The organism is Rhodoferax sp. (genome assembly GCF_011391645.1).
GTDB lineage: Bacteria > Pseudomonadota > Gammaproteobacteria > Burkholderiales > Burkholderiaceae_C > Rhodoferax.
On record NZ_JAABQC010000013.1, the window covers coordinates 1 to 40,611 of the forward strand.

A 40,611-nucleotide genomic window follows, 5' to 3' on the forward strand; every position below is an offset into this window, starting at 1 on the left:
AGTTGGTCAATGGCCCCAATATGCCGGTCGGTCACTTTTTGAATGTCGGATTCGCAGCGCTTTTGATCGTCTTCAGATGCCAGTTTGTCCTTGACCAGCTTTTTGACGCCCTCGTTGGCATCACGGCGCAAATTGCGCACCGCGATCTTGGCCCCCTCGCCCTCATTGCGCACCAATTTGGTCAGTTCCTTGCGCCGCTCTTCGGACATCGGCGGCATCGGCACCCGGATCAGGTCACCCATGGACGACGGGTTCAAACCAAGGTCGCTGTCGCGAATGGCTTTTTCAATTTTGGCGCCCATGCCCTTTTCCCAGGGCTGGACACTGACGGTGCGGGAATCCAGCAACGACACATTGGCCACTTGGCTGATTGGCACCATGGAACCGTAATAGTCCACATGCACCGTGTCGAGAATGGCAGGGTTGGCGCGTCCGGTGCGGATTTTGGTCAAGTTATGTTTGAAAGCCTCAATGGACTGGTCCATCTTGGTTTCTGCAATGTTTTTAATTTCGGCGACTGACATGGGTTTTTCCTCACTCAGGGTTCAAAATAAAAAGACGTTTGGCGGTGGCCGTCAAACCTGGTTCGCTCAGGCGTAAACCAGGGTGCCCTCATCTTCCCCCATCACCACGCGCTTGAGCGCGCCGTGCTTGAAAATCGAGAACACTTTGACTGGCAATTTCTGATCGCGACACAAGGCAAACGCGGTGGCATCCATGATGCCCAGATTTTTCGAGATGGCTTCGTCAAATGAAATCTTGCTATAGCGCGTGGCCGCAGGGTCTTTTTTGGGATCGGCACTGTACACACCATCCACCTTGGTGGCCTTGAGCACAATCTCGGCGCCAATTTCAGCGCCGCGCAAAGCGGCGGCGGTGTCGGTGGTAAAAAATGGGTTGCCGGTACCGGCTGCAAAAATCACCACCTTGCCCTCTTCCAGATACTGCAGCGCTTTGGGCCGCACATACGGCTCCACCACCTGCTCAATGGCAATCGCCGACATCACGCGCGCCGTCAAACCGGCCTTGTTCATGGTGTCACCCAGCGCCAATGAATTCATCACGGTCGCCAGCATCCCCATGTAATCGGCGGTGGCCCGGTCCATGCCGACCGAACCGCCCGCCACACCACGAAAAATGTTGCCACCCCCAATGACCACAGCCACCTGCACACCCAACTCGGTAACGCCCACAATCTCATCAACCATGCGCACGATGGTGTCGCGGTTGATGCCGAACTGGTCGTCGCCCATCAGTGCCTCGCCCGACAATTTGAGCAAAATTCTCTTGTAAGCGGGTTTGACATCTGACATGGGTGACTCCTGGAACACTGTGAAAATTCAAAAAATGGCAACGGCCCGATCAGGCAGCCTGTTGTGCGGCAGCCACCTGGGCTGCCACTTCGGCGGCAAAGTCGTCCACCTTTTTCTCGATCCCCTCACCCACCACATAAAGCGTAAACGACTTCACCGTGGTGGCCGTGGCCTTGAGCATTTGCTCCACCGTTTGCTTGTCGTTCTTGACGAAAGCCTGGTTCAGCAAAGACACTTCCTTGAGGTATTTCTGCACCCCGCCCTCCACACGCTTGGCCACAATTTCTGCGGACTGCACTGGCTTGCCGGCCGCCGTGGCCACAGCGGCGTCTTCGGCCGCCTTGGCAGCGGCCACCGAACGCTCGCGCGCCACCAGTTCAGCCGGCACATCGTCGCTCGACAAGGCCACGGGCTTCATCGCGGCAATGTGCATCGCCACATCCTTTGCCGCAACCTCGCTGCCCTCAAACTCCACCACCACACCGATGCGGGTGCCGTGCAGATAGGATGCCAACTTGCTGCCGCTGGCAAAGCGTTTGAAACGGCGAAAACTCATGTTCTCGCCAATTTTGCCAATCAGGCCTTTGCGCACGTCCTCCAGGGTCGGGCCAAAGCCATCCTGCGTATAAGCCAGGGCGCCCAAGGCGGCCACGTCGATCGGGTTGTGCTTGGCGACCAGGGCGGCAGCCGCGTTGGCCAGGCCCAGGAAACTGTCGTTCTTGGTGACAAAGTCGGTCTCGCAGTTCACTTCGAGCAGGGCACCGATACCGGCGTCCGCGCTGTAAACCACCACGCCCTCGGCAGTGATCCGTCCAGCCGCCTTGCCAGCCTTGCTGCCCAATTTGACGCGCAACAACTCCTCAGCCTTGACCATGTCGCCTTCAGCCTCGGTTAGGGCGCGCTTGCACTCCATCATGGGGGCATCGGTCTTGCCACGAAGTTCAGCCACCATGCTTGCGGTAATTACAGCCATTTTGTTCTCCTGAAATCAGTTCAGTTTATCAATTGAAATTAAAAAAAGGGGGCAACGAAGCCCCCCTTTGGATTGGGGTCGTCAATGGATCAGGCAGCAGCCTCATTCACCTCGACAAATTCGTCGGCACTGCTTTCAGCGACGGCCTTGACCACGTCATCCATCACGTTGGCGCGGCCTTCCAGAATCGCGTCGGCAATGCCGCGGGCATACAGGGTGACCGCTTTGGACGAGTCGTCGTTGCCCGGAATGATGTAGTCGATGCCTTCGGGCGAATGGTTGGTGTCGACCACGGCGATGAGCGGAATGCCCAGCTTGCGGGCTTCGGCGATGGCGATCTTGTGGTAACCCACGTCGATCACAAAAATGGCGTCAGGCAAGGTGGTCATGTCTTGGATACCACCAATGTCCTTTTCCAGCTTTTCGAGCTCACGGGCAAACATCAGTTGCTCCTTTTTGCTCATGCTGTCGAGGCCGGCTTCTTGCTGAATCTTCATGTCCTTGAGGCGCTTGATCGAGGTCTTGACCGTCTTGAAATTGGTCAACATGCCGCCCAACCAACGTGAATCAACGTAGGGAACACCGGCGCGTTGCGCTTCGATGGCCACGGTTTCGCGCGCCTGGCGCTTGGTGCCCACCATCAGCACGGTGCCGCGCTTGGCAGAAATTTGACGCGCAAACTTGGCGGCTTCCTGGAACATCGGCAGCGATTTTTCCAGGTTGATGATGTGGATCTTGTTGCGATGGCCAAAAATGAAGGGGGCCATCTTGGGATTCCAGAAGCGGGTCTGGTGACCAAAGTGGACACCGGCTTCCAGCATTTCGCGCATGGTAATTGCCATAAAAAACTCCAAAGGTTAGGTCTGAAATCCAGTTCGTTTTGCTTGTTACAAGCAACACCTTGATGAAACTGGTTTGCGGATTAACTCGGCGGCCCAGACTGGGTGAACAAACCAGGCTGCCAAGCCGGTCGAGTATAGCACCGGGCCCGGGCTCGGCCTGCAGCCTGGCCCAACCAAACCGTGTGGGGCTTCCTGTACACTTTGCGCATCAGGATCGGTGCACTCCGGTCCTGTACACGCTAGGGGTGCTGGTTTTCGCAAGAGGATCGGCTGAGATAACACCCTGGAACTTGATCAAGGTAATACTTGCGCAGGGAAGCGTCGCTGAAACCAGTTTGATCCCGTATCAGACTGGTTCGGCACACCCCCTGCCGTCGACAAAGGAAATTCGATGGCATTCTGTTTGAAACTGTCCCCCCTCGCGCTGGCGCTCGCCGCAAGCGCTTCCCTCCCCACTTTCGCCCAGACCGCGCCGCCAAGCCTGCAGGTGGTTACCGTCACTGGCAAGACTGCGCCGCTGCTTGATGTTGAAACTGCGGATGTCTCGGGCTTTGGCACACCGCTGGCCAAATTGCCGCAAAGCGTGACGGTGCTGGGCGCCGATTTGTTGGCCGCCACGGCGGCGCAATCACTGTCGCAGGTGATCAAGCTGGATGCCTCGCTGGCCGACAGCTACAACACCACCGGTTACATCGAAAGCCTGTCCATTCGCGGATTTTTGCTGGATCAGAGCGGCAATTTCAGCCGCAACGGCCTGGCCACCTCAAACATCGCACCGGTTGCGCTGGAAAACATGGAACGTATTGAGGTGATGAAGGGCGTTGCCGGCTTGCAGTCGGGTGTGTCGGCACCCGGCGGCCTGGTGAACTACGTCACCAAGGTGCCCATGAAAGACGACTTCGTCACGGCGGGACTGACTGCCAACGACAGCGGCGGCGCAAAACTGCACCTCGATGTCAACCAGGAGCTGGGCTCTGTCGGAGTGCGCCTGAACCTGGTCGATGAAGCCCTGCGCCCGCAGTTTGACCAGGCCGATGGTTCGCGCCAGTTGCTCAGTCTGGCGCTGGCCACCGAATTGAGTCCGGCCACCTCGGTGACGGCCAACCTTGAATACCACCGCAAGAGTCAACCCTCGGTGCCGGGACTGGGCCTGCTCGACAACAATGGGGATGGCTTTGGCGACACGCTGCCCGGCAGCATCAATCCGCGCCTGAACCTGAACAACCAAGCCTGGTCGCAGCCGTTTGAGTCCAGCAGCACCACGGCTGAAGTTGCCCTCAACCACCGCCTTGATGCCAACTGGAGCGCCCGCGTGGCGGCCAACACGCAGCGCCTGCGCGTTGATGACCGACTCGCCTTTCCGGACGGCTGCAGCAGCGCGCCAAATTATGTTTATCCGGGCCTGTGCGCCAATGGCGACGTGGATGTGTATGACTACCGCAGCGAGAACGAGCAGCGTAGTCTGTGGAGCTGGGATGCCCGCCTCGACGGCACATTCAAGGCGTTCGGCTTGCAGCACGCGACCCGATTGGGCTTGAATGGGCGCAGCGCCAGCACCGACCCGGCGCCGCTGCAAGCCTATAACTTTGTTGGAATCACCAATATCTACGCGCCGATCACGCTGCCCGCCGATCCCGCGCTGACCAGCCTCAACACCGACAGCCGCGAGCGCGCGCTGGCAGGCTATGCCACGCTGACGTCTGATTTGAGCCAAAGCCTGCAGTCGTTTGTGGGCGCACGTGTGACCCGCCTGAACCGCAGCAGCGAGCAAAGCGACGGCTCGCGCGCGGTGTCTTTTGAGCAGACCGTGACCACGCCATGGGCCGGGCTGGCCTGGTCGCCCAGCGCGTCCACCATGGTGTATGCGTCCTGGGGACAGGGCGTGGAATTCGAGGTGGTGCCCAATCGGCCGGATCGATTCGCCAATGCGGGCCAGGTGCTGCCGGCGCTCAAAAGCGCGCAAACCGAGCTGGGCCTGAAGTGGCAGGCCAACCCGCGCCTGCTGCTGACGGCGGCCGCCTTCAGCGTTGACAAACCTTACGCCGATGATGTGCCAGCGGCTGACCCGGCCGACTTGCCGCTGCGCGTGGAAGGCGCCAAAACGGCGCGCCATCGTGGCTTGGAGTTCACGGCTGCCGGACGCCTGGATGCGGCCTTGTCACTGCAAGCCAGCCTGATGGCGCTCGATGCCGAGTACACGCAGGCGGCCGACCCAAACCTGGTCGGGCAACGCGTGACCAACCTGCCGCGCCTGAAAGCTTCGGTGTTTGCCGACTACAAGGTCGCCGCACTGGCGGGCTTGTCGCTCAATGCACTGGCAAGCTATGAAAGCGCCAAAACGGTCACGGCGGATGGCAGCGTTAAACTGCCGTCCGCCTGGCAACTCGACGCCGGGCTGGGCTACGCGGCGCGCATCGCCGGCAAAGAGACGCTGTGGCGCCTCAACATCGAGAACCTTACCAACCGCAACTACTGGCGCGAAGCGCCCACAACCTACTGGGGCGGCATTTACCTGTTTGCAGCCGCGCCACGCACCCTGCGGGCCAGCGTGACGGTGGAGTTCTAGCCGCTCACTGAAGCGGTGGCGGCGGCACCACTAGATGGGGGGCTTTGAAAATCTGAATGGTGTCGACCGCGTCAAAACGGTACTGCAGACCGCAAAAATCGCAGCCCACTTCAATCACCTCATGCTCCTGCAGGATGCTGTCTGCCTCTGGCTGCCCCAGACCAAAGATCATCCTGGCGACCCGCTCACGGTTGCAGGAGCACGCAAAACGGGGGCCCGATTCACCCTGCAAGGGCTCAAAGCGCAACAGTTGCTCTTCCCAGAACAGCCGGTGCAGGATGGTGTCCACATCGAGGGTGAGCAACTCGTCGCGCTTGAGGCTCGATGCCAGCATGGCGATGCGGTTGTAGTGTTCGTTGAGACCGATCTGGTCTTCATCGGTCTGGCCCGTGCCGCCAGCCAGATTACCCGAACCGGCCATGGGCAGGCGCTGAATCAACAGGCCGGCAGCCACCTTGTCGTCGGCAGCCAGCACCAGCGTGGTGTCCAATTGTTCACTTTGCAGCATGTAGTGCTGCAACACATCGCTGAACTTTTCGAGCTTTTCACGTTTGTCGCCAAACAGCGGCACCACGCCCTGGTAGGGCTGCTGACCCGGCTGACGGTCCTTGGGGTCGAGCGTGATCGCGCAGCGGCCCTCATTGCCCGCATTGACCATCTGACTCAGACTGGCGTCCGGACCGAGGGTGCCGTTGACGGTGGCGGTGGCGCGCAGGGCAAAATCGCTTTGCACTTCAACCACCGCCAGCTTGACCGGCCCGTCGCCAAACACCTGCACGATCAGCGAGCCGTTGAATTTGATGTTGGACTGCATCAGCACGGCCGCCGCCGTCATTTCGCCCAACAGGGCCTGCACCGGCGGCGGGTAAGCGCCGTGCGTGGTGTTGCTGGCGCGGCGGCGCAGAATCTCAAGCCAGGCGTCGGTCAGACGCACCACGGCACCGCGCACCGGCAGGCCCTCGAAGATAAATTTGTGAATTTCAGACATGTGAGACCTTGCGGGTCAGACCACTTGCGAAGCAACGTGCTCTGACCCCAACTGATTAGAACACCTGCGGGTCAAACCAATCGCATAGCAACGCGCTCTGACCCCAACAAACTTGAAACATTGCGGGTCAGACCACTCGCGCAGCAACGTGCTCTGACCCCAACTAGTTAAGCCACCTTGTGCAAACTGGCCTTGAATCGCCTGGCATTGGCGACGTAATGCCGGGCGCTGTCACGCAGCCCCTGCAATTGTTCAGGCGTCAACTGGCGCACCGCTTTGGCCGGGCTGCCAATGATCATGGAACCATCGGGAAACTCCTTGCCCTCGGTCACCAGCGCGCCAGCGCCGACCAGACAGCCCTTGCCAATTTTGGCGCCATTGAGCACCACCGCGCCGATCCCGACCAGGCTGTCGTCGCCAATGGTGCAACCGTGCAGCACGGCCTTGTGGCCCACCGTGACCCCGGCGCCGATGGCAAGCGGCATGCCGGCGTCGGCGTGCAGCACGCTCATGTCCTGGATGTTGGTGCGGGCCCCCACCCGAATGCAGGCAGTGTCGCCGCGCACCACCACGCCAAACCAGATCCCGACCTCCTCGCCAAGCACCACATCACCCATCACCTCGGCACTGTCGGCTACCCAGGCGGTTTCCGCGATTTGCGGTACCACGCCGTCCACTTCATAAATTGCCATTGCGTTCCTTCAGATTCAGATGCCTAGAATTGTAGGTAAACCGAACGCCACATGATTGCGCCCCACACCACTGCCTCTTCCGCCAGCTTGCGCCTTGCCTGCCTGCACCTGCTGCAAATCAACGCACTCGAGCAGAAAGCCACGCAAGTGCGCGGGCTCGATGCAGCAAGGTGCACGCTGGATCCGGCTGAATCCTTCACCGAACCAACCCGGTTGCCCGGACGGCCCGAGCGTCCACAATTGGTTCACCCCTCGCAACTCAAGACCCGCGCCGTGGGTACCCCGGAAGGCCGCGCCGGGCTGATCCATGCCCTGACCCATATTGAGGCCAATGCCATCAATCTGGCACTCGACGTGGTCTGGCGCTTTTCTGGCATGCCCGACGACTTTTACAAAGACTGGTGGCGCGTGGCGCAAGAGGAAGCCCTGCATTTTGAGTTGCTCAACGCCCACTTGAATGAGATGGGCTTTGCCTATGGCGACTTTCCCGCCCACGACGGCTTGTGGGACATGGCCGAGCGCACCAAAAGTGATGTGCTGGCGCGCCTCGCGCTGGTACCACGCACACTCGAAGCACGCGGCCTGGATGCCACGCCGGCGGTGCGCAACCGGCTGGTGTCGGTGGGCGACCAGGCCGCCGCCCAAATTCTGGACATCATCCTGCGCGACGAAATCAATCACGTGGCCATCGGCAACCGCTGGTACCGTTTTCTCTGCGTTGCGCGCCAGCTCGACCCCGTCAGCACCTATGCCGTGCTGGCACAGCGCTACCAGGCGCCCCAACTCAAGGGTCCCTTCAACCTGGCGGCACGCCGCGCCGCAGGTTTTACAGAAGACGAGCTTGCCGCCTTGAACACCTCAACCCGCTCCGCCACCGCGTGAGTTCCGGCGCGCACTCAGCCGCGCGGATGATGATGGGCGTGCAGGACTTTCAGGCGTTCCCGGGCCACATGGGTGTAGATGGTGGTGGTGGAAATGTCCACATGACCGAGCAGCAGCTGCACCGCCCGCAGGTCGGCGCCATGGTTGAGCAAATGGGTGGCAAAGGCATGGCGCAGCGTGTGCGGTGACAGCGGCGCGGTGATCCCGGCTAGCAGCGCGTATTTCTTGACGAGCATCCAGAACATGACCCGGCTCATGGCGGTGCCCGGCGTGCTGCCGCGCTGGGTGACAAACAAGGCATCGCTGACATGGCCAGCCAACAACTCGACCCGGGGCTGCGCCAGATAACGCTTGAGCCACAGGCTGGCCACCTCGCCAAAGGGTATCAGACGCTCTTTGTTGCCCTTGCCGAACACCCGCAGCACGTTGTCGTTCAGGCTCACATTGAGCACCTTCAAGCCCACCAGTTCACTGACCCGCAGGCCGCTGGCGTACATCAGTTCCAGCATGGTGCGGTCGCGCAAGCCCAAAGCTTCCGCCGTATCCGGCGCGTTCAACAAAGCCTCCACCTGCGACTCGGTCAGGGTTTTGGGCATGCGCAGCGGCTGTTTGGCAGCTTGCAGCTTAAGCGTGGGGTCTGCGCCCACCAAGCGCTCGCGCAGGGCCCAGCGGTAAAAGCGCTTGAATACTGTCAGGCGGCGGTTGGCAGTGGTGGCGCGGGTAACGGCGTGCTGGTTGGCAAAATAGCTGTTGAGCAGCACCTCAGTGCCGCCCAGCAGGCAGCCGCCCTGCTCCATCAGCCAGTTGCCAAACAGGGTGAGATCACGCCGGTAAGCTGCCAGCGTGTTGCTGGACAAACCTTCTTCGAGCCACAAGGCGTCAATGAAGGTGTCGATCACCGGCTCGGACGCCTTTTTGGCGGCAGAAATTTCCGGGTTGGTCGTGGGCTGAAGCTCGGGCATGGGTTTGGTTGCAATTAAAAGACGGCTGATCTTATGCCGAGCTGTCACCAGCGGGCGTTAACTCGAATTTTGGCGCGACGTGGCCTGCTATTCTCAAGGCGTGAACTATGCCGAACTCCTCTTTCCTGATTTCTCGCTGATTTTGATTGGCTACCTGATTTGCCGCTTCACGCCGTTAAACCGGGCCGTGTGGACGCAGGTCGAACAACTGGTGTATTTCCTGTTTTTCCCGGTGCTTCTGTTTCATTCCATTTTGAAAAGCCCGCTCGACATCAGCGCGGCGAGCAACCTGGTGGGCGCGGGCTGGGCTCTGGGGCTGGGCGGTATTGCCATGGCGTACTCGGTGCCGTACTGGCCGGGACTCAAAGGTCATGTGGCTGCACGCCAGCACGCCGCCAGTGCCCAAATTGCCTTCCGGTTCAACTCTTTCATTGGCCTTGCGCTGGCCGAGCGGCTGGCCGGCCCCCCGGGTTTGCTGGCGATTGCGCTGATCATTGGCGTCAGTGTGCCGCTGATGAATATCGGGGCGGTGTGGCCGATGGCACGCCACGCCAAGCGCGGATTTCTGGGCGAACTGGTGCGCAATCCGCTGATCATCGGCACCGCCAGCGGCCTGGCGGCCAACTTGGCCGGTTTGTCCATCCCGGGCTGGGCCGAGCCCACCGTAACGCGCATTGGCGGTGCGTCGCTGGCGCTCGGCTTGATGGCCGCCGGCGCCGGCATGCAACTGAGCGCCCTGAACCATGCCAAATTGCTGGGGCTGGCGGTCTTGACGATCCGCCATTTGCTGATGCCGCTGCTGGCCCTGGCTTTGTGCCTGGTGTTTGAGCTCAACCCGGTGCAGGCCACCATTTTGCTGATGTTCTCGGCCCTGCCCACGGCGTCGAGTTGTTATGTTTTGGCGGCACGCATGGGTTATGACGGTGCTTATGTGGCGGCCTTGGTGACCTTGTCCACCGTACTGGGCATGCTGAGTTTGCCGCTGGCGCTGGGGGTGTTGAGGGCGTCTGTTTAGTCGACGCACGGGAAGTCATTTTTGCCTAATTGAGCGACCTTACCTTATCTTGCCGCGATCAGATTGTGGAGACGTGCTTCGCATGGCAACCGGCAGGGGCGGATTTTTCTTTGCTGCGCGCGCTCACCGGCATAGGCGGGCACCTCATACTGGAGTACCAGAAATCGGTACCCACCTCTGCCGGTGACCACGCGATGTGGTGATTGGCTGTGGTTTTGAAGGCAAATACAAAGCATGTCGGCGGTACCCGCACCACGTCCAGCGCAGTGACTGGCTTTGGGGGCTGACGATTTCTGGTACTCCAGTATGAGGAAGCCGCCAAAGCCAGTCGCTGCGCGGGTAAGGCGAAACTATGTTTTATCGTGTTCTGACTCCAGAGGTGAATTGGAGTCTGACCCCAATTAATTTTTCTGATCCAAAGCCCACGCCACATGTTCACGCACCAACGCACTGGAATGATCAGCACGCAAGGCAAGTGAGGCCAGCAACGGCTTGGCGACATTCGCATCAGCCACGCGCAGCGCATTGCCCAGTGCCACCGCTACGTTGCGCAGCCAGCGTTCATGGCCAATGCGCCGGATCGGGCCGCCCTCGGTGAAGCGCAGGAACTCTTCCTCGCTCCAGCCAAACAGTTCAACCAGCTGGCCGCCCGCCAGCCCGGCGCGGGCGTCAAAGTCGGGCAAGGCACTGCGCCGGGCAAACTTGTTCCAGGGGCAAATCAACTGGCAATCATCGCAACCATAAATGCGGTTGCCCATCAAAGGGCGCAGTTCCAACGGGATTGGCCCGGCGTGCTCAATCGTCAGGTACGAGATGCAGCGCCTGGCATCAAGCCGGTACGGGGCGATGATGGCCCGCGTCGGACAGATGTCGATACAGGCGCTGCACCTGCCGCAGTGGCTGGCCACGGGGTCGGTCACCGGCAAGGCCCGATCGACGAAAATTTCCCCCAAAAAGAACATCGACCCCGCTTCGCGATTCAACAGCAGCGTGTGTTTGCCGCGCCAGCCCTGGCCGCTGCGACTGGCCAGTTCGACCTCGAGCACCGGGGCCGAGTCGGTGAACACGCGGTAGCCCAGCGGCCCCATCGCCTGCGAGATCTGATCGCTTAATTTTTGCAGCCGGTTGCGCATCACCTTGTGGTAATCACGCCCCCGGGCATAGACCGACACAATGCCCTCTGAAGATCGACGCAGGCGATCAAGTTCCAGCGCTTGCCAGCCGCCGGAAGTATCGGCTGGCAAATAATCCATGCGAACGGTGATCACGCTGACGGTGCCTGGCACCAGCTCGGCCGGGCGCGCGCGCTTGAGGCCATGCGCAGCCATATAAACCATGTCGCCATGAAATCCTGCCGCAAGCCACGCCGATAATCCGGGTTCTGCACTGGCCAAATCAACGCCAGCCACGCCAATTTGGGAAAATCCCAACGCCCGACCCCAATCCTGAATTCTGGAGACCCATTGACTGCCGTCGAGTTGCTGCATGGTGTTGATCACCTGCCCATTGTAAAAAGCCTATTTTGGCAGGATGAAGCTGCCACCGGGCGCTTTGCCCACGCGCTGGCGGCGCTGCCCGGCTTGCGCCTGGCCTACATTGAATTGCAAGGGGATCTGGGCGCGGGCAAGACCACGCTGGTGCGGCATTTGCTGCGGGCACTGGGGGTGCAGGGACGCGTCAAAAGCCCGACTTACGCGGTGGTGGAACCCTATGAGCTGCCCGATCTCAACCTATGGCACTTTGACTTTTACCGTTTCAGCGACCCGCGTGAATGGGCGGACGCCGGTTTTCGCGACATTTTTGCCAGCCCCGGTCTCAAAATTGCAGAATGGCCAGACAAGGCGGCGGGCTGCCTGCCACTGGCCGACCTGGTGCTGAGCCTGGAAGTGAACGAAGACGAATCGCGGCTTGTGACATTGAAGGCACAAACGGCATTGGGAGCCGCCCTGCTCAGGGGCCTCGCCAATTTGCCGCTTGATGAGGCCAGCCCATGAAGCGCCGCCAGTTGTTGCAGTCGGGCACGCTGGTGCTGCTGCTCGGTGCGCAGCATCTGGCCCGTGGTGCCACCATTGTGGCGGTGCGGGTGTGGCCGGCGCCAGACTATTCACGCGTCACCATTGAGTCGGACGCGCGCCTCACCTTCAGCCAGACCTTTATCCCCAACCCGCCGCGCCTGGCCGTGGATGTGCAGGGTATCGACCTCAACCCGGCGCTCAGGGAACTGGTGGCCAAGGTCGGCCCCGACGACCCCACCATTTCCGGCATTCGCGTCGGGCAGTTTGGTGCTGGCGTGGTGCGCCTGGTGATTGACCTCAAACAGGCCATTGCGCCGCAGGTGTTCACATTGACGCCCGTCGCGGCCTACCTGCACCGGCTGGTATTTGATTTGTACCCAACCCAGGTGGCGGACCCGCTGGAGGCCCTGATTGCAGAGCGGCTAAAAGAGAGTGCCAGCCGCGGTGCAGTCGCACCGCCGGTGGGCGACCCGCTGGGTGACTTGATCGCGCAAAAAGCCCAGCTGCCACCCGCCCCCGCGCCTGGTATTGCTGCCGCGCCAGGCGTCAAGAAAGAACCGGCAAAGCTGCCGCCTCAAAGCATGCGCGTGCCGACCCCGACAGCCACGGACCGGCTGATCATCATTGCCCTGGATCCCGGCCATGGTGGCGAAGACCCTGGTGCAATTGGCCCCGCCGGCACGCGCGAAAAAGACGTGGTGCTTCGGCTGGCCCACCGCCTGCGTGACCGCATCAACGCGGCCTCGGTCAACGGCAATCCCATGCGTGCTTTTTTGACCCGTGATGCTGACTTTTTTGTGCCCCTGCACATTCGGGTGGACAAGGCGCGCCGGGTGCAGGCCGACCTGTTCATCAGCCTGCATGCCGATGCCTTTTTTACCCCCAACCCGCAAGGTGCCAGCGTCTTCGCCCTGAGCCAGGGCGGCGCCTCCAGCAGCGCAGCGCGCTGGATGGCCGCCAAGGAAAACAAGGCTGACATCATTGGGGGACTCAACGTGCACGCCCGGGACGTGCAGGTGAAGCGCGCGCTGCTCGACATGAGCACCACCGCCCAGATCAAGGACAGCCTGCTGCTGGGCGGCGCCATGCTCAGGGAAATTGGCCGTGTCGGCAAACTGCACAAGCCACGCGTCGAACAAGCCGGCTTTGCGGTGCTCAAGGCGCCAGATATACCCAGTGTATTGGTGGAAGCCGCCTTTATCAGCAATCCGGATGAAGAGGCCAAGCTCAACAGCGACGCGTACCAGAATCAACTGGCTGACGCCCTGATGCGCGGCATTGAGCGCTATTTCTCCAACAACCCGCCGCTGGCCCGCAACCGGGCTACGTGACGCCCGCGCGGCGCCCTTTCCAGGCGCCAAAAATCACGATGAGCCCCGGCACCAGAATCATCGCCCAGATGATCTTGTCCAAATTCAGCTTGACCCACGGGATACTGCCCAGAAAATAACCCGCAGTGCAGATACTCAGCACCCAGATCAGCGCCCCAATGATGTTGTACAAGCTGAACTTGCCCCGGCTCATGGCCGCCACACCGGCAACAAACGGCACAAAGGTTCGCAAAAATGGCATGAACCGGGCCACGATGATGGTGATGCCGCCATAACGCTCGTAAAAATTGTGCGCGCGGTCAAAGGCTGCCTTGTTGAAAAAACGCGAGTTTTCCCACTTGAAAACCTTCGGCCCAAAGTAGCGCCCGATGGAATAGTTGCACTGGTCGCCCAAAATGGCAGCCAGCAACAGCACCGAGACCGCCACCGGATAACTCATGAGCCCGACGCCACACATGGCGCCCACCACGAACAGCAAGGAGTCGCCCGGCAAAAACGGCATCACCACCACGCCGGTTTCGACAAAGATGATCAAAAACAGCAAGGCATATACCCAGACGCCGTAACTTTGCACGAACGCCTCCAGGTGTTTGTCGACGTGCAAAATGAAATCGAGAAGAAAAGTGATGAGTTCCATGGGGCCGAATTATCTCCGGCGAACCGGTTGCGCCCATTTCAAGCGTCGAGACATATCCATAAATAATTAACAATTTATTACAAAATTTCCCACTATTTTGATGTAAGTCAAACAAGCAGGTCGCAAAAAATTCGGGTTTACCCCAATAAAAGTTAAAGTCAAGCCTTCTTGAAAGGAAGTCGTTATGGATATTTCTCTACAACTGATCGTCATCCTGGTGTGCCTGTTCTACGGCGCCAGAAAAGGCGGTGTGGCCCTGGGGCTGCTGGGTGGCATTGGCATCATCATCATGACTTTTGTCTTTGGACTCAAGCCCGGCAAGCCGCCCGTCGATGTGATGCTGACCATCATTGCGGTGGTGGCAGCCTCGGCCACGCTGCAGGCCTCGGGCGGTCTGGAGGTGATGCTCAAGGGTGCTGAAAAGCTGTTGCGGCGCAACCCAAAATATGTGTCGATACTGGCGCCCTTCACCACCTGCATCCTTACTATTTTGTGTGGCACCGGCCATGTGGTGTACACCATGCTGCCGATCATCTACGACGTGGCCATCAAGAACAACATTCGCCCCGAGCGACCCATGGCGGCCTCGTCGATATCCGCACAAATGGGCATCCTGGCCAGCCCGGTGTCAGTGGCGGTGGTGGCGCTGGTGGCTTTTCTGGCCAAGGCACCGGTGGGTGACCATGTGATTGACTTTGTGCAGGTGCTCTCCATCACCATTCCATCGACACTGGTCGGGGTGCTGATGATTGGCATCTTCAGCTGGTTCCGCGGCAAAGACCTGGACCAGGACCCGGAGTTTCAGGCCCGCATCGCCGACCCTGAGCAACGCAAACTTATCTATGGTGAAAGCGCCACGCTGATGGGGAAAATCCTCAGCCGCGACCAATGGACAGCCATGTGGATTTTTCTGGGTGCGATTGCCGTGGTGGCCTTTTTGGGAGCCTTCCCCAACCTGCGTCCGGCCTTCGATGGCAAGCCCATGTCGATGGTGCTCACGATCCAGATGTTCATGTTGCTGGCGGGTGCGCTGATGATCATGTTCACCAAAACTGACCCTGCCACCATTGGCAAGACCGAAGTCTTTCGCGCCGGCATGATCGCCGTGGTGGCCGTTTTCGGTATTGCCTGGATGGCAGACACCGTGTTTGAAGCCCACCTGCCCGTGATAAAAGAAGCCCTCTCGGAACTGGTTAAAACCCAACCCTGGACCTTTGCCATCGCCCTGCTGCTGGTCTCCAAGCTGGTGAATTCGCAAGCCGCCGCCATCAGCGCCATGGTGCCTGTGGGTCTGGCGATTGGTGTGCCCCCCGGTTACATCGTGGCGTTTGCCGCAGCCTCCTACGGCTACTACATCCTGCCGACCTATCCCAGCGACCTCGCCGCCATCCAGTTTGACCGCTCGGGCACCACTCGCATCGGCAAGTATGTGATCAACCACAGCTTTATCCTGCCGGGCCTGATTGGCGTGAGCACCTCTTGCCTGGTTGGCTTCTTGTTGGCGGGCGCCTACGGCTTGATCTAAAGCCCAAAACGGTCATGGGCCACAACTGCTGGCACCATGACCCTCCCCTAAAATGGCCGGGTGAACACCTCCACCGCTTCCCCGACCGCCCCCCGCCGCCCCATCCGCGAACTGCCCGACACCCTGATCAGCCAGATTGCCGCCGGTGAGGTGGTGGAGCGGCCCGCCTCGGTGGTGCGCGAACTGGTCGACAACGCGCTCGATGCTGGGGCCAGTCAAATCACCGTGAGGCTGCTGGCCGGCGGCGTGCGCCTGATCAGTGTGGAAGACGACGGCTCGGGCATCCTGCCCGAAGAACTGCCGATCGCGCTCAAGCGCCACGCCACCAGCAAGATTGGCAGCCTGGCCGACCTGGAATCGGTCGGCACCATGGGTTTTCGCGGTGAGGCGCTCGCGGCCATCAACGCCATTGCCGACTGCGCCCTGCTATCACGGGTTGGCGGCCAGGCCCACGCCTACCTGCTGGAAGGTCAGACTGGCGAAATCACACCGGTGGCACGCGGCACCGGCACCACGGTCGAGGTCAAGGAGCTGTTTTTCAGCACACCCGCGCGGCGCAAGTTCCTCAAGACCGATGCCACCGAGCTGGCCCATTGTGTTGAAGCGGTGCGCCGCCACGCGCTGGCGCGCCCCGATGTCGGTTTTGCCATCTGGCATGAGGGCAAACTGGTTGAGCAATGGCGGCGTTGCGGCGAGGCGGGCAGCCTGCCCGCGCTGGAGCAACGCCTGGCTGATGTGCTGGGCAGCGACTTTGTGGCGCGCTCGGTCTGGGTCGACTTTTCAACCAGCGCCGCGCCGGGCCGCCCCGACTACGCCCCGGTGATCAAGGTCTGGGGTCGTGCCGGCATACCCGATGCCGCCCGCGCCCGCTCTGACCAGCAGTTTTGCTACGTCAACGGCCGTTTTGTGCGCGACAAGGTCATCACCCACGCCGCCCGAAGCGCCTATGAGGACGTGTTGCACGGCCAGCGCCAGCCGGTGTATGCGCTGTACATCGAAATAGACCCAACGCGGGTCGATGTCAATGTGCACCCGACCAAGATCGAGGTGCGTTTTCGTGACAGCCGCGAAGTGCATCAGGCGGTGCGCCATGCGGTCGAAAGTGCGCTGGCGGCACCCCGCGCCGGGCAGACGATGACCAATGGCACCACGACTTCGTCTCCTGCGCCAGCCTGGACTAGCGAGCTCAGCCATGGCAATCAACCAATCACGCCCACCGCCCACGGGGTCGACCGTGCGCAGGCACCTTTTTCCTACGCCCAGGCGGCGATGCGCTTTGACGCCCCTTTGGGTCATCGGGTCACTGACATGGGAGCGCTGTGGGCGGCCACACCGCCACCTGCCCCCGCTGCAGCCCCAGCCGAAGCACCATCCCCCCTGCCCGCCGGCGACTGGCCGCTGGGCCGTGCCCTGGCGCAACTCAAAGGCATTTACATCCTGGCAGAAAACGCGCAGGGTCTGGTGATGGTGGATATGCACGCCGCCCACGAGCGTATCGTTTACGAGCGGCTCAAGGCACAGTGGGCTGACGCGCAAACCAGGGGCAGTGCCGCCTTGCCCAGCCAGCCGCTGCTGATTCCGGCCACCTTTGCCGCGACTCCGCTCGAAGTTGCCACGGCAGAAGCCAACGCCGCCACGCTGCAGTTGCTGGGGCTCGACATCACGCCCTTCTCCGGCAAGACACTCGCGGTGCGTGCGGTGCCGACCACACTGGCCCGTGGCGATGCGGTGGAGCTGGCGCGCAGCGTGCTGGCCGAACTGAGTCAGCATGAGGCCAGCACCGTGGTGCAGCGCGCCCACAACGAACTGCTCGGCACCATGGCCTGCCACGGCGCGGTGCGCGCCAACCGGCAGTTGGCGCTGGAAGAGATGGATGCGCTGCTGCGCCAGATGGAGGCCACCGAGCGCAGCGACCAGTGCAACCATGGCCGCCCCACCTGGCGGCAAATCAGCCTGCGCGAGCTGGACGCGTTGTTCATGCGCGGTCGTTGAGCAGACTTTAAAATCCACACCATCACACCTCGGCACACGCCGGGTAACGGCCACGTCCTTCACGGATCAGGCCCCCGCAACCCTCAGGAACCCTCACATGACATCTTCAACCCCAGGGGCCCTGCCCTCATTTTTTCAACGCCTGCCAGTCGCCTTTGGCGCATTTTTCAGCGTGCTGGGAAATCCGGCATTTGCAGCCCGCGTGATCGCGCTGAGCCAACCCGCAGCAGAAGTTGCTGCTCCCCCTGCGGCGGCTGTCAAGCCTGCCCCGGTGCCAGCCCCAGTCATGAAAGAAGCCACGCCAGACGCCGCCCTGCAGTTGCTGGGCCTGCTGCAGCGCGACGCGCGCCTGATCGACTTCACCCAAGAAGACCTGACCCAGTACAGCGATGCCGACATTGGCGGCGTGGCCCGCGTGTTACACGAAGGCTGCCGCAAGGTGTTGCGTGAACACTTCACCATTGACCCCGTTCGCCCCGAGACCGAGGGCAGCCGCCTGACGCTGCCCGCCGGGTTTGACGCTCGTGGTGTGCGCCTGACCGGCAACGTGGTGGGCCAGGCGCCCTTCAACGGGACTCTCTGCCACCGCGGCTGGCGCGTCACCGAGACCCGCCTGCCCAAACTGGCCGACAGCCACGACGTGCGTGTACTGGCGCAGGCCGAGGTGGAACTGTGAGCACCCCGCGTTTTGCCATTGGCATCGACCTGGGCACCACCCACTGCGCGCTGGCCTACGTGGACATCAGTGCCAGCGACGGCGAAGCCACCAGTTATGGCGTGCTTGACATTCCCCAGCTGACCGGCCCCGGCAGTGTCGACAACCTGGCCTTGCTGCCCTCATTCTTGTACCTGCCGCATGCGGATGAGTTGGCCGCAGGCGACCTGACCCTGCCCTGGTCTGACACCCAGGACTTTGCCGTGGGTGAGTTCGCCCGCGCACGCGGCGCGCTGACCCCCATCCGTCTGGTGTCTAGTGCCAAAAGCTGGCTCTGCCACCCGGGCGTGGACCGGCGCGCCGCCATCCTGCCCTTTGACGCACCGCCCGAGGTGGCCCGCGTGTCGCCGCTGGAAGCATCCACCCGCTACCTGAACCACCTGCGTCAGGCCTGGGACCAGGCCCACCCGGAAGCGCCGTTCGTGGAGCAGGATGTCACGGTAACCATACCCGCGTCCTTTGACCCCGCCGCGCGTGAGCTCACGGCTGAGGCCGCCCGCGCTGCCGGGTACATCCACCTGACCCTGCTGGAAGAACCGCAGGCCGCGCTTTACAACTGGATTCAGGGCAGTGCGGGGCGCTGGCGCAAAGACGTCAAACCCGGCGACATCATTCTGGTGGTGGACGTAGGCGGCGGCACCAGTGACTTCTCGCTGATCGCCGTGCTGGAGCGCGAAGGCCAGCTGGAGTTGCACCGCGTCGCTGTGGGCGACCATATCCTGCTCGGTGGCGACAACATGGACCTCACCCTGGCGCATGTGGTGGCCCGCAAACTGGCCACTGAGGGCAAGACGCTTGATGGCTGGCAAATGCGCGCCCTCACCTATGCCTGCCGCGTGGCCAAGGAGGCGCTGCTGAGCGACGCCACCCTGACCACCCAAGCCATCGTGGTGCCCAGCCGTGGCTCCAAGCTGATCGGTGGCGCCATTCGCACCGAACTCACCCAGGAAGAGGTGCGCGTCACCATCCTGGAAGGTTTTTTCCCGCAGGTTGAAGCCATGGCACGCCCGGCCATCCGCACCCGCAGCGGCCTGACACAACTTGGCCTGCCCTACGCGCAAGACGCGGGTGTGACACGCCACCTGGCTGCCCTGCTGGGTCGCCAAGCCGGCGCCACCACCGAGTTGGCAGGTTTTGCGGGCAAGTTTGACGCCGAGGCCAGCTTTTTGCATCCCACGGCGGTGCTGTTCAACGGCGGCGTTTTCAAGTCTGAGGCACTGATCGAGCGCACCCTGGGCACACTCAACAGCTGGCTGGTGGCGGAAAACGCCGAGCCGGCCCGCATGCTGGCCGGGGCCGATATGGACCTGGCGGTGGCCCGCGGTGCCGCCTACTACGGCTATGTGCGCCGCGGCCAGGGTGTGCGCATTCGCGGCGGCACGGCGCGCGCCTATTACGTCGGGGTCGAATCCTCCATGCCCGCCATTCCCGGCATGGAGCCGCCCCTGCAAGCGCTGTGCGTGGCGCCCTTTGGCATGGAAGAGGGCACCGAGGCCAACCTGCAGGCACGTGAGTTTGGCCTGTGGGTGGGCGAGCCGGTGGTGTTACGTTTTTATGGCTCATCGGTGCGCCGCCAGGACCTGCTTGGCACCCTGCTCGACTTCTGGCAACCCGACGAACTGCAGGCCTTGGGCGACATCCGGGCCACGCTACCCACAGAGGGCCGCCAGGTCGGGGAGTTGGTGCAAGTCACGCTGCGCGCCACCGCCACCGACACCGGCACACTCGAACTCACCGCGGTGGCCACCCAGGGCGGTGAGCGCTGGAAGGTGGAATTTGACGTGCGCAGCAGCAGCTGACCAAGGGCCGGATGCGCCAGTACATGGTCGGCATTGACCTGGGCACCACCCACACGGTGGTCGCTTTTGCACGGCTGGGTTCAGCCAAGGCACGGGCCAAGGCCACTGCACAACCCAGCATTGAGTTGCTGCAGATCGAGCAATTGGTTGGCGCCGGCCAGGTGGCCGGATTGCCGCTGCTGCCCTCGGTGCGTTACCACGCCGGGGCCGATGAACTCGCCAGCGGCGCGTGGCAATTACCCTGGGCCACCGGTGCCGACCCGCAGGCGCCGGTGGTGATCGGCCAGTGGGCGCGCACCCTGGGCGCGCAGGTGCCGGGTCGGTTGGTGACCAGCGCCAAGAGTTGGCTGTCACACCCCGCAGTGGACCGCCTGGCCCCCATCCTGCCGTGGGGCGCACCCGCCGAGGTGCCCAAAGTCTCGCCAGTGGAGGCCAGCGCCAGCTACCTGGCGCATGTGCGCGATGCCTGGAACATACAGCACCCAAAGCACCCGCTGGCAGAGCAAGACCTGGTGCTGACCGTGCCGGCGTCCTTCGACGAGGCGGCGCGCGCACTCACCCTGAGCGCCGCGCGCCAGGCCGGACTGCCACAGTTGCGGCTGCTTGAAGAACCACAAGCCGTGTTTTATGACTGGCTTTGGCGCCACCGCGGCAGCCTTAAGGAAGAGTTGGCGCAATCGCGCCTGGTGCTGGTGTGTGACGTGGGCGGCGGCACCACCGACCTGAGCCTGTTTGAAGTGGCGTGGCAAGACGAGTTGCCGCGGCTAACCCGCATCGGCGTCGGCCAGCACCTGATGTTGGGCGGCGACAACATGGACCTGGCGCTGGCGCACTTGGTGGAATCCCGCCTGGGCAGCACGCCGGACGCATCGGCCCCCCGCTTGTCAGCCAGTCAGTTGGCGCAACTGGTCGAGCGATGCCGCCATGCCAAGGAGCAGCTGCTGGCAGCCGATGCTCCGACCCAGGTGCAGGTCACGCTGCTGGGCAGCGGTGCGCGCCTGATTGGCGGCAGCCGCTCGACCGCTTTGACACAAGAAGACGTGGCACAACTGATTGTTGAGGGATTTTTCCCGCAAGTCGAGGCCAGCGCGCAAGCCACCCAGTCCCGGGGTGGTCTGGTGGCGTTTGGCCTGCCGTATGCCCGCGACGCCGCCATCACGCGCCACCTGGCCGACTTCTTGCGCCAGCATGCCCATGCCCGGCCCGACACCCTGCTGCTCAACGGCGGCGTGTTTCGCGCCGAGCCATTGGTAAAACGCTTGCAGCAGACTCTGGCCGACTGGCTCGGTGCGCCGCTGCGGCTGCTGCACAACGACAACCCCGACATCGCCGTGGCGCGCGGTGCCGTCGCTTATGCGCTGGCGCAACAGGGGCTGGCACCGGTGATTGGCGGCGGCTCGGCGCGCAGCTACTTTTTGGTGCTTGAAGACACCAGCGGCCCGGGTCGCACCCCACGTGGCATGTGCCTGCTGCCACGCGGCACCGAACCGGGGCAGGAGGTGCGCCTGTGCGGCCGCACGTTTGCCCTGCGCCTGGGGCAACCCGTGCGGTTTCATCTGGTCACATCCACCGCAGATTTAAGGGAAAAAGTACAGCCGCAAGCCGGTGATCTGGTCGAACTGGATGACACGCACTTTGTGCCCCTGCCACCCATCGTGGTGGTGCTGCAAGCGGCTGCGGACGCTGGCAACACCACCACGGTCGGCGCGACCTCGCCCAAAAGCAAACAGGAAACGCCGGTGCACCTGGTGGCCTCACTCACCGAGGTGGGCACACTGGAGATGCACTGCGTCAGCCTGACAGACGCGCAGCAGCGCTGGCGGTTGGAATTTGACTTGCGCCATGTCGACACGGCCGCAAGCACAGACCCATCGGATCGATCAACAACGGCACGGCTGGCACAAGCCATTCAACACATCGACCGCATCTTTGGCCCCGGCACCCAACCACTGGCGGCCAAGGAAGTCAAACAACTGCGTGCCCAGCTTGAGCAAACCCTGGGTGCGCGCGAGCAATGGGCCACGCCCGACTTGCGCCAGCTGTATGACGCCCTGTGGGCGCGCCAGCGTGCACGGCGCCGTTCGGTGGAACACGAGCGCGTGTGGCTGAATCTGGCCGGCTACTGCCTGCGCCCCGGCCTGGGCGATACGCTGGACGGCTGGCGGGTTGAGCAACTTTGGACGCAATACCCCGGCGGTGTGCAGAACGCCCGCGACAGACAGGTGTGTGCCGAGTGGTGGACGCTGTGGCGCCGCGTGGCCGGTGGCCTGGCGGCGCCCGAGCAACTTGGCCTGCTGGATGCCTTTGCCTACAACCTGCAGCGCAATGAACACGGCGTGACGCCGGACACCACACCGCCCGTCAAAGGCAGCGACGACGACATGCTGCGTCTGGGTGCGGCGCTGGAGCGCATTCCGGCAAATTACAAGGCCGAGATTGGCGACTGGCTTCTCAAACGCCTGCACAAATCACTGGCCAAGCCGCGCCCCGATGCCAGCGCGGGCAGCGATGCCCTGCACCTATGGGCCCTGGGCCGCATCGGTGCGCGCCAACCGTTTTACGGCAGCCCGCACGAGGTGGTGGCCATCGGCGTTGCCACCGGTTGGCTGGACGCTTTGCTTTTGCTGGACTGGAAAAAGCTGGAGCCCGCCGCCTTTGCCGCCACCCACCTGGCCCGCGTGACTGACGACCGGGCGCGCGACCTCGAGCCAGCGTTGCGCGCGCAGATCGCCACACGGCTCACTGCCATTCATGCGCCGGTCGCCTGGGTCGAGATGGTTCGCCAGCGGGTGGAACTTGACGTGGCCACCGAGCGCCGCATGCTGGGTGAATCGCTGCCGCCGGGCTTGAAGTTGATTGGGTAACCTCTTGATACGTCCCCTTCAGCACCTGCTCCATCACCCCGCCTCACGTCACCGTCTTGCCAACGAGCTGCGCGGTCTTTGGCTCCTGGCCTGGCCGATTCTGGTGGGTCAGCTGGCCTATGTGGGTATGGCCGTGGTTGAAGTGGCGATGGCGGGCCACGCATCGGCACAGGATCTGGCTGGCGTGTCGCTGGGGGTCTCAATCTGGAACATGCTCATCATCACCCTGATGGGCATCTTGATGGCCGTCAACCCGGTGGTCGCACATCAAGTGGGCTCGGGTGAACTGACCCAGGTGCCGCACGTGGTGCGCCAGGCCTTGTGGAAAGCGCTGGCCGTGGGCTTGCTGGCGGCGGTCATTGCCAACGTTGCCGCCCTGCTCTTCCAGCACATGACGCTGGAGCCGTATGTCCGCGACCTGGCCACAGATTTTGTCTGGATCACCAGCCTGTCGATGCCCCTGTTTGCCTGCTACCGCGTGCTCTACGGCTACAGCACCAGCATCAACCAAACCAAACCCCTGATGGTGATTGCCCTGCTGTCGCTCGGACTCAACATCATCGTCAACAGCCTGCTGGTCTTCGGAACGCTGGGCTTTCCACGCCTGGGCGGGCTGGGTTGCGCCTGGGCCACGCTGATCACCGTGGCCTTCAATCTGGTGGCCTTGCTGTGGTGGATGCAGCGCGCCAGCGCTTACCGTGCCACCTGGCCGCTGGACCGGTTTGAAGCGCCGCACTGGCCGCAAATCAAAAGCCTGCTCAAACTGGGCTTGCCCATCGGCATCACCTACTTCGCCGAGACCAGTGCTTTCAGCCTGATTGCGCTCCTGATTGCCGAATTCGGCAGCGCACAAATGGCAGCGCACCAGATTGCGCTCAATTTCACCTCACTGGTCTTCATGGTCCCGCTGAGCCTGGGACTGGCGCTGCTGACGCGCGTCGGCCAGTCGCTGGGTGCGGGTGACCCGGTGCTGGCTCGCTACCAGGCCTGGGTCGGTGTGGCACTGGGTCTGGGCTTTGCGGCGCTGTCAGCCACGCTGATGGCGCTTTTCAGCCAGCAGATTGCCCGTGCCTACACCAGCGACGCGGCCGTGATTGCGTTCACCGCGCAGTTGCTGATGCTGGCGGCTCTGTTCCAGCTCTCGGATGCCACCCAAGTCGTGGCGAGTTGCGCGATTCGCGGCTACAAGGTCACCCGTGCGCCAATGGTGATTCACCTGACCGCATTCTGGGTGTTTTCGCTGCCGCTGGGATACATTTTGGGGCTGGCGCCAGCCTGGGCACCCTGGGCACCGGCGCAAGCCATGGCAGCCCAAGGCTTCTGGCTCGCGCTGGTGCTGGGTTTGACGATTGCCGCGGCAGGCCTCACCTGGCTGCTGCGCCATGTGGCGCGCAGCAGGATTGGGTAACGGCAACTCCCCGGATCACGCTTTGCGCCATCCGGGACTTCGTGGCAACGCCGTCAGTGCAAATCAACGCCGGTTTTTGAGGCCAGCTCTTCCATGGTCACGCCGGGTGCTCGCTGCACCACCTTGAGCCCGTGCGGCGTGATGTCCATCACGGCCAGGTCGGTGATGATGCGGTCCACAACACCCACGCCGGTCAGCGGCAGGGTGCACTTTGGCAGAATCTTGAGGTCGATCGTGCCGTCTTTCTTCTTGGCCACATGCTCCATCAGCACCACCACACTTTTCACCCCGCCCACCAGGTCCATGGCACCGCCCATGCCCTTGACCATCTTGCCCGGAATCATCCAGTTGGCCAGGTCGCCGGTTTCACTCACCTGCATGGCACCCAGAATACTGAGGTTGATTTTGCCCCCGCGAATCATGGCGAAACTGTCGTGGCTGCCAAAAATGCTGGAGCCCGCAATGGTGGTCACAGTTTGCTTGCCGGCGTTGATCAAATCGGCATCCACTTCTTCTTCGGTCGGAAACGGGCCAATGCCGAGCATGCCATTTTCGCTTTGCAGCCAGACCTCAATCTCGGGCGAGACAAAATTGGCCACCAGCGTGGGCAGGCCGATCCCGAGGTTCACGTAAAAACCGTCTTGTAATTCGTTGGCTGCAATCGCCGCCATTTCGTCGTGTGTCCAAGCCATGATCAAACTCCTTCTATTGTGTTGAGGACAGAGCTGGTTCGCTACGCGTAACTGCGGTCTGTCCCACAAGGTTTCAGTTTCGTTGAGGACAGAGCTGGCGACTTCGTCGCTGCGGTCTGTCCCGCAAAATTTCAGCGAACGGTGCGCTTTTCAATGCGCTTCTCGGGATTGGCATTGAGCACAATGCGGTTCACGTAAATGCCCGGCAAATGCACGCTGTCGGGGTCAAACGTGCCGGTCTCGACAATCTCTTCAACCTCCACCACCGTGATCTTGCCGGCCATGGCCACCGCCGGGTTGAAATTGCGCGCGGTGCGCCTGAACAGCAGGTTGCCGCTCTTGTCGGCTTTCCAGGCTTTTACCAGCGACACATCTGGCACCAGGGCATGCTCCAGAATGTAGACATGGCCATCAAAAACGCGGTTTTCCTTGCCCTCGGCCACCATCGTGCCGACACCCGTGCGCACGTAAAACGCCGGGATACCGGCGCCGCCGGCACGCAGTTTCTCGGCCAGCGTGCCCTGTGGCGTGAATTCCAGTTGCAACTCACCGGCCAGGTATTGGCGCTCGAACTCCTTGTTCTCGCCCACATAGCTGGAGATCATCTTGCTGATCTGGCGCGTTTCCAGCAGTTTTCCCAGGCCAAAACCGTCGACACCGGCGTTGTTTGAGATCACCGTCAGGTCGCTGGCCCCGGTGTCGCGCAATGCGTCAATCAGGGCCTCGGGGATACCGCACAGGCCAAAGCCGCCGACGGCCAGCAGTTGGCCATTCCTGACGATGCCTTTGAGCGCCTGGGCTGCAGAAGGATAAATTTTCTTCACTTAAACATGCTCCTGGTAAAAAATGATATCCCAACGATACTACCTAACGACCTACGTAGTTTTTCGTAAGGTGCAAACCCTAACCAGTTGGGGTCAGAGCACGTCGCTACGCGAGTGGTCTGACCCGCAAGTTTTCAAATTTATCCATGGATATCAATTACCGCCTTGCCTTCGAGATGGCGCCCGTCGGACTGGCGCTTTCGCGCAACCGCATCATGGTGGACTGCAACCGCCACCTGTGCGAGATGTTTGGCGCCGCGCCTGATCAACTCATTGGACAGTCCTTTCAAGTGCTCTACCCCAGCGCGCTTGAGTTCGAGCGCACCGGCCAGCGCATCGCGCCCCTGCTCAACCGTAACGGCACCTATGCCGACGACCGGATCATGAAACGCGTGGACGGCCGCTTCAAGGGCGAACCCTTCTGGTGCCATGTGACCGGCCGCGCCCTGAACCAGGCAGCACCGCATGAGGCCGGTATCTGGTCCTTTGAGGATTTAAGCGCCAGCCGCCCGGTCAGGGCTGAACTCACGCCGCGCGAACGCGAAGTGGCGGCCTTTCTCATGGGCGGACTGACCAGCAAAGAGATTGGCAAAGCGCTGGCAATCAGCCATCGCACCGTCGAAATCTACCGCGCCCGACTGATGCAAAAATACAAGGCATCCAACACCGGTGATCTGGTGCACAAACTAATGGCTGGCTAATATTGCCAAGCTGTTGACCTGCGTCAATATTCGCCGGCAAGCGACGGTAAAAAACAATCAATAATCAGGGGTACTTAACCTAAGGAGAAACCCATGGTCACCGCTAAAAAAGCACCCAAAGCAGCCGCAGTCCCTGAGACAAAGGCGCCTGCCAAAAAAGCTGCTCCCGCGCCTGTGGCGACCGCCGCGCCCAAGGCAGCAGTTGCAAAAAGTCCAGCCAAAAAAGCAGCCCCGGCCAAGGCCAGCGTCAAGCCCGCAGCAACACGCCCAGCCGTGACGGCCGAGCAGCGTCACAACTACATTGAGGTGGCGGCTTTTTATGTGGCACAACGGCGCGGCTTCGCTCCCGGCAATCCGATCGATGACTGGGCCATGGCCGAGCGTGAAGTTGATAGCCTGATTGCATCAGGGCATTTCTCCAAATAGTCGGTTCCAGGCGGCTGGCTTGCCGCCTCATGAAACAATCGCGCGCATCCAGTCAGGCAAATCGATCGCTTTTTGTTTCGGAAAATCCACCCAGATTGTGGTGGCGCCACCCGCGGCATAAATGACACCGGGCTGGTCGGCCATTTCCATCGTGGCCCATGTCTCAAAGGTGGTGCGGGCTGGCTCGCTGGCGTACATTTTGACCAGCACATTGCCGGGGTACTCCAGCTGCTTGTAGAAGTTGCAGAAGGCATTGACGATCACCGGGCCCTCACCGAGCGGATTGGGCATGCAACCGGCGGCACGCATCCAGTCGATGCGGCAGGTTTCCAGATAACGGAAATATGTGGTGTTGTTGACGTGCCCCATCGCGTCCATGTCACCCCAGCGGATCGGGATCACCACTTCGAACACCAGTTTCTTCCGGTCCGGTATGTCATATTTCATCGCTATCTCCTGTTCTTGATGTTTTTTAATGGCTTGCACGCTGGCCAACGCCAGCAGCGCGCGGGTGCGGCAAAGACCTCCATCACCAACAGGGCCGCGCCATGGCGGGTAAATACCGAGCGTCGCGCTGGCAAAGCCTGTTGGCCCACGGTTAAACCCGTCGCTGCCAGCCAGCGAGCGGCCACATGGCGCTGCAATGGTGATTGACGCTTGATCTGACTGTAGGCCAGCGGCGCGCGGGCGATGCCTGAGCGCCTGAACAGCACATCGGCCAATGGCCGGCTGCCCAAACCCCGCACCGAGCGCCAGGCACCCACCGAGGCTGCGTGCGCGGTCACGCTGCGGGCGAACACCAACGGCTGGCCATCCACCTGCAACATCACCTCACGCGCATAGCCCACGCGCCGCACGCCCACACCCAAGGCGCGCGACTCATCGGCTGTGAGCGGCTGGCGCCCCTGCGCCAATACCTGCACGCTGAAGTTGTCACCCGTGGCCGCCAGCCGGGCGCTCAACGAGCCGGGGGCTTGCAGCCAGCGCCGCAAACCGCCGCGCGCCGGGGTGAATGTTCTCCAGCCCATCAGCGATGCGCCCTGATCGAGGCCAGAATGCCCAGCGTGAACAGCACGGCGGCCCAGGCTTGCGCCGCCGTTGGCCAGACACCGTCCCAAACAAACGAATAAAACAAGGCAAACAAGGTTTCACTCACAATCAACTGGCCACATAAACTGACGCTCAGGCGCTGGCTGGCCATATTCCACAGAATGCTGCCAGCCCAGCCAGAACCGATGCCGGTGGCGATACAGGCAATAACGATCAGACCTTGATTGTCAAGCGTCGACAGCGTCTGCAGGTCAGAACCCAGCAGCAGCCACAGCAAAAAAGCACCCACCCCGGTGGCCACGCCAATCCAGTTGGCCCACTCGGTGGCGCTGACCTCAGGGTGGCGCTTAAGCCAGGCCGCGTTGACCAGGGCAAAGGCTGTCCAGCACAGCATGGCCCCCAGCGCCAGCAGCACACCCCACCAAAACTGACCACCCCCGGCAGGCAACTGTGCCGCGTGGCTCAATGTGGACTGCATCATCAGCGTCAACCCGCCCAGAGTAAGCAGCAACCCCGGCAGCAAGCCCGCCCATTTGAGTCCGACCGGCTTGCCCAGCAGCATGACCCAGATCGGGATGGTGCCAATGATGAGCGTGGGCACTTCAGTGCCCGCATAAACAATACTTTGCGCCAGCAGCAGGTAGTAACCGGTGGCGCCCAGCAGGCTCATGCCCAGGGCAGTTACCGCCTGGCGTGGCGTGGGCCAGGTGTGGCGGCGCCAGGTCACCAGCATGGCCAGCGCGGCGATGCCGCCAAAACTGATGAAGCGCCCGGCGGTCAGGTCCACAGAACTCAGGCCTGGCGTCATCCGTGGCACCACAAACACCATGCCCCATAAAGCCCCCGCAGCCAGGCCAGCCATCAATCCGGTCAGCATGCGGGCCTACACCGCAAAGCCATCGTCGGCCGAAATCACGGCTCCGTTGATGAAATGGCTTTGGTCAGAGCACAGCATCACCAGCAACGCATCCAGGTCTTGCGGCTTGCCGATGCGTTTGCGCGGCAGCATTTCGATGAGTTTTTGGCCCGAATCTGTTTGCCAGTGCGCGTGGTTGATCTCGGTGTCGATATAGCCCGGGCAAATGGCATTGACGTTGATGCCAAAGCGGCCCCATTCCACGGCCATGGCCTTGGTCATTTGAATCACCGCCGCCTTGCTCATGCAATAGACGCCAATTTTGGGCAACACCTTGAGGCCTGCCATGCTGGCGATATTGATGATGCGCCCGCCGGTAAAACTCCCTGGTGCCGTCCCTTGCGCGCGCGCCAGCATGCGTCTGCCAACCTCTTGCGCCACAAAAAACGCGCCTTTGACATTGGTGTCGAACATGAAATCAAAATTGTCCTCGTTCACGTCCACCAGGCGCTGCGTGGTGCTGACGCCTGAGTTGTTGACCAGAATGTCGATCGATCCGACTTCGGTCTCGGCGTGCGCCACAGCCGACTTGATCGACGCCAGGTCGGTCACATCGAGCTCAACCACATGTGCGTCGCCACCCTCGCAGGTAATTTGCGCACGCAACTCCTTGAGTCTCTCAATGCGACGACTGGCCAGCACCACGGCGGCACCAGCTTTGGCCAGCGTGCGTGCAAATTGCGCCCCCAAACCACCCGAGGCGCCGGTAATCAAGGCCACCCGGCCCGAAAGGTCAATGCTGTATGCCATGTTGTCTACTCCGTAATAATAGAACGGCTGTTCTATTATGGGCAGTTGGTTGCCTGAAACCCGGATTTGTCGAAGACAATTCGGACAGGTTTCAGCCAACTTCAGCTTGGCGTGAGTTTAATCAGTTGATGAAGAAAGCCCCACCATGACAAACCAAGACATTCTTAACCAATTTGGCCCGCGAGAATCCATGGAATACGACGTGGTCGTGGTCGGGGGCGGCCCCGCCGGCCTGTCCACTGCCATTCGCCTGAAGCAACTGGCTGCAGAGAAAGGCCAAGAGCTCTCGGTGGTGGTGCTCGAAAAAGGCTCCGAGCCCGGCGCCCACATCCTCTCGGGCGCGGTGCTCGACCCGAAGTCACTCACCGAACTCTTTCCCGACTGGAAAGCCATGGGAGCGCCCCTGAACCAGCCGGTCACGGACGAGGCCATGATGTTCCTGTCTGAGACCACCGGTTACCGCACGCCCAACATGTTCCTGCCCGAATGCAGCCAGAACCATGGCAACTACATCATCAGCCTGGGTGCACTGACGCGCTGGCTGGCTGAGCAGGCGGAAGGTCTGGGGGTTGAAATCTTCCCCGGCTTTGCGGCGGCGGAAGTGCTGTACGACGACAACGGTGCCGTAAGAGGTGTGGCCACCGGCAACATGGGCGTGGAAAAGAATGGCGAGCCCGGCCCCAACTTTCAGATCGGCATGGAGTTGCTGGGCAAATACACCGTGTTTGCCGAAGGCTCGCGCGGCCATCTGGGCAAACAAGTCATTGCCAAATTCAATCTGGACGAAGGCTGCGACCCGCAAAGCTACGCCATTGGCATCAAGGAGCTGTGGGAGGCCGAACCCAGTCGCCATGAACCCGGTCTGGTGGTGCACACCGCCGGTTGGCCGATGGAAAATGACACCTACGGCGGCTCGTTTTTGTACCATATGGAAGACAACAAGATCGCCCTGGGCTTCATCACCGGCCTCAACTACAGCAATCCTTATCTGAGTCCGTTCGAGGAATTCCAGCGCTGGAAGACCCATCCCAACATCCGCTGGTACCTGGAAAATGACAAGGGTGAAGTCACCGGCAAGCGCCTCGCCTATGGTGCGCGCGCCATCACCGCCGGTGGTTTGTTGTCGCTGCCCAAGACCGTGTTCCCCGGTGGCGCGCTGGTGGGTTGTGACGCAGGATATTTGAACGTGAGCCGCATCAAGGGCAGCCACGCCGCCATCAAATCCGGCATGCTGGCGGCAGAGGCGGCGTTCGACGCCGTGACTGCTGGCCGTGCGCAGGATGAGTTGAGCGCCTACCCCGAAGCCTTTGAAGCCAGCTGGCTTTACACCGAGCTCAACAAATCGCGCAACTTCAAGGCCTGGTTCAAACATGGCCTGACGGCGGGCACCCTGATGAACGGCCTGGAACAGTTTGGCTTGAACGGCCACATGCCCTGGACCATCCGCCGTGACAAGCCCGACCATGCCTACCTGAAACCGGCCTCGGAATGCAAATCCATCGACTACCCCAAGCCCGACGGCAAGCTGACCTTTGACCGCCTATCCAGTGTCTTCATCAGCAATGCCAACCACGAAGAAAACCAACCGGCGCACCTGACACTCAAGGATGCCAGTGTGCCGGTCAGCGTGAACCTGGCCAAATATGCCGGCCCCGAGGCGCGCTACTGTCCGGCGGGTGTCTATGAATACGTGAAAAACGACGACAACACCGACCGCCTGCAGATCAATGCGCAAAACTGCGTGCACTGCAAGACCTGCGACATCAAGGACCCAACCCAAAACATCGTCTGGGTGACGCCCGAGGGCGGTGGCGGACCGAATTACGCGGGCATGTGAACATGACAAATCGGGAATGATGAGAAGTTGGCAATCCAGTTCGCCTGACTCCAGTATGGCGGCGTGCTTGGCACGCTCCAGCACCTGCGCCCGCGAACCAACCACCCGAATTCACCACGTTTTTTTGGGCTGATTGACGGCATAAGGCTGAAAGCGGATCTACAGTTTGCCGATCTGCCTGCCGCATATCCGCCGTTCATTCTTCTCGCCTCGGATTGGACCGGAATTACTACAACTAACGGATGCGATACGAGTAGTGGCAGCCCACGCAGGAGCCGCTCAGCGTGGGCAGCGCGGCCAGGGCCTTTTCGCGGTCCCCCGTGGCGGCGATGGCGGCGAACGCGCTGGCCGTCTTGTGACCTTCCAGACCGAGTTCGTGCATGGCGGGCGGCATGTTGGCGCCGGGGCGGGCGTCCACCGGCAGGGCACGGTTCTTGCCCATCGCCGTCTGGCCCAGCTCTTTTTCGGCCAGTTCGCCGGCTTCCTTCAGCTTGCCGGCCACCGTCAGGCTGATGATCTCGTTCAAGTTCAGCAGGTTGGCACGCATTTCCTCACGCAGATTGGCCTCGGCCGCCGGCGGCATTTTGGCCAGTTGACGCGCATCCTCCGCCGCGAAGCCTGTGCCCGCCAGGAAAGCCAACAGGACCATACCTTTTCTGAACATGATGAAACTCCTAAAAATCAGTGGCCCCTTATCTTACCCTCCGGTAATACAAGGCCAGGAGTTTCCGAGGTGTGCAAGGCGATGGAATTATGGAGGGACGCAACTTCGAGAAATCAGAAGGAAGTCAACCCACAGGAGGCTTCCAAGCGAGCGACTGAATAAAACTGTTCATAACTGGGGACTGTCATAACGACCAGGAGTCGAAATTCACCAGTGACCGGTTACAAGCACCGACTCATCGAAATTTCCATCCCAGTTCGGTTGAATGGGGCACCTGCACAGTCAGACAATGATCAGACATGCCCATCGGCAGGTTTACGATGCGCTGCACTGCGAAGGCATAGTGCGAGCCAGCGGCAAGAGCCAAGGCTCAGATACGGGAGACCTTGCCAATGGCCTGCAATTCGTGGAGCAGCGACAAGCGCTCCAGCTTCTCGATGGGCAAATTCAAAAATAGCGAAATGCGCCGTTGCATCACCATAAAAGCATCGGTAAATGCGGCGTCGATTTGCTGATCGGTGCCTGAGACTGACGCCGGGTCCGGCACACCCCAGTGCGCCGACAGGGGCTGGCCTGGCCATACCGGGCAGACTTCTCCAGCGGCCTTGTCGCACACGGTGAGCACAAAGTCCATCAGGGGCGCGCCAGGCGCGGCGAATTCAGCCCAGTCTTTGCTGCGCAGTTCCCCGACCCGGTAGCGATTTTTCTCCAGCAACGTGACCGCCCGCGGGTTGACCTGGCCCGCTGGAGTGCTACCCGCGCTATAGGCCCTAAAGCGACCACCGCCCAGTTGATTGAGCAGCGCCTCAGCCAAGATGCTGCGGGCCGAGTTGTGGGTGCAAATGAACAGCACGTTCATCACTTTTTGGTTCATCAAGACACTCCTTTGTGTGACAGAGTTGGAAAAAACATTCGGAGACCATTCGCAGCAATTCAGACTCAGGTAGGACAGCAACGCGTTCATCGTGTCAAATGCCGCCCAGTAAATCAGATGGCGGCCATCGCGCTGCTGGCTGATAAGACCGGCGGCGGACAGTTCTCGCAGATGAAACGACAAAGCGTTGGGCGCAATCGCCAGGGCATCCGACAAACGCCCCGGTGTCATGCCCTGGGCGCCCATCACCACCAATTGCCGAAAAATCTGCAGCCGCGAGGCTTGAGCCAGCGCCGCCAGCGCGCGCAAGGTCTCGGCTTCTGTCATGCAGCGACCACGGCTTGGGGTTTGACCACTGGCAACGCCAGCGTCACCGCCCAGCAGATGACCAACATGAGTGCCGAGCCGATCAGCGCGTACAGCAGCCCGCCCCACTGGTACAGCAGGCCAGACAGCAGCGTGCCCAAAAAGCGCCCCAGCGCGTTGGCGGCGTAGTAAAAGCCCACGTCTTCCGCCGCCTTCTCAGAGCCTGCGTAGGCCAGTACCAGGTAGGAATGCACCGACGAGTTCACCGCAAACGCAAAGCCAAACAACCCCAGGCCACCCACCACCACCCATTCCAGATGCGGCAACTTCAGCGCCACAGCCACGGCCAACGCGATGGGAACCAGCGCCAAAAGCCCGGACCACAGGCGGGCCGCAGGCACTTCTGACGTTAAACCATCGGCACTGCGGCGTACCAGCTGCGGTGCCAGCGCCTGCACCAGGCCGTAGCCAATGGTCCAGCTGGCCAGAAAGCCGCCGACCATGGTAAAAGTCCAGCCGCTGGCGTACAAAAACACCGGCACACCCACCACAAACCACACATCACGCGCGCCAAACAGCACCACTCGCGCCGCGGCCAGCAGGTTCACGCCACGGTTTTTGGCAAACAGTTCTTTGGCGGATTTGGAGGCCTGGCTTTTGCCCATCAATTTGGGTACAAATCGCAGCACGCCCAGCAGCACCAGCCCCAGCAACGCCGCCATCAGCCAGAGCGAGCCGCTGAACCCCAGCTGGTCCAGTAACAGGCCGCCCAGGAAAAAGCCCACGCCTTTCATGGCGTTTTTGCTACCAGTGAACCAGGCCACCCACTTGAATAGCTGGCCCTCAGCCTCACCCGCTGTGAGTTTGATGGCCGATTTGCTGGCGGTTTTGGTCAAGTCCTTGGCCACGCCGCACACCCCTTGCGACAGCACCACCCAGGCCACCGACAAAGTGGCCGACCAGGCGGGCGAGAGGGCCGAAAGCAGCAAAAATCCGGTGATCTGGGTGCACAGCCCCACGACCAGCATGCGCTGGATGCCATAGCGGGTGGCCAGCCAGCCACCAATCAGGTTGGCCAGCACACCGGCCGCCTCGTAAAGCAGAAACAAAAAAGCTAGCGTGAACGGTGAGTAGCCGAGCCGGTAAAAGTGCAGCAGCACCAGCATACGCAGCGCACCATCGGTCAGCGTGAAGCCCCAATACGCGGCGGTGACGATGGCGTAGTTGCGCGCGGCGCTGGCGCCGGCCGTGTGGGTGGTCATGGCCTGAAAGTTGATGGTTCGTGGATGGGGCCTTATATGCCTCGATGCCGCATATGGCAGGCCAGGTCCACCATGCGGGTGGCGTAGCCCATTTCGTTGTCATACCAGGCGTAGACCTTGAGCAGTGTGCCGTCGGTGACCATCGTTGAGAGGCCGTCCACGATGCTGCTGCGGGTGTCGCGGGCGTAGTCGGCACTCACCAGTGGGCGCGGCTCGTAGCCCAGAATGCCTGCCAGCGGGCCGCTGGCAGCGGCGGCGGCAAAAAGCGCGTTGACCTCCTCGGCCGAGGTTTCCCGCTTCATCTCAAACACGCAGTCTGTCAGCGACGCATTGAGCGCTGGCACGCGCACCGCGTGGCCATTGAGTTTGCCCTGCAGTTCCGGGTAGATCAGCGTGATGGCGGTGGCGCTGCCGGTCGTGGTGGGGGCCATGTTGACCATGGCGCTGCGGGCGCGACGCAAGTCTTTGTGCGGCGCGTCCACCACCAGGTTGGTGTTGGTGGGGTTGTGCAGGGTGGTGATCTGGCCGTGGCGGATACCAATGGCTTCATGCACCACCTTCACCACTGGTGCCAGGCAGTTGGTGGTGCAGGAGGCAGCGGTGACGATGTGATCACGCGCCGGGTCATACAGGTGGTGGTTGACGCCGACCACGATGTTCAGCACGCCGCCCACCTTCACCGGCGCTGCCACAATGACACGTTTGGCACCGCGGTCCAGGTGGCCTTGCAGGGTTTCGGGGGTCAGAAACTTGCCGGTGCATTCCAGCACCACATCCACGCCCAGATCGCCCCAGGGAATTTCGGCTGCTGTGGCGTGCGATGAAAATGCCAGTTGCTTCGTGCCGATGTGCAGGCGGTCAGCACCGTCGGCAGCAATGTCGGTGCGCCAGCGGCCTTGCACCGTGTCAAAGGTGAGCAGGTGGGCGGTGGCATCGGCACCGCCTTTGAGTTCGTTGAGGTGCACCACCTCCAACCGGTTGTCCGCGTGCGGGTCATCTGCTGGACGCTCGGCGGCGCCCAGAGCGGCGCGCAGCGCCAGACGGCCTATGCGACCCATGCCATTGATACCTACTTTCATGCGGACTCCTTGTGGATTGGATTGAAGTGAAACGTCGTGCAGTGCACAGGATGGCTGAGCGCTCAAAGTCGAATTTGCACGATGACCCTGTGTATATTTCAATAATCGTTGAAATATAAATACAGTTTGTGACAAATGCGTGACAAATCGCTGTCTATAGGTTGGCTCGACACGAGCAACGCTGAGTTGGCGTTTGATGTGATACCCCATCCGGTGCGTCTTTCATGCCGCTACCGTCATCGCAAAAATCGCTCAGGCGATATGAACCACTCGACGCAACTGCTCCCAATGTCGGGTCTTGGTCGTGGAGCCATCGGCATCCAATATCTGTGTGACCGTTTAACGCTGCAGGCCTGACGTTTACCAATTCACAGCAAGGCTACCCAATTTTGCGCGCTTCCATGTAGTAGCGCTTTTCACGGGCTTGCCCCAGCGAAAAGGTCTTGCGCGGCAAGGCGCCCTCCAGAATCACGGTCTTGAACAGTTCGGATTTGTGCATGCCAGCCAGATAGAAGCCAGCATTGCCAGTTTGCAGAGCCAGGCGCTCCAGCACGTCAGCGCCGTGCACGTAGTCAAGCGCATCGGCGCCGCCATCCTGCATAAACTTGTCCAGAAAATATTGCAGGGTGCCCACCGGCAAGTTAAACCCGGGTCGATCGATTTCAAGCACACCAAAAGTTTGCCCACCACCGATCCAGCCGATGGTGTGACGGGTGCCGCCAGCGCTATCGACACGCTCTCGCATGGCTTCAGCAGACGCCATTGGGGTGTAATTGACGTTGGCACCAAAGGCCCGCTTGAGTTCAAGCAGCAGGTCCTTTTTCAGTCCAAACAGCAAGCGGTGGATGGCCTCAAACGCCAGCGCTTGATCGTGCACGTTTTCAACTTCAACCAGCGCAAAACGGCTGGGGTGGTCCGGACCAAGCAGGGGCTTGTTCTTTTCCCAGATCGCCTTGGCGGTCGCCAGTGAATGATTGCCATCGCCCATGGCAAACAACAGCACCGGGCGCTCCGTTCCAACACCGTATCTGGCTGCAAAGTGGTCTGGCTTCGCCAGCGCACGCAGCGCTTGCACCATCCGCTGTTCAGCCTGCCCGGTGACGGCGAACCCTGCCAGATGGCCGCCGCCTTGCATCAGATCAAAGTCATAGAGCGGTTTGAGATCGGCTTTGGCAGCCGTCAACGGTGCAATGACCGTGTGATCCGGGTCATCAATCAGCACCAGGATGTGCGGCAACTCCAGCGCCGCAGATTCACGAATTTTGATGCGCGGGGGCAAGCGGTCAACAATCGTGCCCTCTGTGGCACGAATCAGGCTGGCGGAACCCGCCTGATAGTCGTAACTCTCCAGATCCAGACACATGACCACGCCATGGCGCGTGTTGCCGGCCACGCTGCGCTCGACGTACACCATGCCGTCGTGTGGCACAACAACACCGGCTTGCAGGTAATCCTGCATGGTCCTGCCAATTGCCGCGATGCGCTCGGGTGCCCCCGGTTGGTCCAGATACACCTCGGGAAACATCAGCTTCAGGGTTGACGGCGCGTCACCCACCGTTTCCTGCACTTCGCGCCAATAATGCGGCTCCGCGGTGAACTGGTCACAGGCAATCACCGCCCACTTTTGCAGGTCGACACCGGGTGCGGGCAGATAGACCAGCGGGCTCTGGATGCCAATGTCGGCGTAATTTTTCATGAGGCTCCTGTTGTGTTGATCGTTTATGCGACCGATTATTCACTGAACTGATGCCACAACTGGCTTGGCGGCCGGGCCATGCTGCCACGGCATTGGCAATGTCTGGTGTTCGTCGCATTTTTGACCCACAATAGGAATTCAAACATTGCAGGACGATCAAAACATGGGTTCTCAAAAAGGTCAGTCGGAAGCCATACCGACGACACCGTTCAGGATACACGGCCAGATCGAGTACCGCGTCAAGGGTCGCATTCTGCACACGACGGCCAGGGGACCGTTCAGGGAAATCGTCGAAGCCATTCCCGCCACCGTCACCGGATTCATTCAGAGGCTGGCACAACAGGGCCGTTGGGGCCAGATCGTTATCTTCCAGCAAAGCGCCTTGATGCCAGCTGCATCCCTGCAGAATTTTGCTGTCTATCTCAAGCTGAGGTATGTAAATTCGGAGATTAAGCCGGCTGTTGCCCTGGTTTTGGAGCCCGGCCTTGAGGGAGGCGAGTTGATGGCGCCGCAATTTCTGAGGTGCTATCTCGAAGCCGGCATCAAGGTTCAGGTGTTTGAAGACTATGTCAGCGCGTTGAATTGGGTGGAGTCCGAAATCAGCCAGTTCTCAACGCGACTTCAATGGAATGACAGTTTCAAGATCGGCGATAAGGACATTGACGAACAGCACCGGGAGCTGTTCCACCGCGCCACTCATGTTTTGGCCGCGACCTCCCATGAGGGGCAGGTGATTGCTGCCATGCGGCTTTTTCAGTACATGCGCGCACACCTCTCGCACGAGGAAGAACTGATGCGACGACTTCAATATCCAGACTATGAAGCCCATGCGCTGGAGCATCACGCGTTGATCGTCGGGCTCAACACGATTTCGCTCAGGATTGCCAGCGAAAACCTGGTGAAGGCCGACCTGGAGAGGTTCATCGGAGACTGGTTTTTGAGGCATATGGAGACAGCCGACACCGACTTGGCCCGCTTTGCCAACGCGACCCGATAAAGGGCACCCAACCCTCGGCAGTACAGGCCGCGGGTTTTGTCGACCAGCCGATGATCACGCGCTGCCTGTAGAATTTGGCCTGTCAGGAGAGAGCCAGCCCTTGCGCTGGCCGCCGAAGGCGCAGGGTTGCTGATTGCAGCAGTTTGAACGCTCAGGCAAAAGGACTGACAAGCGTCACCAAGTCGACAGACTTTTTGACGACTCCCCACTGGAGAGAGGTCAACCTTGGCGCATGCGCCAGGGCCGATCCACCGAAGGAGCAACCCAAAACCGGCGCCCTGCGTGACTGGTGTTGGCGAATCTCTCAGGTAAAGCGGACAGCGGGGGCAGCCCATGGCATTGACACTGCGTCAGGCCATGGAATTTGATTTGCCCCCTGCTCTATCGGAGTATTGATGTCCGCCACATCTGACGACCTTCTCAAAGTCCCCCTCAACGACCTTCACATTGCCCTGGGTGCCCGCATGGTGCCGTTTGCGGGTTATGCGATGCCGGTGCAATACCCCGCAGGCCTGATGGCCGAACACAAACACACGCGCACGGCAGCCGGTCTGTTCGATGTGTCGCACATGGGGCAGTTGCGCCTGGTCGGGCCTGATGCCGCAGCCGCGTTTGAGAGCCTGATCCCGGTCGATGTGATCGATCTGGCGGTGGGCAAGCAGCGCTACGGCCTGCTGCTCAATGAGGATGGCGGCATCATCGACGACCTGATGTTTGTCAACCGCGGCACGGACATCTTTGTCATCGTCAACGGCGCCTGCAAGGTGGGCGACATCGCCCACATCCAGGCCAAAATTGGCGGCCGCTGCCAGGTCATTCCCATGCCCGAACGTGCCCTGCTGGCGCTGCAAGGCCCGCAAGCCGTGACCGCCCTGTCGCGCCTGGCGCCCGGCGTGGAAAAACTGGTGTTCATGACCGGCGGCAACTTTGCCGTGCAGACCGGCGACCGGACGATCAACGTGTTCCTGACCCGCAGCGGCTACACCGGTGAAGACGGTTTTGAAATTTCGGTGCACGCCGATGATGCGCTGGCGCTGGGCAAGGCGCTGCTCGCGCAGCCCGAAGTCAAACCCATTGGCCTGGGCGCGCGCAATTCACTTCGGCTGGAAGCCGGCCTGCCGCTTTACGGCAACGACGTTGACACCACCACCACGCCGGTGGAAGCCGGCCTGCAATGGGCGATCCAGAAGGTGCGCCGCATCGGTGGTGCCCGCGCCGCAGGGTTCCCGGGTGCGGCCAAAATCCTGGCTCAGCTGGGCGGTGAGGCGGGTTCGCTCACGCGCAAACGGATTGGCCTGAAAGCGCTGGAGCGTGTTCCGGTGCGTGAACATGTTGAACTACAAAACCTGGCCGGTGAACGCATCGGAGAAGTCACCAGCGGCCTGCTCGGCCCCACCATCGACCAACCCATAGCCATGGGCTACGTGCCGCCATCGTTTGCCACCCCGGGCATCCAGGTCAACGCCATGGTGCGTGGCAAGCCGGTCAGGATGGAAGTGGTGGCCATGCCCTTTGTTCCAACCAACTATTTCCGCGGTTAATCTTCCCTTTTCCCCTTCAACACACGACCTATCCTGAGAACTCTTATGACGATCAAATACACCCCCGACCACGAATGGATCAAGATTGACGGCGACATCGGCACCGTCGGCATCACCCACCACGCGCAAGACGCCCTCGGCGACGTGGTGTTTGTCGACCTGCCCGAGGTGGGCAAAACTTACGCCGCCAAAGACCCTGCCGCCGTCGTCGAGTCGGTCAAGGCCGCCGCCGACGTGTACATGCCCGCCGATGGCGAAGTGCTGGAGGTGAACGAAGCGCTGCGCGACGACCCCTCGCTGGCCAATTCCGACCCGCTGGGCGCGGGCTGGTTCTTCAAGTTCAAGCTGTCCAATCCATCCGACCTTGACACCTTCATGGACGAGACCAGCTACTCCGCTTTTGCCGCTGACGCCCACTGAACAGGCCGACCATCATGACCCCCATTGCTCTTTCGCCTTTGGGCGAGCTTGAAAACG

37 protein-coding genes, 1 pseudogene and 3 riboswitches are annotated in these 40,611 nt (G+C 61.3%); of the genes and pseudogenes, 17 read left to right on the plus strand and 21 right to left on the minus strand.

The annotated features are described in order from the left end of the window. The 4 genes from frr to rpsB all read right to left on the minus strand — a co-directional run. A partial coding sequence (frr, locus tag GPS82_RS03125) for a ribosome recycling factor (protein ID WP_296490820.1) occupies positions 1-524 on the minus strand: 524 nt, incomplete at its 3' end. Positions 525-590: 66 nt separating this feature from the next. Continuing rightward, positions 591-1,313 (minus strand): UMP kinase, encoded by a 723-nt coding sequence (gene pyrH, locus GPS82_RS03130; protein ID WP_296490822.1) that lies wholly within the window; start codon positions 1,311-1,313, stop codon positions 591-593. 49 nt (positions 1,314-1,362) lie between these two features. Then, positions 1,363-2,286: a translation elongation factor Ts gene (tsf, locus tag GPS82_RS03135; protein ID WP_296490823.1), complete on the minus strand. Its 924-nt coding sequence runs from the start codon at positions 2,284-2,286 to the stop codon at positions 1,363-1,365. Between the two features lie 89 nt (positions 2,287-2,375). Next, the gene (gene rpsB, locus GPS82_RS03140) at positions 2,376-3,128 is read right to left on the minus strand and encodes a 30S ribosomal protein S2 (RefSeq protein ID WP_296490824.1); all 753 of its coding nucleotides are present in this window, start codon (positions 3,126-3,128) and stop codon (positions 2,376-2,378) included. 231 nt (positions 3,129-3,359) lie between these two features. Then, positions 3,360-3,462: riboswitch (TPP riboswitch) on the plus strand. 69 nt (positions 3,463-3,531) lie between these two features. Between rpsB and GPS82_RS03145 the strand changes: the two genes are divergently transcribed. Then, a complete protein-coding gene (locus GPS82_RS03145; protein WP_296490825.1) occupies positions 3,532-5,694 on the plus strand; it encodes a TonB-dependent siderophore receptor in 2,163 nt (720 codons plus the stop codon). 4 nt (positions 5,695-5,698) lie between these two features. Here GPS82_RS03145 and GPS82_RS03150 read toward each other — a convergent pair whose 3' ends face one another. Both GPS82_RS03150 and GPS82_RS03155 read right to left on the minus strand, forming a co-directional pair. Further along, positions 5,699-6,682, minus strand: a complete 984-nt coding sequence (locus tag GPS82_RS03150; protein WP_296490826.1) for an Hsp33 family molecular chaperone HslO — start codon at positions 6,680-6,682, stop codon at positions 5,699-5,701. A gap of 167 nt (positions 6,683-6,849) precedes the next feature. After that, entirely contained in the window at positions 6,850-7,374 is a 525-nt protein-coding gene (locus GPS82_RS03155; protein WP_296490828.1) for a gamma carbonic anhydrase family protein, read from the minus strand. A gap of 51 nt (positions 7,375-7,425) precedes the next feature. Between GPS82_RS03155 and GPS82_RS03160 the strand changes: the two genes are divergently transcribed. Then, on the plus strand, positions 7,426-8,256 hold the full coding sequence (locus GPS82_RS03160; RefSeq protein ID WP_296490830.1) for a ferritin-like domain-containing protein: 831 nt from the start codon (positions 7,426-7,428) through the stop codon (positions 8,254-8,256). Between the two features lie 14 nt (positions 8,257-8,270). Here GPS82_RS03160 and xerD read toward each other — a convergent pair whose 3' ends face one another. Beyond that, positions 8,271-9,218 carry a site-specific tyrosine recombinase XerD gene (gene xerD, locus GPS82_RS03165; protein WP_296490832.1) on the minus strand — a complete coding sequence of 316 codons (948 nt, stop codon included), beginning with the start codon at positions 9,216-9,218 and terminating at the stop codon, positions 8,271-8,273. A gap of 100 nt (positions 9,219-9,318) precedes the next feature. On the opposite strand from xerD, the gene GPS82_RS03170 reads away from it, so the two are divergent. Continuing rightward, positions 9,319-10,233 (plus strand): AEC family transporter, encoded by a 915-nt coding sequence (locus tag GPS82_RS03170; RefSeq protein ID WP_296490900.1) that lies wholly within the window; start codon positions 9,319-9,321, stop codon positions 10,231-10,233. 401 nt (positions 10,234-10,634) lie between these two features. Here GPS82_RS03170 and queG read toward each other — a convergent pair whose 3' ends face one another. After that, positions 10,635-11,720: a tRNA epoxyqueuosine(34) reductase QueG gene (queG, locus tag GPS82_RS03175; protein WP_296490834.1), complete on the minus strand. Its 1,086-nt coding sequence runs from the start codon at positions 11,718-11,720 to the stop codon at positions 10,635-10,637. Between queG and tsaE the strand changes: the two genes are divergently transcribed. Continuing rightward, positions 11,697-12,227: a tRNA (adenosine(37)-N6)-threonylcarbamoyltransferase complex ATPase subunit type 1 TsaE gene (gene tsaE / locus GPS82_RS03180; protein ID WP_296490836.1), complete on the plus strand. Its 531-nt coding sequence runs from the start codon at positions 11,697-11,699 to the stop codon at positions 12,225-12,227. The two genes, queG and tsaE, sit on opposite strands and share 24 nt — an antisense overlap. Beyond that, positions 12,224-13,579 carry an N-acetylmuramoyl-L-alanine amidase gene (locus tag GPS82_RS03185; RefSeq protein ID WP_296490839.1) on the plus strand — a complete coding sequence of 452 codons (1,356 nt, stop codon included), beginning with the start codon at positions 12,224-12,226 and terminating at the stop codon, positions 13,577-13,579. The genes tsaE and GPS82_RS03185 overlap by 4 nt, the downstream gene beginning before the upstream one ends. Here GPS82_RS03185 and GPS82_RS03190 read toward each other — a convergent pair. After that, positions 13,572-14,216 carry a DedA family protein gene (locus GPS82_RS03190; protein ID WP_296490841.1) on the minus strand — a complete coding sequence of 215 codons (645 nt, stop codon included), beginning with the start codon at positions 14,214-14,216 and terminating at the stop codon, positions 13,572-13,574. The two genes, GPS82_RS03185 and GPS82_RS03190, sit on opposite strands and share 8 nt — an antisense overlap. Before the next feature lie 184 nt (positions 14,217-14,400). Here GPS82_RS03190 and GPS82_RS03195 point away from each other — a divergent pair, with 184 nt between their 5' ends. The 6 genes from GPS82_RS03195 to GPS82_RS03220 all read left to right on the plus strand — a co-directional run bounded on the left by GPS82_RS03195 (position 14,401) and on the right by GPS82_RS03220 (position 24,519). Continuing rightward, a complete protein-coding gene (locus tag GPS82_RS03195; RefSeq protein WP_296490843.1) occupies positions 14,401-15,741 on the plus strand; it encodes an anaerobic C4-dicarboxylate transporter in 1,341 nt (446 codons plus the stop codon). A 60-nt stretch (positions 15,742-15,801) separates the two neighbouring features. Next, positions 15,802-17,733: a DNA mismatch repair endonuclease MutL gene (gene mutL, locus GPS82_RS03200; protein WP_296490845.1), complete on the plus strand. Its 1,932-nt coding sequence runs from the start codon at positions 15,802-15,804 to the stop codon at positions 17,731-17,733. 97 nt (positions 17,734-17,830) lie between these two features. Further along, the gene (locus GPS82_RS03205) at positions 17,831-18,409 is read left to right on the plus strand and encodes a DUF2760 domain-containing protein (protein ID WP_296490847.1); all 579 of its coding nucleotides are present in this window, start codon (positions 17,831-17,833) and stop codon (positions 18,407-18,409) included. Beyond that, the gene (locus GPS82_RS03210; RefSeq protein ID WP_296490850.1) at positions 18,406-20,247 is read left to right on the plus strand and encodes an Hsp70 family protein; all 1,842 of its coding nucleotides are present in this window, start codon (positions 18,406-18,408) and stop codon (positions 20,245-20,247) included. Before GPS82_RS03205 ends, GPS82_RS03210 begins: the two co-directional genes overlap by 4 nt. 23 nt (positions 20,248-20,270) lie before the next feature. Continuing rightward, the gene (locus tag GPS82_RS03215) at positions 20,271-23,111 is read left to right on the plus strand and encodes an Hsp70 family protein (protein ID WP_296490852.1); all 2,841 of its coding nucleotides are present in this window, start codon (positions 20,271-20,273) and stop codon (positions 23,109-23,111) included. Positions 23,112-23,115: 4 nt separating this feature from the next. Beyond that, on the plus strand, positions 23,116-24,519 hold the full coding sequence (locus GPS82_RS03220; RefSeq protein WP_296490854.1) for an MATE family efflux transporter: 1,404 nt from the start codon (positions 23,116-23,118) through the stop codon (positions 24,517-24,519). A gap of 53 nt (positions 24,520-24,572) precedes the next feature. Here the strand turns inward: GPS82_RS03220 and GPS82_RS03225 are convergent, their stop codons facing one another. Beyond that, entirely contained in the window at positions 24,573-25,211 is a 639-nt protein-coding gene (locus GPS82_RS03225) for a 3-oxoacid CoA-transferase subunit B (RefSeq protein WP_296490857.1), read from the minus strand. Between the two features lie 131 nt (positions 25,212-25,342). Next, complete coding sequence (locus GPS82_RS03230; RefSeq protein WP_296490859.1) at positions 25,343-26,035, minus strand: CoA transferase subunit A; 693 nt, start codon at positions 26,033-26,035, stop codon at positions 25,343-25,345. Between the two features lie 146 nt (positions 26,036-26,181). Between GPS82_RS03230 and GPS82_RS03235 the strand changes: the two genes are divergently transcribed. After that, positions 26,182-26,736 (plus strand): PAS and helix-turn-helix domain-containing protein, encoded by a 555-nt coding sequence (locus GPS82_RS03235; protein WP_296490860.1) that lies wholly within the window; start codon positions 26,182-26,184, stop codon positions 26,734-26,736. A gap of 93 nt (positions 26,737-26,829) precedes the next feature. Then, positions 26,830-27,162: a DUF2934 domain-containing protein gene (locus GPS82_RS03240; protein WP_296490863.1), complete on the plus strand. Its 333-nt coding sequence runs from the start codon at positions 26,830-26,832 to the stop codon at positions 27,160-27,162. 27 nt (positions 27,163-27,189) lie between these two features. Here the strand turns inward: GPS82_RS03240 and GPS82_RS03245 are convergent, their stop codons facing one another. Genes GPS82_RS03245 through GPS82_RS03260 form a run of 4 tightly spaced genes read right to left on the minus strand, consistent with a single transcriptional unit; the run spans position 27,190 to position 29,878 of the window. Beyond that, a complete protein-coding gene (locus GPS82_RS03245) occupies positions 27,190-27,609 on the minus strand; it encodes an acyl-CoA thioesterase (protein ID WP_296490867.1) in 420 nt (139 codons plus the stop codon). A 2-nt stretch (positions 27,610-27,611) separates the two neighbouring features. Beyond that, positions 27,612-28,190 (minus strand): chorismate lyase, encoded by a 579-nt coding sequence (locus GPS82_RS03250; protein ID WP_296490870.1) that lies wholly within the window; start codon positions 28,188-28,190, stop codon positions 27,612-27,614. Further along, positions 28,190-29,089: a DMT family transporter gene (locus GPS82_RS03255; RefSeq protein ID WP_296490873.1), complete on the minus strand. Its 900-nt coding sequence runs from the start codon at positions 29,087-29,089 to the stop codon at positions 28,190-28,192. Before GPS82_RS03255 ends, GPS82_RS03250 begins: the two co-directional genes overlap by 1 nt. A gap of 6 nt (positions 29,090-29,095) precedes the next feature. Next, positions 29,096-29,878 carry an SDR family oxidoreductase gene (locus GPS82_RS03260; RefSeq protein ID WP_296490877.1) on the minus strand — a complete coding sequence of 261 codons (783 nt, stop codon included), beginning with the start codon at positions 29,876-29,878 and terminating at the stop codon, positions 29,096-29,098. 145 nt (positions 29,879-30,023) lie between these two features. Between GPS82_RS03260 and GPS82_RS03265 the strand changes: the two genes are divergently transcribed. Then, positions 30,024-31,715: an electron transfer flavoprotein-ubiquinone oxidoreductase gene (locus tag GPS82_RS03265; RefSeq protein WP_296490879.1), complete on the plus strand. Its 1,692-nt coding sequence runs from the start codon at positions 30,024-30,026 to the stop codon at positions 31,713-31,715. A gap of 235 nt (positions 31,716-31,950) precedes the next feature. On the opposite strand, the gene GPS82_RS03270 is transcribed toward GPS82_RS03265, so the two are convergent. The 6 genes and pseudogenes from GPS82_RS03270 to GPS82_RS03295 all read right to left on the minus strand — a co-directional run bounded on the left by GPS82_RS03270 (position 31,951) and on the right by GPS82_RS03295 (position 37,596). Next, positions 31,951-32,379, minus strand: a complete 429-nt coding sequence (locus GPS82_RS03270) for a cytochrome C (protein WP_296490880.1) — start codon at positions 32,377-32,379, stop codon at positions 31,951-31,953. Between the two features lie 370 nt (positions 32,380-32,749). After that, positions 32,750-33,253 (minus strand): arsenate reductase ArsC, encoded by a 504-nt coding sequence (locus GPS82_RS03275; RefSeq protein ID WP_296490904.1) that lies wholly within the window; start codon positions 33,251-33,253, stop codon positions 32,750-32,752. Between the two features lie 147 nt (positions 33,254-33,400). Then, a pseudogene (locus GPS82_RS03280) lies at positions 33,401-33,580 on the minus strand (helix-turn-helix domain-containing protein); the annotation flags it as partial. Next, positions 33,577-34,821 (minus strand): organoarsenical effux MFS transporter ArsJ, encoded by a 1,245-nt coding sequence (gene arsJ / locus GPS82_RS03285; RefSeq protein ID WP_296490883.1) that lies wholly within the window; start codon positions 34,819-34,821, stop codon positions 33,577-33,579. The gene arsJ and the pseudogene GPS82_RS03280, both read right to left, overlap by 4 nt. Before the next feature lie 32 nt (positions 34,822-34,853). Further along, on the minus strand, positions 34,854-35,900 hold the full coding sequence (locus tag GPS82_RS03290; protein ID WP_296490887.1) for an ArsJ-associated glyceraldehyde-3-phosphate dehydrogenase: 1,047 nt from the start codon (positions 35,898-35,900) through the stop codon (positions 34,854-34,856). A gap of 379 nt (positions 35,901-36,279) precedes the next feature. Further along, positions 36,280-37,596, minus strand: coding sequence for a DUF1015 domain-containing protein (locus tag GPS82_RS03295; RefSeq protein WP_296490889.1), 1,317 nt, complete (start codon positions 37,594-37,596; stop codon positions 36,280-36,282). Positions 37,597-37,759: 163 nt separating this feature from the next. On the opposite strand from GPS82_RS03295, the gene GPS82_RS03300 reads away from it, so the two are divergent. The 3 genes from GPS82_RS03300 (at position 37,760) to gcvH (ending at position 40,554) form a co-directional block, all read left to right on the plus strand. Continuing rightward, a complete protein-coding gene (locus GPS82_RS03300; RefSeq protein WP_296490892.1) occupies positions 37,760-38,593 on the plus strand; it encodes a hemerythrin family protein in 834 nt (277 codons plus the stop codon). Between the two features lie 73 nt (positions 38,594-38,666). Continuing rightward, positions 38,667-38,770: riboswitch (glycine riboswitch) on the plus strand. 21 nt (positions 38,771-38,791) lie between these two features. Continuing rightward, positions 38,792-38,924, plus strand: a riboswitch (glycine riboswitch). A gap of 64 nt (positions 38,925-38,988) precedes the next feature. Then, positions 38,989-40,134, plus strand: coding sequence for a glycine cleavage system aminomethyltransferase GcvT (gene gcvT / locus GPS82_RS03305; RefSeq protein WP_296490895.1), 1,146 nt, complete (start codon positions 38,989-38,991; stop codon positions 40,132-40,134). Between the two features lie 45 nt (positions 40,135-40,179). Continuing rightward, positions 40,180-40,554: a glycine cleavage system protein GcvH gene (gene gcvH, locus GPS82_RS03310; RefSeq protein ID WP_296490898.1), complete on the plus strand. Its 375-nt coding sequence runs from the start codon at positions 40,180-40,182 to the stop codon at positions 40,552-40,554. Positions 40,555-40,611: the final 57 nt, after the last annotated feature.

Excerpts from the sequence above, each read along its gene's own strand:
- pyrH (WP_296490822.1), bottom strand. The coding sequence starts at position 1,313 with ATGTCAGATGTCAAACCCGCTTACAAGAGAATTTTGCTCAAATTGTCG.
- tsf (WP_296490823.1), bottom strand. The coding sequence starts at position 2,286 with ATGGCTGTAATTACCGCAAGCATGGTGGCTGAACTTCGTGGCAAGACC.
- rpsB (WP_296490824.1), bottom strand. The coding sequence starts at position 3,128 with ATGGCAATTACCATGCGCGAAATGCTGGAAGCCGGTGTCCACTTTGGT.
- GPS82_RS03150 (WP_296490826.1), bottom strand. The coding sequence starts at position 6,682 with ATGTCTGAAATTCACAAATTTATCTTCGAGGGCCTGCCGGTGCGCGGT.
- GPS82_RS03155 (WP_296490828.1), bottom strand. The coding sequence starts at position 7,374 with ATGGCAATTTATGAAGTGGACGGCGTGGTACCGCAAATCGCGGAAACC.
- GPS82_RS03160 (WP_296490830.1), top strand. The coding sequence starts at position 7,426 with ATGATTGCGCCCCACACCACTGCCTCTTCCGCCAGCTTGCGCCTTGCC.
- xerD (WP_296490832.1), bottom strand. The coding sequence starts at position 9,218 with ATGCCCGAGCTTCAGCCCACGACCAACCCGGAAATTTCTGCCGCCAAA.
- queG (WP_296490834.1), bottom strand. The coding sequence starts at position 11,720 with ATGCAGCAACTCGACGGCAGTCAATGGGTCTCCAGAATTCAGGATTGG.
- GPS82_RS03185 (WP_296490839.1), top strand. The coding sequence starts at position 12,224 with ATGAAGCGCCGCCAGTTGTTGCAGTCGGGCACGCTGGTGCTGCTGCTC.
- GPS82_RS03190 (WP_296490841.1), bottom strand. The coding sequence starts at position 14,216 with ATGGAACTCATCACTTTTCTTCTCGATTTCATTTTGCACGTCGACAAA.
- GPS82_RS03195 (WP_296490843.1), top strand. The coding sequence starts at position 14,401 with ATGGATATTTCTCTACAACTGATCGTCATCCTGGTGTGCCTGTTCTAC.
- GPS82_RS03205 (WP_296490847.1), top strand. The coding sequence starts at position 17,831 with ATGACATCTTCAACCCCAGGGGCCCTGCCCTCATTTTTTCAACGCCTG.
- GPS82_RS03215 (WP_296490852.1), top strand. The coding sequence starts at position 20,271 with ATGGTCGGCATTGACCTGGGCACCACCCACACGGTGGTCGCTTTTGCA.
- GPS82_RS03225 (WP_296490857.1), bottom strand. The coding sequence starts at position 25,211 with ATGGCTTGGACACACGACGAAATGGCGGCGATTGCAGCCAACGAATTA.
- GPS82_RS03235 (WP_296490860.1), top strand. The coding sequence starts at position 26,182 with ATGGATATCAATTACCGCCTTGCCTTCGAGATGGCGCCCGTCGGACTG.
- GPS82_RS03240 (WP_296490863.1), top strand. The coding sequence starts at position 26,830 with ATGGTCACCGCTAAAAAAGCACCCAAAGCAGCCGCAGTCCCTGAGACA.
- GPS82_RS03245 (WP_296490867.1), bottom strand. The coding sequence starts at position 27,609 with ATGAAATATGACATACCGGACCGGAAGAAACTGGTGTTCGAAGTGGTG.
- GPS82_RS03250 (WP_296490870.1), bottom strand. The coding sequence starts at position 28,190 with ATGGGCTGGAGAACATTCACCCCGGCGCGCGGCGGTTTGCGGCGCTGG.
- GPS82_RS03255 (WP_296490873.1), bottom strand. The coding sequence starts at position 29,089 with ATGCTGACCGGATTGATGGCTGGCCTGGCTGCGGGGGCTTTATGGGGC.
- GPS82_RS03260 (WP_296490877.1), bottom strand. The coding sequence starts at position 29,878 with ATGGCATACAGCATTGACCTTTCGGGCCGGGTGGCCTTGATTACCGGC.
- GPS82_RS03265 (WP_296490879.1), top strand. The coding sequence starts at position 30,024 with ATGACAAACCAAGACATTCTTAACCAATTTGGCCCGCGAGAATCCATG.
- GPS82_RS03270 (WP_296490880.1), bottom strand. The coding sequence starts at position 32,379 with ATGTTCAGAAAAGGTATGGTCCTGTTGGCTTTCCTGGCGGGCACAGGC.
- GPS82_RS03275 (WP_296490904.1), bottom strand. The coding sequence starts at position 33,253 with ATGAACCAAAAAGTGATGAACGTGCTGTTCATTTGCACCCACAACTCG.
- arsJ (WP_296490883.1), bottom strand. The coding sequence starts at position 34,821 with ATGACCACCCACACGGCCGGCGCCAGCGCCGCGCGCAACTACGCCATC.
- GPS82_RS03290 (WP_296490887.1), bottom strand. The coding sequence starts at position 35,900 with ATGAAAGTAGGTATCAATGGCATGGGTCGCATAGGCCGTCTGGCGCTG.
- GPS82_RS03295 (WP_296490889.1), bottom strand. The coding sequence starts at position 37,596 with ATGAAAAATTACGCCGACATTGGCATCCAGAGCCCGCTGGTCTATCTG.
- GPS82_RS03300 (WP_296490892.1), top strand. The coding sequence starts at position 37,760 with ATGGGTTCTCAAAAAGGTCAGTCGGAAGCCATACCGACGACACCGTTC.
- gcvT (WP_296490895.1), top strand. The coding sequence starts at position 38,989 with ATGTCCGCCACATCTGACGACCTTCTCAAAGTCCCCCTCAACGACCTT.
- gcvH (WP_296490898.1), top strand. The coding sequence starts at position 40,180 with ATGACGATCAAATACACCCCCGACCACGAATGGATCAAGATTGACGGC.